General features: G+C 42.0%; 51 protein-coding genes, 2 tRNA genes and 3 pseudogenes (1 of these 56 running past the window's edge). 21 read left to right on the top strand and 35 right to left on the bottom strand.

Features of this window, described 5'->3' with window-relative positions; translation table 11 throughout:
* The 6 genes from V7L29_RS16985 to V7L29_RS16960 form a co-directional block, all read right to left on the bottom strand.
* Positions 1-184, bottom strand: the 5' portion of a protein-coding gene (locus tag V7L29_RS16985; RefSeq protein ID WP_334688399.1) for a phosphate ABC transporter ATP-binding protein. Its footprint begins 596 nt before the window's first position; only the first 184 of its 780 coding nucleotides appear in the window; its start codon is at positions 182-184; the stop codon falls past the left edge of the window.
* A 336-nt stretch (positions 185-520) separates the two neighbouring features.
* A complete protein-coding gene (pstB, locus tag V7L29_RS16980; protein WP_334736225.1) occupies positions 521-1300 on the bottom strand; it encodes a phosphate ABC transporter ATP-binding protein PstB in 780 nt (259 codons plus the stop codon).
* Positions 1301-1336: 36 nt separating this feature from the next.
* Positions 1337-2218 carry a phosphate ABC transporter permease PstA gene (gene pstA / locus V7L29_RS16975; protein WP_334688397.1) on the bottom strand — a complete coding sequence of 294 codons (882 nt, stop codon included), beginning with the start codon at positions 2216-2218 and terminating at the stop codon, positions 1337-1339.
* A gap of 193 nt (positions 2219-2411) precedes the next feature.
* On the bottom strand, positions 2412-3413 hold the full coding sequence (gene pstC, locus V7L29_RS16970) for a phosphate ABC transporter permease subunit PstC (protein ID WP_334736224.1): 1002 nt from the start codon (positions 3411-3413) through the stop codon (positions 2412-2414).
* 178 nt (positions 3414-3591) lie between these two features.
* Complete coding sequence (gene pstS, locus V7L29_RS16965) at positions 3592-4635, bottom strand: phosphate ABC transporter substrate-binding protein PstS (RefSeq protein WP_334688395.1); 1044 nt, start codon at positions 4633-4635, stop codon at positions 3592-3594.
* A 652-nt stretch (positions 4636-5287) separates the two neighbouring features.
* Positions 5288-6241: a stage II sporulation protein M gene (locus V7L29_RS16960; protein ID WP_334688394.1), complete on the bottom strand. Its 954-nt coding sequence runs from the start codon at positions 6239-6241 to the stop codon at positions 5288-5290.
* Positions 6242-6321: 80 nt separating this feature from the next.
* Between V7L29_RS16960 and V7L29_RS16955 the strand changes: the two genes are divergently transcribed.
* Together V7L29_RS16955 and V7L29_RS16950 are read left to right on the top strand one after the other, a co-directional pair.
* Positions 6322-7167 (top strand): hypothetical protein, encoded by an 846-nt coding sequence (locus tag V7L29_RS16955; RefSeq protein WP_334736223.1) that lies wholly within the window; start codon positions 6322-6324, stop codon positions 7165-7167.
* A gap of 45 nt (positions 7168-7212) precedes the next feature.
* Positions 7213-7998: an RDD family protein gene (locus V7L29_RS16950; protein ID WP_334736222.1), complete on the top strand. Its 786-nt coding sequence runs from the start codon at positions 7213-7215 to the stop codon at positions 7996-7998.
* A 218-nt stretch (positions 7999-8216) separates the two neighbouring features.
* Here the strand turns inward: V7L29_RS16950 and V7L29_RS16945 are convergent, their stop codons facing one another.
* On the bottom strand, positions 8217-9005 hold the full coding sequence (locus V7L29_RS16945) for a DUF1868 domain-containing protein (RefSeq protein ID WP_334688391.1): 789 nt from the start codon (positions 9003-9005) through the stop codon (positions 8217-8219).
* A gap of 262 nt (positions 9006-9267) precedes the next feature.
* Between V7L29_RS16945 and holA the strand changes: the two genes are divergently transcribed.
* Together holA and V7L29_RS16935 are read left to right on the top strand one after the other, a co-directional pair.
* Positions 9268-10257, top strand: coding sequence for a DNA polymerase III subunit delta (gene holA, locus V7L29_RS16940; RefSeq protein ID WP_334736221.1), 990 nt, complete (start codon positions 9268-9270; stop codon positions 10255-10257).
* 109 nt (positions 10258-10366) lie between these two features.
* Positions 10367-10852 (top strand): DUF4168 domain-containing protein, encoded by a 486-nt coding sequence (locus V7L29_RS16935; RefSeq protein WP_334736220.1) that lies wholly within the window; start codon positions 10367-10369, stop codon positions 10850-10852.
* Positions 10853-11256: 404 nt separating this feature from the next.
* On the opposite strand, the gene V7L29_RS16930 is transcribed toward V7L29_RS16935, so the two are convergent.
* From V7L29_RS16930 to V7L29_RS16920, 3 genes are all read right to left on the bottom strand, one after another.
* A complete protein-coding gene (locus V7L29_RS16930; protein WP_334736219.1) occupies positions 11257-11868 on the bottom strand; it encodes a helix-turn-helix transcriptional regulator in 612 nt (203 codons plus the stop codon).
* Positions 11869-12224: 356 nt separating this feature from the next.
* Complete coding sequence (locus V7L29_RS16925; protein WP_334736218.1) at positions 12225-16646, bottom strand: PAS domain S-box protein; 4422 nt, start codon at positions 16644-16646, stop codon at positions 12225-12227.
* A gap of 187 nt (positions 16647-16833) precedes the next feature.
* Positions 16834-19233, bottom strand: a complete 2400-nt coding sequence (locus V7L29_RS16920) for a glycoside hydrolase family 31 protein (RefSeq protein WP_334736217.1) — start codon at positions 19231-19233, stop codon at positions 16834-16836.
* A gap of 348 nt (positions 19234-19581) precedes the next feature.
* Between V7L29_RS16920 and V7L29_RS16915 the strand changes: the two genes are divergently transcribed.
* The gene (locus tag V7L29_RS16915) at positions 19582-20595 is read left to right on the top strand and encodes a Vgb family protein (protein WP_334736216.1); all 1014 of its coding nucleotides are present in this window, start codon (positions 19582-19584) and stop codon (positions 20593-20595) included.
* A gap of 168 nt (positions 20596-20763) precedes the next feature.
* Here V7L29_RS16915 and V7L29_RS16910 read toward each other — a convergent pair whose 3' ends face one another.
* Genes V7L29_RS16910 through V7L29_RS16895 form a run of 4 tightly spaced genes read right to left on the bottom strand, consistent with a single transcriptional unit; the run spans position 20764 to position 23124 of the window.
* Positions 20764-21102, bottom strand: coding sequence for a hypothetical protein (locus V7L29_RS16910; protein WP_334688384.1), 339 nt, complete (start codon positions 21100-21102; stop codon positions 20764-20766).
* Positions 21102-21461, bottom strand: a complete 360-nt coding sequence (locus V7L29_RS16905) for a hypothetical protein (RefSeq protein WP_334736215.1) — start codon at positions 21459-21461, stop codon at positions 21102-21104. The genes V7L29_RS16910 and V7L29_RS16905 overlap by 1 nt, the downstream gene beginning before the upstream one ends.
* Before the next feature lie 3 nt (positions 21462-21464).
* Complete coding sequence (locus tag V7L29_RS16900) at positions 21465-22679, bottom strand: Nramp family divalent metal transporter (RefSeq protein ID WP_334736214.1); 1215 nt, start codon at positions 22677-22679, stop codon at positions 21465-21467.
* Positions 22672-23124, bottom strand: coding sequence for a hypothetical protein (locus V7L29_RS16895; RefSeq protein WP_334736213.1), 453 nt, complete (start codon positions 23122-23124; stop codon positions 22672-22674). Before V7L29_RS16895 ends, V7L29_RS16900 begins: the two co-directional genes overlap by 8 nt.
* Before the next feature lie 724 nt (positions 23125-23848).
* Between V7L29_RS16895 and cobW the strand changes: the two genes are divergently transcribed.
* Together cobW and V7L29_RS16885 are read left to right on the top strand one after the other, a co-directional pair.
* Positions 23849-24910 carry a cobalamin biosynthesis protein CobW gene (cobW, locus tag V7L29_RS16890; RefSeq protein ID WP_334736212.1) on the top strand — a complete coding sequence of 354 codons (1062 nt, stop codon included), beginning with the start codon at positions 23849-23851 and terminating at the stop codon, positions 24908-24910.
* Positions 24911-25064: 154 nt separating this feature from the next.
* Complete coding sequence (locus tag V7L29_RS16885; protein ID WP_334736211.1) at positions 25065-25547, top strand: ABA4-like family protein; 483 nt, start codon at positions 25065-25067, stop codon at positions 25545-25547.
* Between the two features lie 107 nt (positions 25548-25654).
* On the opposite strand, the gene V7L29_RS16880 is transcribed toward V7L29_RS16885, so the two are convergent.
* The 4 genes from V7L29_RS16880 to V7L29_RS16865 all read right to left on the bottom strand — a co-directional run bounded on the left by V7L29_RS16880 (position 25655) and on the right by V7L29_RS16865 (position 28005).
* Entirely contained in the window at positions 25655-25870 is a 216-nt protein-coding gene (locus V7L29_RS16880) for an acetyltransferase (protein ID WP_334688378.1), read from the bottom strand.
* A gap of 286 nt (positions 25871-26156) precedes the next feature.
* A complete protein-coding gene (locus V7L29_RS16875) occupies positions 26157-26465 on the bottom strand; it encodes a DUF3181 family protein (RefSeq protein ID WP_334688377.1) in 309 nt (102 codons plus the stop codon).
* Between the two features lie 119 nt (positions 26466-26584).
* Positions 26585-26842, bottom strand: a complete 258-nt coding sequence (locus V7L29_RS16870; protein ID WP_334736210.1) for a hypothetical protein — start codon at positions 26840-26842, stop codon at positions 26585-26587.
* A 74-nt stretch (positions 26843-26916) separates the two neighbouring features.
* Complete coding sequence (locus tag V7L29_RS16865) at positions 26917-28005, bottom strand: HoxN/HupN/NixA family nickel/cobalt transporter (RefSeq protein WP_334736209.1); 1089 nt, start codon at positions 28003-28005, stop codon at positions 26917-26919.
* Positions 28006-28571: 566 nt separating this feature from the next.
* Here V7L29_RS16865 and V7L29_RS16860 point away from each other — a divergent pair.
* Entirely contained in the window at positions 28572-29180 is a 609-nt protein-coding gene (locus V7L29_RS16860; RefSeq protein ID WP_334736208.1) for a PepSY-associated TM helix domain-containing protein, read from the top strand.
* 1 nt (position 29181) lies between these two features.
* Here the strand turns inward: V7L29_RS16860 and moaC are convergent, their stop codons facing one another.
* Complete coding sequence (gene moaC, locus V7L29_RS16855) at positions 29182-29685, bottom strand: cyclic pyranopterin monophosphate synthase MoaC (RefSeq protein WP_334688416.1); 504 nt, start codon at positions 29683-29685, stop codon at positions 29182-29184.
* Positions 29686-29722: 37 nt separating this feature from the next.
* On the opposite strand from moaC, the gene V7L29_RS16850 reads away from it, so the two are divergent.
* Positions 29723-29796: transfer RNA gene (locus V7L29_RS16850), tRNA-Arg, on the top strand.
* 24 nt (positions 29797-29820) lie between these two features.
* On the opposite strand, the gene V7L29_RS16845 is transcribed toward V7L29_RS16850, so the two are convergent.
* The 3 genes from V7L29_RS16845 to V7L29_RS16835 all read right to left on the bottom strand — a co-directional run bounded on the left by V7L29_RS16845 (position 29821) and on the right by V7L29_RS16835 (position 32955).
* On the bottom strand, positions 29821-31074 hold the full coding sequence (locus V7L29_RS16845) for an MFS transporter (protein WP_334688373.1): 1254 nt from the start codon (positions 31072-31074) through the stop codon (positions 29821-29823).
* Positions 31075-31222: 148 nt separating this feature from the next.
* Entirely contained in the window at positions 31223-32236 is a 1014-nt protein-coding gene (locus V7L29_RS16840) for a glycosyltransferase family 2 protein (protein ID WP_334736207.1), read from the bottom strand.
* A gap of 14 nt (positions 32237-32250) precedes the next feature.
* A complete protein-coding gene (locus V7L29_RS16835) occupies positions 32251-32955 on the bottom strand; it encodes a C40 family peptidase (RefSeq protein WP_334736206.1) in 705 nt (234 codons plus the stop codon).
* Between the two features lie 9 nt (positions 32956-32964).
* Between V7L29_RS16835 and V7L29_RS16830 the strand changes: the two genes are divergently transcribed.
* Positions 32965-33897: a serine hydrolase gene (locus tag V7L29_RS16830; RefSeq protein WP_334736205.1), complete on the top strand. Its 933-nt coding sequence runs from the start codon at positions 32965-32967 to the stop codon at positions 33895-33897.
* Between the two features lie 210 nt (positions 33898-34107).
* Here the strand turns inward: V7L29_RS16830 and V7L29_RS16825 are convergent, their stop codons facing one another.
* Positions 34108-34713 (bottom strand): hypothetical protein, encoded by a 606-nt coding sequence (locus tag V7L29_RS16825; protein WP_334736204.1) that lies wholly within the window; start codon positions 34711-34713, stop codon positions 34108-34110.
* Between the two features lie 176 nt (positions 34714-34889).
* Between V7L29_RS16825 and V7L29_RS16820 the strand changes: the two genes are divergently transcribed.
* Complete coding sequence (locus V7L29_RS16820; RefSeq protein ID WP_334736203.1) at positions 34890-35024, top strand: hypothetical protein; 135 nt, start codon at positions 34890-34892, stop codon at positions 35022-35024.
* Positions 35025-35182: 158 nt separating this feature from the next.
* Here the strand turns inward: V7L29_RS16820 and V7L29_RS16815 are convergent, their stop codons facing one another.
* Entirely contained in the window at positions 35183-36241 is a 1059-nt protein-coding gene (locus tag V7L29_RS16815) for a calcium-binding protein (RefSeq protein ID WP_334736202.1), read from the bottom strand.
* 716 nt (positions 36242-36957) lie between these two features.
* Positions 36958-38598, bottom strand: coding sequence for a metallophosphoesterase family protein (locus tag V7L29_RS16810; RefSeq protein ID WP_334736201.1), 1641 nt, complete (start codon positions 38596-38598; stop codon positions 36958-36960).
* 849 nt (positions 38599-39447) lie between these two features.
* Between V7L29_RS16810 and V7L29_RS16805 the strand changes: the two genes are divergently transcribed.
* Both V7L29_RS16805 and V7L29_RS16800 read left to right on the top strand, forming a co-directional pair.
* Positions 39448-39723, top strand: coding sequence for a hypothetical protein (locus V7L29_RS16805; RefSeq protein ID WP_334688368.1), 276 nt, complete (start codon positions 39448-39450; stop codon positions 39721-39723).
* Positions 39724-40291: 568 nt separating this feature from the next.
* Positions 40292-40630 (top strand): annotated as a pseudogene (locus tag V7L29_RS16800) (transposase); the annotation flags it as partial.
* A 111-nt stretch (positions 40631-40741) separates the two neighbouring features.
* Here V7L29_RS16800 and V7L29_RS16795 read toward each other — a convergent pair.
* From V7L29_RS16795 to V7L29_RS16780, 4 genes are all read right to left on the bottom strand, one after another.
* Positions 40742-40815 (bottom strand) — tRNA-Pro (locus tag V7L29_RS16795).
* 50 nt (positions 40816-40865) lie between these two features.
* Complete coding sequence (locus tag V7L29_RS16790) at positions 40866-41231, bottom strand: DUF1818 family protein (RefSeq protein ID WP_334688365.1); 366 nt, start codon at positions 41229-41231, stop codon at positions 40866-40868.
* A 40-nt stretch (positions 41232-41271) separates the two neighbouring features.
* A complete protein-coding gene (locus V7L29_RS16785; protein WP_334688364.1) occupies positions 41272-41880 on the bottom strand; it encodes a hypothetical protein in 609 nt (202 codons plus the stop codon).
* A gap of 23 nt (positions 41881-41903) precedes the next feature.
* Positions 41904-42140 (bottom strand): DNA-directed RNA polymerase subunit omega, encoded by a 237-nt coding sequence (locus V7L29_RS16780; RefSeq protein ID WP_229550577.1) that lies wholly within the window; start codon positions 42138-42140, stop codon positions 41904-41906.
* A gap of 165 nt (positions 42141-42305) precedes the next feature.
* Between V7L29_RS16780 and V7L29_RS16775 the strand changes: the two genes are divergently transcribed.
* On the top strand, positions 42306-42725 hold the full coding sequence (locus tag V7L29_RS16775) for a fasciclin domain-containing protein (protein WP_334688363.1): 420 nt from the start codon (positions 42306-42308) through the stop codon (positions 42723-42725).
* Between the two features lie 113 nt (positions 42726-42838).
* Here V7L29_RS16775 and V7L29_RS16770 read toward each other — a convergent pair whose 3' ends face one another.
* Together V7L29_RS16770 and V7L29_RS16765 are read right to left on the bottom strand one after the other, a co-directional pair.
* Positions 42839-44317: a glycoside hydrolase family 13 protein gene (locus V7L29_RS16770; protein WP_334736200.1), complete on the bottom strand. Its 1479-nt coding sequence runs from the start codon at positions 44315-44317 to the stop codon at positions 42839-42841.
* Positions 44318-45026: 709 nt separating this feature from the next.
* Positions 45027-45368: a hypothetical protein gene (locus tag V7L29_RS16765; protein ID WP_334736199.1), complete on the bottom strand. Its 342-nt coding sequence runs from the start codon at positions 45366-45368 to the stop codon at positions 45027-45029.
* A 631-nt stretch (positions 45369-45999) separates the two neighbouring features.
* Here V7L29_RS16765 and V7L29_RS16760 point away from each other — a divergent pair.
* From V7L29_RS16760 to V7L29_RS16740, 5 genes are all read left to right on the top strand, one after another.
* Positions 46000-47727: a S8 family serine peptidase gene (locus tag V7L29_RS16760; protein ID WP_334736198.1), complete on the top strand. Its 1728-nt coding sequence runs from the start codon at positions 46000-46002 to the stop codon at positions 47725-47727.
* A 114-nt stretch (positions 47728-47841) separates the two neighbouring features.
* Entirely contained in the window at positions 47842-48141 is a 300-nt protein-coding gene (locus tag V7L29_RS16755) for a hypothetical protein (protein WP_334688359.1), read from the top strand.
* A 261-nt stretch (positions 48142-48402) separates the two neighbouring features.
* Complete coding sequence (locus tag V7L29_RS16750; RefSeq protein WP_334688358.1) at positions 48403-49692, top strand: glucose-1-phosphate adenylyltransferase; 1290 nt, start codon at positions 48403-48405, stop codon at positions 49690-49692.
* 69 nt (positions 49693-49761) lie between these two features.
* Positions 49762-50271: an AAA family ATPase gene (locus tag V7L29_RS16745; protein WP_334688357.1), complete on the top strand. Its 510-nt coding sequence runs from the start codon at positions 49762-49764 to the stop codon at positions 50269-50271.
* Between the two features lie 115 nt (positions 50272-50386).
* Complete coding sequence (locus V7L29_RS16740; RefSeq protein WP_334688356.1) at positions 50387-51400, top strand: DnaJ C-terminal domain-containing protein; 1014 nt, start codon at positions 50387-50389, stop codon at positions 51398-51400.
* Positions 51401-51522: 122 nt separating this feature from the next.
* Here V7L29_RS16740 and V7L29_RS16735 read toward each other — a convergent pair whose 3' ends face one another.
* From V7L29_RS16735 to V7L29_RS16725, 3 genes are all read right to left on the bottom strand, one after another.
* Complete coding sequence (locus tag V7L29_RS16735; RefSeq protein WP_334688355.1) at positions 51523-52176, bottom strand: glutathione S-transferase family protein; 654 nt, start codon at positions 52174-52176, stop codon at positions 51523-51525.
* 57 nt (positions 52177-52233) lie between these two features.
* Positions 52234-52770: a peroxiredoxin family protein gene (locus V7L29_RS16730; protein ID WP_334688354.1), complete on the bottom strand. Its 537-nt coding sequence runs from the start codon at positions 52768-52770 to the stop codon at positions 52234-52236.
* A 157-nt stretch (positions 52771-52927) separates the two neighbouring features.
* Positions 52928-53539 (bottom strand): peroxiredoxin, encoded by a 612-nt coding sequence (locus V7L29_RS16725; RefSeq protein ID WP_334736197.1) that lies wholly within the window; start codon positions 53537-53539, stop codon positions 52928-52930.
* Between the two features lie 330 nt (positions 53540-53869).
* On the opposite strand from V7L29_RS16725, the gene V7L29_RS16720 reads away from it, so the two are divergent.
* Positions 53870-56317 carry an amylo-alpha-1,6-glucosidase gene (locus tag V7L29_RS16720; RefSeq protein WP_334736196.1) on the top strand — a complete coding sequence of 816 codons (2448 nt, stop codon included), beginning with the start codon at positions 53870-53872 and terminating at the stop codon, positions 56315-56317.
* Between the two features lie 254 nt (positions 56318-56571).
* A pseudogene (locus tag V7L29_RS35525) lies at positions 56572-57235 on the top strand (transposase).
* Positions 57236-57265: 30 nt separating this feature from the next.
* Here the strand turns inward: V7L29_RS35525 and V7L29_RS16710 are convergent.
* A pseudogene (locus V7L29_RS16710) lies at positions 57266-57430 on the bottom strand (IS4 family transposase); the annotation flags it as partial.
* Between the last annotated feature and the right edge of the window lie 241 nt (positions 57431-57671).

Genomic DNA, 57671 nt, shown 5'->3' with positions numbered 1-57671 from the left:
CTGCTTCTAATTCACTCATGCGATTTAACGATTTAAGAAAAGTAGACTTGCCACAACCACTAGAACCAATAATTGCCGTGACTTGGTTTTGGTAAATATCCATTGACACGCCTTCAACTATCTTTTGAGTGTCGTAATAGAAGCTGAAGTTTTTGACTCTGATGGCTGGAATTAGTTTACTCATATTCCTAAAACGTGTAAAACAAAACTTGACTAAGTAAAACAGTACAAATCAGCATCGCTGTTTCATTATGTTACTACCAAAAGGAGATATTCATAGAAATTACGTAGCTATACAGTAGTCCTACAGCAGATAAACTGTTAGGAAGTATTTATATTAAGACTGTGTGCCAAAATTTATTTTTTACAGACTTTTTATACCTACCTTTTGCACTTTAAGCTATATGCCATCTTTTCCTATTAAAAAAGATTTAGGCTGGTTCGACTTAAAATAGCTATGTAGAAATAAAAATATTAATATTATATACCCCTTATGGGTAGTGAAAAGCTAGGACATACCTCAACCGAAACGCCCTGAAATGTAGTCGCGGGTGCGGGGGTCTAGTGGGTTATTAAAGATTTGCTCTGTAGCGCCAAATTCAACCATTTGACCAATCCGACTTTCATCGGTGCTGAAGAAAGCCGTAAAATCAGAGACGCGAGCGGCTTGCTGCATATTGTGGGTAACGATCGCAATTGTCAACTCAGACTGCAAACTGTGGAGCAGTTCCTCAACTTTCATGGTAGCAATGGGGTCAAGAGCCGAGCAAGGCTCATCCATCAGCAGAACTTTCGGCTTGACTGCTAAAGCACGGGCAATACATAATCTTTGTTGTTGACCACCAGAAAGCCCTAAAGCTGATTTATCCAGCTTATCTTTCACTTCATCCCAAAGAGCAGCGCTGTGAAGTGCAGATTCGACAATCTCATCTAATTTTAATTTTGAATACCTGCCTGCTATTCTCATACCGTAGGCAACATTTTCGTAAATGCTGATCCCAAAAGGATTCGGTTTTTGGAACACCATACCAATTTGGCGGCGTAACCGATTGATGTTGACACGAGGAGCATAAATATTTTGACCAAAAAATTCTACATCTCCTTCAACTTTCACAGGCCCTTCTAATTCGCTAATGCGATTAATAATTTTGATGAAGGTAGATTTTCCACAACCACTAGGGCCAATAATTGCGGTTACTTTATTTTGATAAATATCCATTGACACCTTTTCAATCGCTTTTGTTGTGCCATAGTAAAAGCTGATATTTTTAACTTTGATAGCTGGAATTAGGTTATTCATACTTGCCCAAGGTACAAAACAAAACAAAATTTATTTTTACTTGATTCTTTTCTGTCTAATAACTAAGCGAGAAAAAATACTGACACATAAAATTAAGCTGAGTAAAACTATAGAAGTAGTCCATACTAATTGGCTTTTTTGGGGGTCGGGATCGTTGTAGAGGTTAAAAATCAATACTGGTAAAGAAGCTGTTGGACTTAACAATCCTTCTGACCAATCTAGACTAAATAAGGCAGTAAAAATTAAGGGTGCTGTTTCACCAGCAGCACGAGCTACAGCTAATAAAATGCCTGTAGTAATTGCGGGGATTGCAGCAGTGACAACGATGCGAAAAGTAGTTTGGAAGCGAGTTCCGCCTAAAGCAGCAGAGGCGAGGCGTTGAGATGTGGGAATAAGTTTTAAGGATTCTTCTGTTGTCAGTATAATCACAGGTAGCATAATCACGGCTAAAGCAAAACCACCTGCGATCGCACTAAATCCTTTAGTTACCAAAACTATCACACCATAAGCGAATACGCCTACAACAATTGAAGGCACGCCTGTCAGAATACTGCTGATAAAACGAACAAGTCCAGCGATTGGATTAGTTTGACCAAATTCTGCCAAGAAAATTCCTGTGATTATCCCTGTGGGAATGCTTAAAATAGCACCAATTACCACCATGATTATGGTTCCCAAGATGGCATTGCCAAAGCCATTGTCAATCACTGCTTTGACAAACATGTCTGATTTCAGTCCAGATATTCCCCGGACGAGAATTTCCCACAAAATTGATAATAAAGGAATGAGTGCTAGACCTGTCAAACCAAAGGTGATCGCATTCATTGCATAAGTAAATATTACTCGTTCTGTTGGCAGAGGACTGCATAATTCTGTAGCCAGAGATTCATCAGTTTCTGACTGAATATAACCACTCATATTTTTTACATTTTTGATTGATAAACGTTTCGTTACACTGAGATAAAAAATTATATCTGAGTTATCAAAATTGTTTTTTAACGAATAAGAAAGTATATAAACAGAAAAAAGAAAATTGAATAGATATTTTAATCTTGCTATATTTGATATTTAGACTGTTGCATATTTATGTATATGTTAAATTTAAATAGGATTATTTATTTTTCTTACCAACCCACTTTATCAATAGTACAGCGCCAATATTTACAACTAGAGTCAACCCAAACAAAATCAATGCCAAATAGCTTAAAGCGCCTATATGCAATCCCGGTTCAGCTTCGGCAAATTCATTAGCTAATATAGAGGGAATTGTATAAGCTGGATCGAGTAAAGAAGCACTGATTTGAGCAGAGTTGCCAATCACCATAGTGACAGCCATTGTTTCACCCAAAGCACGTCCTAAGGCGAGCATTGCTGCACTGACGATTCCAGAAAATCCTGCTGGTAGCAAGAGCCGAAAAATTGTTTCCCAACGGGTGCCACCCAAAGCCATAGATGCACTACGTAATTCTTTAGGGATAGCCATTAAGACATCACGAGTAATTGCTGCCATTGTGGGCAAAATCATAATGGCGAGAATAATTCCAGCAGTCAACATATTTGTCCCAGAAGGATCTTCTGTATTAAACAGTGGTATCCATTTAAAAGTGATGGCTAGCCACTTTTGAAGAGGTTCTAGAACTGGAATAAAGACAAAAATTGTCCACAAACCAATAATGACACTGGGAATTGCTGCAATTAATTCAACAACAAATGCTAAGGTGATTCGTAGCGATGAAGGTAAGAAATTTTCACTCGTAACTAAGGCTACTGCTATTCCCACTGGGACAGCGAATAAAATAGCGATCGCACTACTTACCAAAGTTCCATAAATATAGGGTAATGCACCAAAAACCTGATTACCTGTATCCCAATCTTGTCCCCACAAAAATCCCAGTCCAAACTGCTTAATGGCTGGTAGAGCTTCGTGTAAAATTACCCAACTCATCAAAAATAGCACTGCAACGGTAATCACGGCAAAAAAGTATACTAGCCATGTAAAACTTTGGTCAAACCAAAAATTTGTGCCGCTGATAGCTGTTAAATTGAAATTTTCATCGCCTAGATTTGAATCATGTGATGAATTTCTGCCGCTTGGTTGCGATGAATTTGCCATTACAAATCAATAAAATCAATTTTTTTATTATTAATAGATTGAGTTGTTAACTCACCCTATTAGAAGAGGAAAGTAGTAAGATGATCCCCCTAACCCTGCTTAAAAAGGGGGGATCTTAAAAGTCTCCTTTTTAAGGGGGTTGGGGGATCTCTTCTACATAAGTCCTAAAGATTGCAAATTAAGGTTTGACAGAGCTATTCACTGTCTGAAGCACCCGATTTGCCACATCAGATGGAATTTTGGTGTAGTTGAGGTCATCGTTATATTGTTGACCGTCTTTCAATACCCAATTAATCCATTTCTTAATAGCATCAGCTTTAGAAGCACTAGCATACTGTTTGTAAACCATAATCCAGGTCAGACCGACAATCGGATAACCTTGTCCTGGATCTCCTATAAAAACGCGGTAGTTGTTTGGGAAAGTGACAGTTGACAAAGCTGCATTTGCAGATTCTAAAGAAGGAGCAACAAATTCTCCTTTCTTATTTTGTACCAATGCTGATTTCAGATTGTTTTTGATAGCGTAGGCATATTCAACATAACCAATAGAACCAGGAGTACGAGATACTAAGGCAGCTACGCCTGGGTTGCCTTTGCCTTTGAGGACATTTGGCAGATTCCATTTTGGAGCAGTGTTAGTTCCAACTCTGCCTTTAAAATAACCACTGGTAGCACTTAAGTGGTTAGTAAAAATGAAAGTTGTACCGCTACCATCGGCGCGAACAACAAATTTAATTGATTGATTTGGTAGATTAGCACCTGGATTATCAGCTTTAATTTTTGCGTCATTCCATTTAGTAATTTGACCTGAGAAAATTGCTGGTAGTGTACTGCGGGACAATTTAAGATCATTAACGCCTGGAAGATTGTAAACCACAGAAACGGCACCGCCTGCTGTGGGTACTAAGATTACACCGTTCTGGACTTTAGCGATTTCATCATCTTTCATTGCAGCATCACTACCACCAAAGTCAACGGTTCCAGCAGTAACTTGACGAATACCACCGCCACTACCAATTGCTTGGTAGTTAATTTTCAAGTCTGGATATTTCTTCTTCACTTCACGAGCATAGCGTTCGTAAAGCGGAGCCGGAAAAGTTGCTCCTGCACCATTGAGAGTTTCAGCTTGTGCGATCGCACCAAAAAATGGACTGAGTGCAACAGAAGTTGTCACCACTGAAGTAGCAACGACACGATTCAATATGATGGTCGAAAAAATCATATTACCTCTGATTAAAGGAATATTTTCCTGCTGTAACTTCAGTTTTAAATAGGTTACATTTTTTATGGTTAAAGTTTAATTAACAAGTAATAAACAAACAATTAAAATACGTTTAAATATTACTTTCAAACATTTTTGTGCATATTGGTCTTTGATTGACTAGATTAGTTATCAAAAATATGCCGAGGAAAAGTTTAAGCTTAGTTTGAATAATTAAAATTGAGTAAATAACACACTTTCAAAAATATCACTTTAGGAGTTAACAAAATCTAAACTATCAATTAAATAAATAAATTTTTGATTGATAGACCTTAATTTTTTGTTTTAATGGCGATTATTGTTGCCTTTTTATGCTGCTAGACATTATCCCCTCGAAACTTTCCGCATAATATCTAAATCACGACATTATACGGAAAATTTCAGATTTATATACAGCCAGACCTACACAAATTGTTGTCTTCTGTTACTCTTGGGCTAAAAGATTAATGCTAAATTAATCCGATTAATATTTATTACAGAGTTACCTTTAACCACCTAAAAATATTACCTTTTCACATAGTTAAGTCATAATCAGTGAAGTCTTAACTGAAAATTATTTCCTTGATTCTAAAATATTTTTTAAATTTATCAATCCGTCACCATCTAAATTCTTTCATCTTTGCTTGCGGCTACAATATAGCACCAAAAGTACAAACAATCCCATTCCTGCCAGATATTTAATTGCATCAGGTACGCTAGGATTAGGGGAAAAAAAGCCTTCGATCGCACCAGCAATAATCAACATTGGTACAATCCCAAATACTAACTGCACTGCCTGATAACCGTAAAATTTCACTGCATCCCCACGGCGATATTTACCAGGAAATAAAATTGCTCTTGCTAATAAAAATCCTGCACCCCCAGCAAAAAAGATGGCGGGTAATTCCAAGGAACCATGCGGCAACACAAACGCCCAAAAAGGATAAGCCAGATTATTTTGAGCAACCAAAGTGCTAAGAGCACCAATCAATAAGCCATTAAATACCATCAAATAAGCTGTGTATGCTCCAACCGTGAAGCCACCAGCAACAGCCCCAAAAGACACCGACAGGTTGTTGATCATGATACTGCTGGATGCTAGAGGTTCAACGCCGACAATTGACCCCATCCACAATTTATGCTCATCTCGCACCTTAGTAATCAAGCTTTCAGGTACTATCAATGATATAAAGCTGGGGTTTTGCCAGGAATACCACCAAGCCACTAGTGTCCCCACCAGAAACAGCGCCGTCGCCGCAGCAATATATGCAAATGTTTTCTGAACTACAGATGGTAATCCCCAACTGTAAAATTTTCGGATTGCCTGCCATTCCTGGCGCCGCGAACCTTGGTAAATCTGCGTATATGCACGAGTTGTTAAAGATTGTAAACTTTGTATCAAAGTATTGCCGATTTGCTGAGTGCGGGCACGAGCTAAATCTGCCGCTACTGAACGATACAAACTCGCTAACTCTCTAATTTCAGCTGCCCGTAAGGACTTTAACCCTTTTTTTTCTATCTGCCTTAATAGGGCATCCAAACGCTGCCAATTCGGTTCTCGTCGCGCAATCCAACGTTGAATATTCATGAATTTCGGGAACACTGAGTTTAACTTAGCTTAAGATATCCTCAAATTCATCTCCGTAGTTTCAAGGGAAATTTGCCATTATGTCTGAAAATTTTGGATCTCCCGGTCAGATACAACCACTAAGTGTAGGGAATGTTGTCAGTGCTGCGGTACGGTTGTATCGTTCTCATCTAAAGACTTATTTGAAGCTGGCTTTAATTGCTCACTTGTGGATTATAGTTCCGATCTATGGCTGGGCAAAATATGCAGCCATTTCTGGACTAATTTCACGCTTGGCTTTTGGAGAATTGATTTACCAACCTGAAAGTGTTCAAACTGCTAGCAGCCATGTTAATCCGCGTCTGTGGTCATTTTTAAGAGTTGGTTTCCAAGTAGGAATATCTTTGCTTTTAATTTATTTTGGACTGGCGTTCGCGGGTGGTATCTTGGCTACCTTGCTGGGAGTAGCATTAGGACGGATATTCGGTAGTAGTACAGGCATTATAGTCGCAACTACATCGGTAATAATTGTTACAGTAATTGTGCTGTTGGAACTAACCAGGTTCTACTCTCGTTGGGTAGTAGCTGAAGTACCACTAGCAGTTGAGGAAAATATTAATGGTAGCGAAAGTGTTGCGAGAAGTTGGGAATTAACTAAAGCTTCAGTACTTCGCATTCAAGGCGTCGTTTTAGTTGCTTTTGTAGTTACACTGCCGTTGGTGTTTGTATTAAACTATATACCCAGCTTATTTCTCTTAAAGCTTGAGCAAGGTTCTATTATCTATGGAATTGTGTATTTTATTTCTTGGATCGGCAGTTTAGTAGGTGGAGTTTTTGTAATGCCATTCTGGCAAACACTAAAAGCTGTTTTATACTTGGACTTGCGTACTCGACGTGAGGGTCTAGGTTTGCAGTTACGAGAACCACCCTCGCAAGATTTTCGTTAACTCAACACCTTAATTTAACTCTATTAATTTTGAATTAGTTAAAATATGCGTTTTTTTAATCGCATCACATTCCAGACTCCAGAAAGTGTAGAGTTGGAATTCACTTTAGCGGGAATCGGCAATCGAGCTTTAGCACTGTTAATTGACTATATAGTCTTGACTGTGACCTTGCTTGTGTTTTTACTTATCTGGACTATCTTTTCGACGCAACTGTTCAATTTTTTTGAGGATTTTCTTACGAATGCTCAGAGTTTAGGACTTTGGTTATTAGCAATTTTCTTCATTATCGCTTTTGCAATTTACATCAGCTATTTTGTATTTTTTGAAACCTTATGGTTTGGGCAAACTCCTGGTAAACGGTTTGCTAAAATTCGCGTAGTTCGAGATGATGGTAGACTCATCGGGCTACAACAAGCAACGCTACGTGCCTTACTGCGACCTTTTGATGAGACTTTGTTTATTGGCGCATTTTTAATTATGTTGGGGCGTCGAGAAAAGCGCTTAGGTGATTTAGCAGCTGGTACAATTGTGATTCAAGCCCAAACACCTACTGCATCAGCGACATTAACAATTTCAGAACAGGCTAAGGTACTCAATCAGCAGCTAATCAAAATTACTGATTTATCACAATTGTTACCCGATGATTTTGCAGTGATTCGTGAGTATTTGCAGCGACGTGGTGCAATGTCGTTAAAGGCAAGAGCATCACTATCTCTAAAGTTAGCCGAGCAAGTTAAAGCTATTATTAATTTAGAAAACTTGCCAGAAGCTGTTACACCTGATGTATTTTTAGAAGCTGTTTATCTGGTTTATCAACAACCGGAATTTTAGGCTGGAGATTTTATTTAGAGCATTGACAATCGCTTTTAGATAGACAGGATTTTAATAAATTTATCTAAAGTTGATGAGTAATTTAGCCAAAATGCATTTACAATACCTTTATTAACTGACTTTAGACAATTGCTTCATTTTAAAGAAGACATAACTAATAATCAGTAGTCAGTGGTTAGTAAGTGGAAACCACTGACTACTAACTACTAAGTAATTACTTAAAAATCTAAAATCGGCCAGTCTGGTTGGCGATAATAGCGTGTCATATTGTCAAACTTTCGCAATTCGACGCGATTGATCACAAATTCTGGCAAATTCAATAGCCATTGTTCATTCAATTGAGAAAGCATTGTGCTGAAACTTGTACGGTCTAAGTCAGATGAAACCTCTCCAAAATAGGCTAATGTAATATGGGCTGTGAAGTGATAATGCTGCTCAATACCCAAAGCAATTAACTTGGGATTTTGATAAATTGTTCGGCGAAATTTAATAATTTCTTCGTAGCAGCGTTCATCTTGGGGTACTAAACAAACGGCCACAGCTCTTGGCATCACTATCAGTCCCAGCATTTGCCATTGAATCGGATGACTTCTATTTGTCATCAATTGTTGATATTGCTGAAATATTTCGGCTAAACAAGAGTGTAACTCCTGGTCAAATTTGGGATTTTTTTCGCAGGCGTCAAGGTAAGCACTGTCCCAAATTAAATCCGCTAAAGTCAGATGGAAGCTAGCAGGAGGTACAGGTACAATTAAATTACGGTTTACAGGCAACTGTAAAAGTTCCTGTTGGTAAGTCTGTAATTTGGCATAGAAAGCAGAGTTTTGTAATTCTTCTTCTGCCGGCAGGGTAATTAGCGAATAGCCAGGAAAGGACGCTGCTTGTCTCAACCCAGAATGTGGCTGAAATTTAGAAGATTCCTGAATATGCTGGACTTGGGATCTGTAGGCTTCTGGCAGCGTCAGTCGTGCTAACCGATTTAAGTAAGTTTGATAGTTGTCGTCCAATCTTCATAGCCTCATGCTCTCACTTGATAGATTTTAGGGAAAATTATCCCGATTAGCAGAGTCATTTAAAAAGTATTTAGTTTTTGGGTGTGAGGAGTGGGGAGTTAGGAGTTATAAATATTAACTCTTCACCAATGCCCAATGCCCCATCTACTAATACCATTTCACGAAATGCTTGATACAAATGATTTATCTCTAACTCTTTCCCCCTGCTTCCTGCTCCCCTGCTGCCTAAAAGTGAAATGGTATAAGAGGTTTATCTATGCCAATCTATGTTTACTGGGGTGAAGATGATTTTGCCATAGAAAAAGCGATCGCTCTTTTGCGCGATCGCGTCCTCGATCCCCAATGGATAAGTTTTAACTACACTTCATTCCCCCCAGATCAAGCTGATGCTGCGATCCAGGGGTTAAATCAGGTCATGACACCCACTTTTGGCGCTGGTGGGCGCTTGGTATGGCTGATAAATACTACTCTTTGCCAGTACTGTCCAGACAATGTGTTAGCAGAACTGGTGCGATCGCTACCAGTCATTCCCGAAAACTCATTTTTATTGCTCACCAGCTGGAACAAACCAGATGAACGCCTCAAATCTACGAAATTGTTAAAACAATTTGCTACCGAATTCCGAGAATTTCCCCTCATTCCCCCTTGGAAAACAGAATTGCTGGTGCAATCTATTAATCAAGCAGCCCAGACTGTGGGCGTGAAACTGACTGCCAATACTGCCCAGTTATTGGCAGAATCTGTAGGAAATGATACACGCCTTCTCTACAATGAGTTAGAGAAATTGCGGCTATATGCTCAAGGTAGCAATAAGCCTTTAGACACAGATACCGTTACGAAGTTAGTAAGAAATACTACTCAAAATAGCTTACAATTAGCAACAGCAATCAGAACAGGAGATACGGCTAAAGCTTTGACAACTTTGGCGGATCTGCTCAATGCTTCCGAGCCAGGATTACGGATAGTTGCCACACTGATTGGACAATTTCGCACCTGGTTATGGGTGAAGATTATGATGGAAAGTGGTGAACGCAATCAACAAGCGATAGCTATTGCTACTGATATCGGTAATCCTAAACGGATCTACTTCTTACAGCAAGAAATTAAGCTGCTTTCTGTGCAACAGTTAATCTCTTGCTTACCCCTACTACTGGAGTTAGAAGTAAGCCTTAAGCAAGGAGCATCAGAAATCTCAACACTCCAGACTAAAATAATCGAACTTTGTCAAGTATGCCGAGGAAATTGACAATCAAATATAAAAGTTTGATGTATTGAGCAGTTGCTGGAACTTCCAACTCTGAAAATAATTCAAAGTCCTTATAATATCCCTGATGTAGTTTTGTGCCATACACTATATGAAAAAAATTTCCGATTTATTTTCCCGACATAGCCGAAAGCGAATCCTTTCCCAATCATTCTTTTTTGGCGCGATCGCTACTGTGGGTGTGATTTACAACGCTTTTTCATTGACTTCAAAAGCTTATGGTCAAACTCCACCGCCAATAGTTAACAATACTGAAATCACCAGCTATGCTCAAGCCGTGCTAGCAATGGAGCCAGCCCGTCAAAATGCCTTTGAAGAAATTAAAAAACTTATTGGCAATGGAGAAATTCCCAAGATTGTTTGTAACGATTCTAACAGCTTCAATGGTCTTCCCAAGAAGGCTCAAGATATTGCAGTGAATTACTGTACCCGCGTTGGAAAAATTGTTGAAGATAATGGTTTGAGCTTTGAGCAGTTCAACAAAATTACTATAGAACTACAAAATAACAATATATTATTAAAGCGCCAGGTTTCCGATGCCCTATTACGCCTGCAACAACCTGCTGAGTCTCGGTAGTTAAAACTTACATAAAAATTCCACTAGCCATAGATTGTTCTGACTTTTCACAATTTTGCTTGTGACAACTCGTGCGAATTATAAAAATCATTCAGTCGCCACGCAAAACTTTGTTTTCATACTGGGTTGAGCGAATAATTACTAATTCATAATTCATAATTCAAAATACTGTATAGTAGCCCACACGCTCATCAAAAACTTAGTGTTCAACAAGATAATGGAGAGTAGTGAGCTACTACTGATTGTAATTTTGAATTATCAATTATGAATTATTTCGACATTACTTATTCTGTTAGTTGATTAGCTTTATTTCTGATATAACCCCAAGCAAGTTGTCAAACAACTGGATGAAAAAATACAGTTAACAACTTGCATTTTACAAATCAATTCTGATTGCAATACTACTATTCAACTACAAAACATGCTTGGCGCTTGGTATGAATATTTTTCATGTGCTTTTTCACTGTGTTTATGGTGATATAAAGCTTAGTAGCAATTTCTTTGTAACTGTAGTTGCTTTTATAGAGAAACCAAATTTCAGCTTCTCGTGGCGTCAGGTCAAATTTTTTAACTTCAGTGAGTGCTACATTTTTCATAGACTCATACTGGTTTTCTACAGTCACTAATAAGCAAGGTAGTTCAAACCCATCTAAATCTAACAGTCTCACCCTAATACGAAAAAAAATTGACTTATCAAGCACAATCTCATCCGACAGAATGATGAGTTTATCAGAAAAAAAATCCCGACTGCTAAGTAACGATTTACAAAGATTCCAGATGGCTGGTGGTAGAAAATTTTGGTTGAAATTGCCTTGATTGAATTGACAACAAAGGCGATGAGCAGATGCATTAGCATGAATTACTTCGCCAGTTTGGCTTAAAATTAATATACCGTCTTCTAAGCCTTCAATTACTTCTTGTAAAAAATCAGCTCGCTTCGAGTCATGTAAGTCAATACTATCTAGCTGTTGTGGTTCAGCTAGTGTTTGTACTACTGTCTTTGTTAGGGCGATCATAAAATACTCAAGTGACAGTTTATGTAGCCTACTTAAATTAAGTTAGGTTACATAATTTCAATACAACTCCTAAATTGCCTATTTCGGAAGCCGCTTTAATACGCTTCGGATATTATTTCCGTCCAGAAGCAACTTATACTAAGTAGCGATCGCCCCAAAACATAGTAATTATTGATATTTAAATAAAATATACACATAAATATTTTTATAATGACGGTATTCACAAATTACGCTAAATTGCCAAGAAAAAACTGTTTTTTGGTAATTGAGAAAAATTTGGAATTTTAAATAAATTTTGAGATTAAGAAAAAGGGAATCGGACAGAATTTAACTTATATTTCCTATTCTCCATTTCTCTAAGTCCGTCCAACAAGACTGGCGACTACTGTAACTAACTCAGCGGCTTCAATAGGTTTAGGTAAATGCAGCTGATAACCTTCTTGTATCGCTCGCATCCGATCCTCTGCCCTAGCATCAGCTGTCAACGCTGCTGCGGGAATATTTCCTCCTAGTTCTGGTGGTTGCGATCGCACTTTGCGGATCAAAGAATAACCATCCTCTTGGGGTATACCGATGTCACTGACTAAAACATCTGGTTTCCATTGTGTAATTACCTGCAATGCTTCTGGAACTGATGCTACTGCTTTAACTTCGGCTTGGCACTGTTCAAGGACTGTGGTGATGAATTCACGGGTATCGATTTGGTCATCTACAACCAGCACGCGCACGCCCAAGAGGGAGAGGGGTAGAGGGGGAGAGGGAGAGAAAAGCAAAGAGGCAAAATCAGAAAGGGGCGGGTTCTTCAGAAGTGGTAGTTTGACTGTAAACGTTGCTCCTTGCTGTTCACCTGGACTATTTGCGTGGATAGTACCGCCATGTAATTCTACTAAATGACTGACGATCGCTAATCCTAGTCCTAATCCCCCATAGGTTCTAGTGCTAGAACTATCAGCTTGACGAAAGCGATCAAAGACGTAAGGAAGAAAGTCAGGACTGATACCAATGCCTGTATCAATCACCTGAATTTGGGTATATTTATCCGTTGTCTGTTGTTTTTCTGAGCCAGTGACTACTGACAATTGCACCTCTACCCGTCCTCCTACGGGTGTGAATTTGATGGCATTGGATAGCAAATTCCAGATGATTTGTTGCAAGCGATCAAAATCACCGGAAACTAAGAATTGAGAATTTTCGCCAAGCTTGCTGTCCTCTAAGTGTTGACTGGTTTGGGATTGTGCTTCTGGAGATTCTAGATTTTCGTGATTGATTCCTAATCCCCAATCGGAATTTGGCGCGAAACTAACCACGGGGAGTATCCCGGGTGGCGCATTTCGCGTTTCTTTTGAGGGAATCAAGGAAAATCTCAAATCGATTTCCTTGGACTGGGCGGCTAGACTAACAGTCTCGATGGCTGACTCAATTATCCCAACCAAATTACAAGTACGGACATTGAGGCGTAACTTACCTCTAATCATCCGCGATATATCCAGCAGGTCTTCAATTAGCTGGGTTTGCGCTTTCGCATTCCGCTCAATTGTCTCCGTAGCCCTAGCCATTTGAGTTTCACTGAGCTTGCTTCGTTGCAGTAATTGCGCCCAGGCAAGGATGGCATTGAGGGGCGATCGCAATTCATGGGACAATATCCCTAAAAATTCATCCTTCATCCGGTTGGCTTCTTGCAACTGCTCAGTTTGTTGTTGCAAAGAAGCAATTAAACTAGCCCGTTCCATTGCGATCGCTATTTGGTCGCATACTGCTTGCATCATCCCCTTTTGATTGTCGGTGAAGCTTAACCGAGTGCGGCTACCAAAAGAAAGAGTACCCAACAGTCGTCCTTGAGCAATCAATGGGTATGCATAATAAGCATTAATGCCTAAAGAGCGAATCAATTCTGTTTTCTCTTCAGTGGATTGCTGCACATTCTCTACAGCTATGGGATGGCGTGAGAGCGCTACATGACCACAAACCGCTTCACCAAATGCCAAACATTCAATTTCCTTAGCCATCTGCTGGGAAATGCCACTGTAAGACCGCAACCGCATTACTTGAGAGTTATCCTCAGCCAAATAGTTAAAGTAAACATCTAAACCAATTTGGTCTTTTAGTTTTTGGTAGACGCTATCGATTAGTATTACTGGTTGCTGGCTTGATAATAAATCGTTGGCTGTATCAAATAGTAGATTTAGCCTTTTGTAACCTAACGAGAGTGCTTTTTGTGCCTTCTTAAGGTTGCTGATTTCTTGGAACACCAAGATACAGGTAGCCGGATGACCATGCATTGCTGGCAGAGTATCAGCAAATACCAGTAGAGAACGCACACCAGCAAGAGTGTGCCAGTCTAGCTCCAATCCATTCAGGCGTTCGCCAAGGGCAACTCGCACTCCTGGCATTTGCTCATTGGGAATGCGATCGCCAGCCGCATTCGTGTAGTGGTAAACTGTGTGATAATCTGCGGCTGGTACACCTTTGGGAAATTCCCCCCCAGCTAATTCGTCAGCAGAGCGATTGGCAAAAGTTACCCGCGCCGTTCCTGGTTCAATAAACAACAAGGGTCTTGGCATCAGATTTAACACATCTTCTAGCCATTTTTGCTGTTTTAGGAGTACTTCCTCTGCCTGTTTGCGCTCCGTAATATCTAAAAATACACCAACGCTTCCTCTGGTTTTACCCTCTTCGTCAAACAGGGGTGCAACGGACTCCAACAGGTTGACAATTTTTCCATTTTCATGAACGACATCGAGTTCACAATCCAGAACTTCAACACCATGAGTTGCAGAGTATTGCATTGGGAGTTCCTCTGCTGAGAGTTCCTTCCCTTCTCGGTAGAATTTAAAGCTTGTCGGTTTTTCGTGACTGGGAGCGTTGAGGGAGGCATTTGTATCTGACGATATCCCCAACTGCTTGGCAAAAGCAGGGTTGACCTTGATATTTTGGCATTTTGAATCTTTGGCAATGCCAATTCCAATGGGAATTACTTCTAACAAAGTTTGTAACTCAGTAATGCGGCGTTGTAGATCCTTGTTTAGTTGTAAGATTTGTTCTTTGGCTTGCTTTTGTTCGCTGATGTTGCGAGTCACAGTTGCTAAGGCAATTGGCTGACCTGTGCTGTTATCTGTAACAGTGAAGATGTTGTAATCAACTGGTATCGGTTGACCTGTTTGGAGGTGGCAAAAGCAGAATTCTCCCTGCCAGCGCCCTTGTAATAGCACAGTCGGCAGTATATGTTCTTGAAAATAGGCTTTGTCTTTGGGCATGACGTAATCTAATACTGCCTTTTGCCTGACTTGATCAAGGCTGGCAAGCCCTACCAGCTTTTGACCTGCATCATTTATGTAGAGTAATTGACCCTCAAGGGTGGCGATGCCGATAAAGTCAGAGCTATTTTCTACCAGCGATACTAATTTTTGTTGCTCTGCTTCTGCATGCTTGCGTTCGCTCAAGTCAAGGATAAACGCTACTGACTCTTCCCGATTTTCTCCTAGCAGCACGTAACCAACTAAAACCGGGATGCGGCTACCATCCTTGCGAATATATTCTTTCTCGTAGGGCGTACAAGCAGCGTTGGTGCTTCCCTTTGCTTCAGCGACACCTTGCTCATCCAAGTATAGATACTCTGGTGGTGTGATATTGCGCCAACTTAATCTACCTGTTAACAAATCCTCCGGCGTGTAACCAATCATCCTCAAGAATTCGTCGTTTGCCTGCTGGATACCGCCATATACGTCGCCAAACAGAATACCGATGACATTAGCATCTACGAAACTCCCCAGTTTAGCTTCGTAGGTTCTCAGTGCTTCTTGGGCAAGGTCGCGTTGATGGCTAAGGCGTTCAATAACCGCCGCACTTTGCCAAATCAGAATAGTAAAAATCACAATCAGGACGATCGCAAACACCGATACTGCAAATGCCAGATCGTATTGTCCTGCTCGTTGACCTTCAACAATGAGCCACCCCAATATAGAAGGTACTGCGATCGCGGCAATTAATAAACGACGTGCAAGTAAGCCGCCGTCGGTATCACTTGTAACTACTCTCATTAACCCCTGTTCTGCCCGCGCCCACAGAATGCCCATACTTAATAAGAGGAACAACACTGCTGTGTGTAAGGCCATTGATGTTGTATAAGGGGCAAGTCCGTAGAGAACTTTTACTTTATAGGCATAGCCCATGAGCGCCTGAAAGGAAATTAAAATAACGATCAGAGCGATAATCTGGGCATACCAATAACTGCGGTGGGTTTTTGGATGAACCAGAAACTGTAGAGCGACGCTGACCAGCATAAAGTTCACTGCTGTGTTCACTCCCATTCGCCCTGAATGCGATGTCGCTATACTAGTTAGCGAATCACGAAACAGTAGCTCGTCAATGCCGAAATTCCAGCTAAACAGATATTCACAGAGTGTGAGCGCAGCAATTATGGTGACAGCTATTGCACAGACGTTAGAAATTAGAAGAGTAGGGAAGTGGGGAAATAATTTTGAGTCGCACCTTTGGTGCCCTTCCAGCGATCTGAACTTCGGTGATTTTAAATTGTTTTCCCCTGCTTTTAAAAATAGCCATAGCGACACACCACACAGCACAAAACACAGCGCTGTGTTCACTTTCATTGTGGCAGGACTACCAGCGAAGCCGCGTTTGAGAACTTCAATGCCAAGCCACCAGCCAACTAGTACCAAGCTGCCAACAAAAACAGCGATCGCACTTGCGACTTTTGCCACAAGTGAATTTGTAAGGATTTTAGATATATCTTGCAGCTGCAAGCGGTTAATATTTAACATTGGGTGTTCTCTAACCGCATCTATCTAGCGTAGTAAACTTACGTATTTCTTACGGTTTAATCATTTCTATCTTTTGTATTGTATGTTACCCCTTGACTTGCTTTTCATCTACCTCTATGCATATTTTTCGTTGCACAATTTAGAGTAGGAAATAATGGTGGCTCAAAAAACCACCTTTGCGAGTACTTCAAAATTGCAGAGTATGTCGCTTACCATCATCTTGAAAACGTTGCTCTCCAACGCCAACAAGTTCTACAGTCACTTCACGCGCTGGAGGTGTCCATTCCCCAACTCTTGCTCCAATTTCCACTACTATTTGGTTTGCTTCTGTAAATACGCTTATATTTGTTAGCGAAAAATACTTATCTTGATACTCGTTTGTCTGTCCATCATCTTCAAATAGCTGATATTCGTTATTACCAGGCCAAATCCGTAATCGGATCTCATCAAGTGGGGCTTGATCAACGTATTGCCTGACAGGTTGCATGGGAACGATCGCACCACTACGGACATACAGTGGCATTCTTTCTAGTGGTGCATGAGCAAGAATGTGAATCGGGCCTTGATAACGCTCACCACTCCACCAATTATACCAAGTGCCTGCGGGTAAATAGACAGCTCGATGCTCAACTCCAGGGCGGTAAATTGGTGCAGCCATTAGCGACGCACCTAGCAATACTTGATCGTAGAGGCTATAGGTTTTCGGATCGTTGGGGAAATGGTACAATAATGGTCTTAAAATCGGTGCGCCCGTTGTTGCCGCTTCCCAGAAAAGACTATAAATGTAGGGAAGAAGTTGATAACGTAGATTAATATATTCTCGACAGATATTTTCAACGCGATCGCCAAATACCCAAGGTTCATGACGAGCAGTAGACATTGCTGAGTGACCGCGCATCATTGGGTAGAGCATTCCTACCTGCATCCAGCGAGCGAATAATTCAGCTGTGGCGTTACCAGCAAACCCGCCAATATCGCAACCCACAAACCCCACACCCGAAAGTCCCATATTGCAAAGCATCGGTAGAGACATTTCTAAATGCTCCCACAACGATTGGTTATCTCCCATCCACACAGAAGACCAGCGTTGCACACCAGCATAACCTGATCGCGTTAACACAAACGATCGCTCAGAGCTTCGATGCCGTTGCAACCCCTCATAGCAAGCTTTAGCCATCATCAACCCATACAAGTTATGCACTTCCGTATGAGTCACATCAATTTTAGATTTCGGATTTTGGATTTTGGATTGAAAGTTCTCCTCCTCTCCCCCTGCTCCCCCTGCTCCCCTTCCCCCCTGCGGTGCATCTAGCGGAAACCAAATTTTTTCACCTTCATCGCCAAAGGGGCGATTATTAATGGCAGGTTCATTCATATCATTCCAAATTCCTGCCACACCAACATCAGTTAAGCTTTTGTGTAAATCAGCCCACCAGTTAGACACGTCAGGACGTAAAAAGTCAGGAAAAACAGCTTTCTCAGGCCAAACGTAGCCGTGGAACAACGCACCATCGACTTTACGCACAAAATAGTCGTTTTCTAATCCTTGGTCAAAAACGTGATAATTGCCTTCTGGTTCATACTTTACACCAGGATCAATAATTGTGACTGTTTTGAAACCATCCTCTGCTAAATCACTAATAAGTTTTGCCGCGTTGGGGAAACGCTGTGGACTCCAGGTAAATACCCGATAACCCCGCATATAGTCAATATCCAAGTGGATGACATCGCAGGGAATGCGACGCTGGCGAAATTCCTTTGCTAGTTCTCGCACAACGGTTTCTGATTCGTAACTCCAGCGACATTGATGATAACCTAGCGCCCATTTCGGCGGTAATGGCATTCTCCCAGTTAGCTGAGTATATGTGTCCAGGATTTGGGCTGGTTCGGGGCCGTAAATAATGTAATAATCCAATTCACCGCCACGAGTTTCCATCTTCCAAATACCTGGTTGTTCAGCACCGATATCGAACTGACTCCAAAAAGTGGTATTGAAAAAGATGCCATAGCTGACCTCTGGGCGCAAAGCCATAAAAAATGGAATTGCCTGGTACATTTCATCAGTCAATGCATCATAATCTAAAGAATCCGTTGTCCAGTTGGTTTTTACTTGGCTGAGTTTATCCAGAAAGCCTGTGCGTTCACCAAAGCCATAGAAATGTTCATCGGCTGCAATTTGTTTCCATCCTGCAACTGCGCCCATCCGCCAACCTATACCCATCTCTGCATCTTGGGCAAAGGGACGATTAGCTTTGTCGAAACAGGCGATGCGACACTTTTCTCGCTGGACGCACACACGAATCTGTGCTGTCTCAATTTCTACTGTTGCTTCAGTTTCCCGGACTGCAAAAGGTGTTGTCGCCCATTCTGCATCATCCAGCGTTACTGCCCAAGAACGGCGGGGTATAAATTCCCCAGTCAGTGCCAAACGCACGCGGATTAAATTGGGAGCAAGTACGCTGATGGTAAGGCGTGAGTCGCCACAGTCAAAATTAATAATATTATTGTCCCAGGTTACAGCTTTTACATTGCTAACTGTTGTCCAAGGTTGGTTAGTAGTAGGTAGTTTTCCGAAATATTGCGGCATATCAGTTATTCAGCAGATTAATACTTGTCCGCATTCATGATTACAGAGATACTCAGCCTGAAACTCTTTCTTTCGCTAGAAGTTGGCTAAAAGATTAGGAGATATTTTTTACCAAGAATGGTTTTTAGAATGCACAAGTTATTGTTACCACACTAAATACCAATAGGCTTGGCTTTGTGGAAATTTATCAGTTGAGGCAGCCAGAGCAGGGGATGCAGGGAAAGCAGGGCAGGGCAAACGCATCTAAATTACTTTTGCTTACAACCAAAGTTAAGAACCAACAAGGATAGGCTACAAATTTATGATTAACTGTACTAAGTAATTATGGTTGTGTTAGCTAACAAAATTATGAGATTTTTCAATTTTTGTCAGATCAGCCTCCCACTGATCAGCTTTGTCTTGGTAGGATGGATAGCCCCAAGAGCTAACGCAGCACTTTTAGTCGGGAGTTATTATAATAACTCCGTTCTGCGCTATGACGAAAAAACGGGAGAATTCATTGATGACTTCGTTCCTTCCGGTAGTGGCGGACTAAAGGGAGCAACTGGTTTAACTATTGGACCCGATAAAAATCTCTATGTTAGTAGTATTTTGAGCGGTAGCGTCCAACGTTACGACGGAAAAACAGGGAAATTCATTAGTACCTTTGTTCCTTCTGGTAGTGGTGGACTAGATACACCTGAGGACTTAGTTTTTGGACCTGACAGCAATCTCTACGTTACCAGTATTAACAGTCGCACTAGTAATAGTGTTCTACGCTACAACGGGCAAACAGGAGCATTTATCGACACTTTTGTCCCATCAGGTAGCGGCGGACTCAGTGCGCCTTTTAGTTTGAGCTTTGGTTCAGACGGAAACCTCTACGTCAGTAGTGCTCTTACTGATAGTATTTTAAGGTACAATGGGCAAACCGGAGCTTTTATCGACACTTTTGCAACAGAGCAAAAAGGGTCAGAACCTGGTGGCTTGACCTTTGGACCAGACGGCAATCTCTACGTCGCTAACTTGAATAATAATATTTCGCGCTTTAACGGTAAGACAGGAGCCTTTATCGACACTTTTGTCCCGGTTGGCAGTGGCGGACTCAATAATCCTGTCAAGCCAATCTTCGGTCCCGACGGCAACCTCTACCTTAGTGGCTTAAATAGTAACAATGTGTTGCGTTACGACGGCAAGACAGGAGCTTTTATTGACACCTTTGTCCCTGCCAGTAGAGGTGGGTTGAATGGGGCTGGCTTTTTGGCTTTCACTGAAGACAGCACTGTTGTTCCTGAACCTAGAATGGATCTAGCTGTATTGGTGGTTGGTGCTATGCTAGGAGTAAGTAAGGTACTTAGTCGTAAGCAGAAAGCCACACCATAAAAATCTAGCTTGCTTAAGAGAAGGTAATAATTACGAATTGCGTAAGCGCCACGCAAAGCGAGTCCGCATACCTCTAGTCTTAAGCAAGCTATGCACAGGTCTCCCAGAGAGCGTCATTATCAATTACGAATTATTTTGACATCATACTTCTGCCTCCTTCAAGTGAAGTTACTCTATATCCTGCGGCTGCTCGTTTAATGACTTTAATGTATCTAGACTGCAACGTAAACGAGGCTTGTCAAGGTCAGTCAAATCTAGCTTGTCCCAAGGTACTGTATAATTACCATAGATTTTGTGCGCCCCCAGTAGATGCAAAATTCCTAACCCAATTGTCCAAGCGGATAACCGTTCTAACACCGCAGCATAGCCGATAAGATATTCTTTAACAATCCATTCTTCGCCTAGTTGTTCGGCACGTACTTCCTCAATGCGTCCGATGGCTTTACCAGTTGAGTCTAATACTGATTTACCTAGTAGTAGTTCTAAATGAATTTCACGAACTGCCATTATCTCCCTCCTGGAATTAGGGCGATGATATGATCGCGCAGCCATTTTTCATAGCTTAAGGCTGGTGTTGCTTCAGCTTCAACATCGACTTCGACATCAATACCAATATCCCGCACTTTTGACCAGGGAATCCGAAACGGTTGACTTTGTTTAGCACCCCATTTACTTGCAATTGTTGCTACCAAATGTGCCAAACGCGGATTTAGCCGTTTGGCAAGGGTTGTCACTCCTACTTCAATATAAGCAAGTCGTGGTGGTTCGCCATCTTGCAACTCTATCACTACGCCATCGACTTTACCCATTTTGCGTTGATTGCGGTCAACTAATTGGTTATCAAGGACATCTCTAATAATATCCATTTCCTATCCTCCAATAATTTCCAGTGGAATAGCAACGATCGCTAGCACAAATGTCAGCGCAATTGTAAAAATGACAACACTATTACTAATCCAGCCGTTGCGATACTTACCAACATAAGATTCATCGTTCATTAAAACTAGAAATGGTATGATCACAGGCGGCAAAATCACTGCTGTAATTGCCATTGAAAACAAAGTTAATTGCAATGGGTCGATACCAAATACCATCAACAACGAGGCAAGAAAGACAAATACGGTGTAAATTAAACTAAAGCGTGCGGCATCTTTTGCTTTAAGACTTTCGCCCCAATTCCAACCAAAGGCTTGAGCAACGTCATACGCAGTATCAAGACTTACTTCTAATGCTGCACCGAAACAGGCAATGCCCAAAGATGCTGCAAATAGAATAAAACCCCAATAACCCAAAGGTTCCGTTAACATCAGCGCCGCCTGTTCGTAGCTATCAACCTGGATGCCTCTAGGTTTGAGTACCAATGTTGCTACAATCAACACCCCCAGCGAGACAACGCTGCCAAAGCCCATCCCCAAACCAGCGATGGCGCGATTCACACCAATATGCTCTTCATCCCATTTATCTTCCACTGCACCAGATGAGTAGAAATAAAACAGGTAAGGGCTAATTATCGCACCCAAGATGCCAACTGCAAGGAATAAATAATGTACGGTGTCTTCTTGTGGCAAAGTTGGCAATAAACCAGTACCAATTTGTGTCAATGATGGATGTAATTTGAACGTGGCGACGACAAATACTAGTGTAATTAATCCTAATACGGAAATACCATTTTCAATGAGACCAAAGCTGCCATACCAAAGTATTAACCAAATTGCAAAGGCAACAGGTAGAGCATACCACTGAAAGCTAATGCCTGTTATAAGTTGCAAAGCAATACAAACACCACCAATTTCAGATCCTAAAATTAGAAAATCAACAACAACTTCTGCAACTAGGGGAATGATATAAAAGTTGAACCCAAAACGTTCCCGCACTGCCGCAGCTAACGTATGTTTGCTGACTGCTGCCAAACGACCAGACATTTCTACTAAGAAAATTACACAAATTGTCCCGAGAATAATCGCCCAAATCAGTTGAAAGCCAAATTCCGAGCCGGCTTCAGCAGCAGTTGCGATCGCACCTACATCTAAAAAGCCGCCGATACTGGTAACAATACCAAGGGCGATTTCCAAAATTTTATTCATTCGTTTGTCCTACTACCTTTCTTAGCTTGCTTAACGCTTGCTTTTCTGCTGCTAATTCTCCAAGTTTTTGCTGTACCAATGAACGATTCTTTTGTGCCACAGCCTTGGACATTTCCTCTGTTTTATTTGCTAACTGTAAAATTTCAGCTAATAGCACTGATTTATCATGTTCAGTTACATCTTTAGATAACTTTATTTCGTCTATTTTCTCTTTTTCTTTTCGCAGTTCTTCCTGAGCTTTTTTCAGTGTTTGTTCAGCATATTTATTTGGCACAACATCGCGGATCCAGGCATTACCAACCATATTTGCTGTTGCTATCCAAGAAAATACACTTTGTGTTTCTTTGTCCATATCTTCTGCGGACGTTTTACCACTGCAAGAGGCTAACAATGTCAGTATTAATAAACAATTAATTACAGATGCCAATTTACTAGGCTCTGGCATTTCTAGACCCTCCATAGCCAACATAAGTATATTTTTGTCATTATTTTGACGACGGTATACATTTCTCTAGCAAAAGATTTTAGCAGATACTAGTTTAAATTTAATATTTTTTAATTAAAATACATTTTAGTAACGTAAATCAGCTTCACTAATATTGATAATGATTTAATTGAGAATTTATGGGAGATTAAAATTTAAAAAATTCTAGAATAATCTAAATTATTTTAATCGGATATTTTTTGGCTACTTCATCCCCAAAAAAGTATATTTTTAATGTTTATCATGGTGGAAATACTTGATTTATAAATAATAGTCTAGGCTTACACAAGGACAAGCTGGAATAAACATATTAACTTAGTTTTTGCAAGAGTTAAAGGTATATAGAGGCGCAAAAAATAAAGGAAGAATGTCAAAAAATTTTTACTTTTTATTCCTTCTTAATCAAGACTTATGCACTAAAAACCGATAACGTCGATCCTCCAATCAAACCTTAAAAAGAGATGAATATCTACAGCCAACTTTTTAAAGGGGTTGGGGCATCTATCGTGCATAAGTTCTATTACCTTCTTTCCAGCAGCCAAATTTGGCAGCAACGGCAATATTTTCAGGCTTACCATAGACTTTCAGCTTAAAATAACTAAGTCAATCTTCAAACCAAGTTTAATCTCAGTATTTAAGTTTCTAACCTGTGAAACTTATGATACTTATTAAATCAAGCAAAAATATGGCTACGAAAATTCCTGTTACAGTGATCACAGGCTTCTTAGGTAGTGGAAAAACCAGCCTAATTCGCCACCTGCTACAAAACAACCAAGGACGCCGCATTGCCGTTTTAGTCAATGAATTTGGGGAACTCGGTATTGATGGCGAATTGTTAAAATCCTGTCAAATTTGTCCGGAAGATGGTAAGGGCGACACTAATATCTTTGAATTAACCAACGGCTGCTTATGCTGCACCGTGCAAGAAGAGTTTTACCCGACGATGCAAGAGTTAATTAAACGGCGAGATAGCATCGACTGCATTTTGATTGAAACCTCTGGTTTGGCCTTACCAAAACCCTTGGTGAAGGCTTTTCGCTGGCAGGAAATTCGTAACGCCGCCACTGTGGATGCGGTGATTACGGTAGTTGATTGTGCGGCGGTAGCAGCGGGGACATTTGCTAGTGATTTAGAGGCGATCGCAGCCCAGCGGCAAGCAGATGATAATCTAGAACACGAAACACCTTTGCAAGAACTGTTTGAAGACCAACTTGCTTGTGCAGACTTGGTGGTGTTGAATAAAATTGACTTGGTAGATGCCGAAACAAAAGCCAAAGTTGAGGAATTGATTAAACAAGAATTGCCTAGAGTAGTGAAGATTGTCGAGAGCGATGCCGAAGGCGGGCTACGCCTACGTTCTCAACTTGACGCATCTATATTATTAGGATTCCAAGCCGCAGTCGAAGACAACTTAGATTCTCGTCCCAGTCATCACGATACCGAAGAAGATCATAACCACGACGAAGAGATTACCTCAGCTAGTTTAATTTTGGATCGTACCTTTGACCCAGAAAAGCTGCAACAGCAGTTGCAAACATTGGCACAACAACAAGAAATTTACCGGATTAAAGGCTTTGTGGCAGTGCCAAACAAATCCATGCGCCTAGTAATGCAGGGTGTGGGAACCCGATTTGATAAATTTTACGATCGCCCTTGGAAACCCGAAGAGGCTAGGCAAACGCGCTTAGTTTTCATCGGTCGTGATTTGAAATCCTCAGAAATCGAATCGCAGTTAGTAGCTTTATAAATTAGGAGCAAAGCCGGAGACTCCGAAGCTCCGGTTAGGAATGATGAGTTATGAGTTATAAAAGGCTATTTAATTCAAAAGCTAAAAATCAAGCTAATAACTTAAAATTCCTAATTCCTAACTGATAATTTTTAACTCCTTACTTTACAAAAATATGACGATCTCTCAACTATTTAACTTTGCAAATCTTTTCGTGTTGCCTTTTTGGACGTTGATGATTTTATTGCCAAATTGGAAAGTTACACGGCAGATAATGTCATCATATCTACCTTTTGTGCTGTTAGCTGGGGCGTATTTATATTTGTTTATCAACAGCATTACGCCAGAAAATGCCCAAGCTTTATCGAATCCCCAATTAGCTGATATTGCGCGATTTTTTGCAGATGAAACAGCTGCTGCAACGGGTTGGATTCATTTTTTAGTGATGGATTTATTCGTCGGTCGCTGGATTTATTGGGAAGGGCAAAAAACAGGTATTTGGACAATTCACTCCCTTGCCCTGTGTTTGTTTGCTGGCCCTTTGGGATTACTATCTCACATCTTAACTGGCTGGATTGCTAAGACATTTTTCCCGAAGTTTCAGGAGAATGAAGCGGTGACGGTAGAAGAAAAAGCTGCATCATCATCTGGAACATAATAGTAGGGGCGCACATCTGTGCGCCCCTGCCGTTTGTTGCTCTTATCAGTTAAATTGATAATGGATAATCAGTTTACTCCGATTACCAATTACCTGATTTAAAATCATTAAGTGTTGTCGTGTCTATAGTCGGCATCTAACCAACAGCGTGGTAGAACTTCACCCGAAGGAAAAACGAGATTTTCTTTTTTAAAGTTATTAGGTGGCTGTTCTTCTTCACCTTCTTGTTGTCGTCCTTGAACGACATCATTATTCGGGTCAAGCAATTCCTGAATCTCAAGAATTTTTACTAATTCGCCAGTATCTTTGAGCTGTAAAAGCATAGAAATTGCCTCCATAAGTTTGCATGAAGTATAGTGGGAGTTTTAACATAAACTCGCTCACATCTCAACCGATTTAAAACGTCGAGATTCCTTAACTGATAAAGGAAATTTTTACCAGATATACAAACATAAATTACACGATATTTATCTATGTGTATCTGTGATTTTTATTTTTATAAAATTGAGACAGCAAATAAATTCCCAATTCAGCATATCAAATCTAAAATTGAATAAGCAAATGCTGACCCAGAAAATTGTCTAATTCAAATAATCTTAGTTTTAGCGATTAGATTTCGCGTTGATATTTTTCTAAAATATCTACTAAGGTGACCTGGCATTGCAGTGGAAGTAAATCGATTAAGGGAAGTTCTCTTCTCCCGCCACCAATTTTTACTGGAATTGATTCCAAGACTTTTATAACTTGGTCTTCATTTACATTGTTGGAAGTAATTAAGGGATACAATTGTTCAGCAACAAGAGTATGCAGTTTGGCATTAGATAAATAAAGATGCCATTTGGCAATGTCTATGTAGACATTTTCACCAATTTCAGCTGCTAGGGCTTCCAGTAGTTCTGTGGTGTTAGTCTTAGCCATAAAAATAACCCTACATTGAGAAAGAGCGCGAAATCTCAGGCTTTTTTACATTATTACTCAATTAACAGGCTAATCCTACTACCACAGGTTACAATCGCCCCAGCATCAGCAGTCCGTCTTCAGGTGGATTTGGATGGAGTTTCGGTGTAGTTGGCGATCGCCGCAATATAAATTAGATGCACCAACAATATTCCTGTCCAACTTACAGTCAACCACGGCAGCCACTCCCAAGTAGTGCCTTTCAAGTTGTGGAAAAACCACAAGCCAGAATTAATACAAGCAGCGATCGCCACATGGATGGCATAATTCATCCGGTCATCTATCTTGCGGTAATCAGGGTCTTTGCGATCAGGTTCACGAGGCCAACGAGGAGGCATAAATATTTGTTACAGATTTAAATATACCTTACTCATTCTAAGGTTTTTGGGGCATTTATGTCGCGCATATAGGCTCAATGCCTATTCTTCCTGTGTTTAACGGGTGTAGCACTAGTGACTTCCAACTCATCATACTTATTGACTTTGTAGATGATCGTCGAAAGTAACCAACTGAATACAAAGATGGCAATAATTAAGTAACCAATTGTGCCAAAGTTATCACCTAGTTGACTAATGAAATCCCAAAACGGACTTTTCAGTTGTAACTGATCACCAATAATGTTCAGAGCCTCAATTCCGCCAATGACCACAGCAACTAGTACAGAAACAAGCGTGATGGTCATGTTGTAGTAGAGCTTGCGGATTGGTTTGACGTAAGCCCAGCCATAAGCACCAAGCATTAAAATGCCGTCAGTGGTGTCAATCAGGGACATACCTGCCGTGAACAAAGCAGGAAACAATAAAATCGACCAGATCGGCAAACCTTTAGCTGCTTGATTGGCAGAAATCCCCAGCAGTGCTACCTCTGTCGCTGTGTCGAAGCCTAAACCAAATAGGAAACCCAAAGGAAACATTTTCCAGCTACTATCTATTAACCCAAACAAAGGACGGAAGATGCGACCGAGTAGCCCACGTTGGTTCAAAAATTCATCTAAGGATTGCTCGTCGTAGATTCCTCCGTGCTTGACGCTCTGGAAGGTCTTATAAACATCCCACAGTACTACCATATTGATTGCTGCAATTGCTAATAGGAAAAGTGCAGAAACGGTACTGCTAATTAGCCCTCCAAGCTTTTCCAAACTGGGAAAGTCGTTATGGATGGTTGTAGTGGTTAAGGCGATCGCAATAGAGGCGGCAATTACAACGGTGGAATGACCTAAAGAGAAGAAAAACCCAACAGCAACAGGTCGTTTGTTCTCCTGCATCAATTTACGGGTAACATTGTCAATCGCGGCGATGTGATCGGCATCTACAGCATGACGTAGACCAAAGCTATAAGCTAATACGGCAGTGCCAAGTAGAAGGGGGTAGCGATGGAATGCAATCAGGGCAACTACCCAGACCAAAATATTCACGCTAATCAGGAACGCATAAATGCTGATCACTTTACGTCTAACGTTTCTGGAACTATCGTTGAAAATACGTGAAAATCTGGATAGCATTTATCACTCCTCATTAAAATATATTTTGCACAATCTAAAAAACGAATGAGACTCAGTATGAGCCGTACCAGCATCCTGAGCCAGCTATTTCGGTTTCATTCATGAAAATTACTTATATTGACATCAACGTAAGGTTTAGTAAAACCTATCTAAATGACAAATGCATTGCGAGGTTATGTCAAAAGTATGGCTAGTCGGTCATACTTGATAACTGTGAGCAGCATTGGCAGGCTGAAATCTTTATAAATACGACTTGTTAGTCCAGGAAGAAAATCCCATTCTTAGTTCTTTAGGACTTACGCGCAGAAAAACTGCGTAAGCGTAGCCCGCCGTAGGCATCGCTATAAATCTGACCTAACTTGTGTAGTGTTTGAGGAGTTTAATGAAACTAGATAAATTCAGTAGACCGAAAAGTTTTGCAGAACCCTTACCAGCAGTTGATTTGAATTGAGAAACACCATTTGCCGCAAGGAGTGTTAGAGTCTGCTTTTCAAGGAACGAGCGTTGTTGGTGGGTTAAGAGTGGAATGCAAGCACAGGCGCAGCCCGTCGTAGAGCATCCATAAATTGATTGGGGTTATAGTGGCGATTCCTCTTTTGGTGATTACCTTGGTCATGCTGCCTTACAGCTTTGGTGATTACTCGCAGCCTGTCCTCGATTTCTTGCATATTCCTGAGATGAATGCTCCCCGGATTATGTCTTCTAGAAATTCCGCACCAAAGACAAATGGTGAACCACTCAGTTTGGATGAATCAGTCAATAAGGCGATCGCAGTAGCTTCAGACAGTCGATTTATCAGTATTTACACGTATGATAATGAGCGCAAAGCCAACCCCAATCTTCCTGTAGATGCGACCCTAACCGCAGGTTATGACGGCGCTTTGGGCACAGGGGCCTGGGGCGGAAATGTGAGTGTGCAACTTGATCGCTACAGTGGTGAAGTACTGAATTTTCAAGATGCTCGTGAGTCTCCTTTCTTGGCTCAGGCAATTCACGGTCAACTCTGGATGGGGATTCACATGGGAACCTGGGGTGGCTGGACAACCCGCATTTTAGAGTTTTTAATCAGTATCGCAGCGCTTTACCTTCCTTGGACTGGCATCCGGCAATGGTGGATTAAGCAAAAGGCACGAAAGGCCAGGAAAAAAGATAAAGCTATAGGTGAGATAATCTAGGTTATTGCTCTGGCAAGGAGTAATCTGCTGATTTCCCGCCACTCTTACTTATTAAACGAATCGATTCAATTTGAATCGACTTTTCTAAGGCTTTTGCCATATCATATAAAGTCAGAGCAGCCACAGAAACGGCAGTTAAGGCTTCCATCTCTACACCAGTTTCAGCTTTGGTTTTGACTGTGGCTTGAATTTGATAACCAGGTAGTTGCGGATTGGGTATAACCTCGACTGCGATTTTTTGCAAAGGTAACGGATGACACAGAGGAATTAAAGTGGCTGTTTGCTTGGCTGCCATAATCCCAGCCAATCTTGCAGTTGCTAATACATCTCCTTTTGGGACATTTCCGGCTTGAATGGCAGCGAAGGTTGCAGGCAGCATCCGCACATTAGCAGCGGCTACTGCTTGGCGAACGGTGGGTGCTTTATCAGACACATCCACCATCTGTGCCTGTCCTTGGCGATCTAGATGGGTTAAGTTGGCAAAATTAGATGGAATATCTTGCATCATTTAGTTAGAACGTGTTAATATAGATTGTCGGTGAGGGCGTGTAGCTCAGTGGACTAGAGCACGTGGCTACGGACCACGGTGTCGGGGGTTCGAATCCCTCCTCGCCCGTTTTTGAAAGTTAAGAGTGAGGAATTAAAGTTCCTCACTCTTAACATTTAAGTTGTTCAAGGCGTAGGCATCTGGAGCGCGACCTAGTGCAAAGCGCAGGGAGTTGGATAGGTTTTTGCTCGACTGGGTAAGGAAGATTACAAGTGCAACAGAAGTGATCGCAGCACTGTAGCCAAACATATTACGGTAGCCTACAAGTTCTGCTATGGTACCCAGAAGAGGAGCGGCGATCACAATCCCCAGGTCAAGTCCAGCTATGCATATAGCAAAAATTTGCCCCCGTTCTTGCGGCAGGGAGCGGTCTGCCATCATCGTGATCATCATCGAGATTAATGTACCAACACCACCACCTTCAGCAATCGCAGCCAGTAAGAAAATGATCGCGCTGTCAGCCTGCCACAGCAGTATTAACGCTAAAACATAGCAAAAAATACCAAGGGTGATAAACAAACCACGACCAAAGCGATCGCTTGCCTTACCAGCAAACAACCTGATACTAAAACTAGAAATTGCTGCAGCTGTAAAAAACAGTCCGGCATTCAAGTTCCCCTGAGTGGATTTGAGGAACAAGGACACAAAGGTATCTACAGCACCGAGGGACAAACCAACCAGCAACATAACTATAGTTGGAACGCTCACCCGTGGACTGCCCAAAATTTGCCAAAAGTTGCGATCCTCTACTTCACTTTGCTCCTGTGTCTGCACTGGGGGATTAGTGACTTGTATAATCCCTAAGAGAGCGAAAAAACCCAATTCAGCGGATAACAGAAATAATATCCCGTAACCACTTGTAGCTTCTAAATATCCTCCCAAGGCAGGGCCAATTGCTAAACCCAAAGGAGTTGTCAGGCTCATGTAACCAATGATTTCACCACGAGTTTCAGTAGGAGCTAAATCCGCGATTAAGGCACCATAGCCAGTGGCAAAAGCGGCAATGCTAATACCGTGAAAAATCCGCACCAGAATCAACAGTGGAATTGATTGGGTTGCCAAGTAACCAAAGGGTGCGATCGCAGCTACTATCGTACCAATCACCAAGACAATTTTTCGACCACGTTCATCGGCTAACCGTCCCAGCATCGGGCGAAATAGCAATAACCCAATGGCGAAACTGCCCATCACAATCCCAATTTCTTGCTTGCTTGCGCCCACATCATTGATGTAAAGCGGTAGAGTTGGTAAGAGCGAAAATATGCTCGACCAGAATAATAAACCTGCTGTAAATAAAATAAGCAGGTTGCGCCGCAGATCGACATCAAAGGTATTAAATGCTTTCAAGGTAGATGCAATTTAATGAGTTTTTTGTCAATAGTTAGGAGTTAGGAACGGAGCCGGAGACGCTCCGCCTCCGATTAGGAGTTAGGAGTAAAGCAATATTTACTCTTGAGTGTTTACTCATGCCCAATGCCCAATGACTATTGTTACGTTAGTCAATATTTTTTGCTACCACCTCTCGCACGCGATAGATAGGTCGTCCTTGGGATTCATGGTATGTACGCATCAACAATTCTGCCAAAAGACCGAAGCAAAACAACTGTACTCCAGTTACCAATAAGAGAACTGCTAAAATCAACAAAGGGCGATTACCTATGTCCTGATGTAAAGCCAATTTGACGAAAGTCAAGTAAATACCGATCGCTGTCCCCGAAACCATTGAAATCAAGCCCAACAGCCCAAAAACGTGCATCGGGCGGGTGAGAAATCTTTTCATAAACACAATGGTTAACAAATCCATTAACACCCGGAATGTCCGCCAAATCCCATATTTACTGCGACCAAAGCGACGCGCGTGATGACGCACTGGTATTTCAGTAATTCTAGCTCCTTCAATGTACGCTAGGGCAGGTAAAAATCGGTGTAGTTCCCCGTAGAGATTCATATCTGCCAACAGTTCTGCACGGTAGGCTTTCAGCGAACAGCCATAGTCATGAATATTCACGCTAGTGGTATGGCGAATTAGCCAATTGGCAATTTTGGAAGGAAGTAACCGATTTACAGCACCATCTTGGCGTTTTTGCCGCCAACCACTCACCAAATCATAACCATCGTCCAGCTTTGCTAATAACATCGGGATATCAGCCGGGTCATTCTGGAGGTCAGCATCTAAAGTGACGATCGCTTTACCTACTGCATAATCAAACCCAGCAGCCATAGCCGCAGTTTGTCCGTAGTTGCGACGCAAAATCACCGCCTTTAAATCAGTGCGGATTTGCGCCTGTTCTTTGAGAAATTCCCCGGAACCATCTGTAGAACCATCATCCACACAAATGATTTCATAATTTATCTGACTAGAGGATAAAGTAGATGCGATCGCTTCTAGTAAAAGCGGCAAACTTTCCACCTCGTCATGTATCGGCACCACCACCGAAACATCTGGGACAATTGCTGAAATCACCCCATTCTCTTCAGTCAACCCTTGATAAACCAACCCACTCCTCATATATCTCTGCGCCCTCAGCGTCTCTGTGGTTCGTAACTCTTAAAAACTCTACCAGCACCCCGCAGCTGCTGATAGTACGACTGACTAACCGTATCTCCCTGTTCCGAGAGAATATCAATCCCAATTCCATCCCGTCCCTGCTCTTTCCCAGAACTATGAATGTAATAACCATCCGCCAAATAAAGTCCGACATGGGTTGCTTTTTGGGGAGTTCCAAAAAATACCAGATCCCCGGCTGCTAATTCTGCAATAGTAATTGGTTGAGTAAATCCTTCCTGTTGATAAGCATCTCTAGGTAACCAAATACCCACCGAAGCAAACGCCGCCTGCATCAACCCAGAACAGTCGTAATTTGGCCCAACCGTACCACCCCAAAGGTAATAATTTGATTTTTGCATCGCTTTTTGGGTAAAGGCGATAACCTCTGCTAGGAGTTTTTTAATCTCCGATTCTGAAAATATTGCAGCCTGATAATGTACAGTAGCAGATTGTAATGAATCAAAATCTGAAAGGGATACCCATCCGGGATAGTCATCTTCACATAAATAGACCTCAACCGCTGAATTTTGATGATTTGATGTTACCCATAAATGTCGCCTAGATGCGGCTTGAGTTGCCAAGCGTGTACATTCAGGAGAATCATATAAATTCAGGCTAGCTAGACACTGATACTCCCCTGATTTGGGATTTGGAATTTGGGATTTTAGATTAAAGGACATTATTTGAGAATGATTTTTTTTAATAAAGACGAACAACTCGAAAATCTTGGGTTAGGCATTTTAGATGCAACTTGGGCAGCATTTGGGACGTTAGCCCGTAATCAAATTGCCCTAACTTGGGTTGTTTATGATCCACCAGTGCTAGTAAATACTGGTGGTGCGCTAACTCCCAAAGCTTTTTGGGATCACCCAGTTCGTGGTTTCACTTATCGCGGTGTTGAGCGAATTTATCCCGCCAGTGTAGTCAAGCTATTTTATCTGGTGGCGGTAAACGAATGGCTAGAAAAAGGCATGAGTCAAACCTCCAAGGAGTTGGAGCGAGCCTTGCGGGATATGATTGTAGATTCTAGTAATGATGCTACCAGCTTGGTTGTGGATATCCTGAGTGGTACCACCTCAGGGCCAGAATTACCAACCGGGCCCTTTGAAACCTGGAAATATCAGCGTAATATAGTTAACCGCTATTACCAATCCTTGGGTTGGGAAGAAATGGAGACGATTAACGTCTGTCAAAAAACTTGGGGTGATGGCCCCTATGGACGAGAGCGGGCGTTTGTGGGAGAGTTACTGGAAAATCGCAATATGGTAACAACAAATGCGATCGCCAGGTTACTGCATAGTATTGTAGGTGGGGTGGCGGTTTCAAGCGGGCGATCGCAAACAATGATGGCTTTGCTCAAAAGGACTCTCAACGATTTGTCCGCTGATGCCGAGGAAGATCAGGTGACAGGTTTTTTAGGTGGTGGACTGCCTGAAAATGCTCAAATTTGGTCAAAGGCCGGTTGGACAAGTCAAGTTCGCCATGATGTAGCGTATATTGAATTACCAAATCAGCGCCCTTATCTTTTAGTGGTATTTACTGAAGGTAAAGCACAGGCTAAGAGTCGGACTATTTTGCCCTTTATTTCTAAACTAGTTGCCGAAGCGATCGCTAGTCTATGATCCAATAAAGTTTAGTTAAGTATTTCTTCCTTCTCTACGAGACGCTACACGTTGGCATAGTGTCTCGTAGATAAGAGAACGAAAGGAGGTTCCTTAGACAGTTAACTTTTGTTTTACAGCTGCAATTCTTCTTATGAGAATAATTATCACCGTTCATGGACAAGCTTCAAATGACGCAAAATCGTTCTTGTTCTGGTAGTCCGCTCCGATTTATTGATTGGTTGCGTTTGCTTGAATACGTGTGATAAAGGGATGTGCTGCATCAAGGGTGTTGCCAGTAATTGTAATGTCAACTGTATTGGGGTTGATTACTCCAGACAGCACTGTTCCTTGAGCCATAGCCAAAGAAAAAGGCTCGACAGTGTTAGGTGCAATTTCCGTCGGTACGTTGATTAGGTTAGAACTAAACGCTAATTCATTAGCAGGGTTTGTCAGAGTGGCATTAGTAGCTCCTGTTGCTTGGTCGTAAGCTATTGTCCAGTACTGCACTAGTAAGGGTCCAGCAGTAGGAGCTGTACTAAGGAAGGCAGAAGCAATTGATATTGCACCATAAGCATTAGAATACGCTAGCGATGGGTTGATAGTCAAATTAAATGGATTATACTCGACCTGCCCCCCTCCTTCTTGTCGTTCCCCTACCCTGACTGAGACTTCAGTTTGGAATACAGGCTGTCCTACTATTTGTCCGTAGACATTTACTACTTGCACTTGAGTTGTCGCAATTCCTGTATAATCTGTATAATCTAATGCTATTGCTGCGACCGTTGTCGCTGCCCAAGTTGCCGCAGTTATCACAAAAGTTGCTAATCCCTTCATAGTCTTTTTCCTTAGTTGGGACACCGCTTGGAAAGTTATTGAAATTAAAGTTGGTAAAACTAGCTATTTTTACATTACCTCTGGCGTGCATCCCAGTTTTTATTATTCCAATAAAAATAAATAAAATGTGAGATGTTGAAATGATATTACAGCCATAGCTATCTGCCAGAACTGCCATGACTGAAGAAGAAAATCAGCTTTTGATCGAACACGCTCTTGCGATCGCTAAAATACTTTATCAAAATGCTCCTCAAGAGGAGTTAACCACCTTGGGCAAGATCAAAGAAGTCGTACGCAGTCAAATGCAGTAACTTGAGTAATTGGGTATTGGATATTGAGTATTGCGTATTGGGTATTGGATATGGTGCGATCGCACCTCTCCACAACGCAAAACACCCTAGTTACTAGAGGCAGTATAGGGCGTTAGGTTGAGTGAATAGGGAAATTGGAAGGGAAATTGGAAGTTAAATTAAAGGATAATGTTGCTTGCCACTAGTAGTGGCGTTCCTACAAGCTGAATCTCAAAGTCAGCGCCAAGATCCGCATTGATGTTAGCTTGAAGGATACCTCCTACATAACGAACTTGACCAGATGCAGTGAATGGGTTTGCCCCAATAAAAGTGAAGGCTTGGTTGCCGTCTATGGTTGAGTTAGCGTCGATGGTAGATAAATCAATTTGATCACCGAGTAAGTTACCGTTACCAACAAAGTCAGTGATAACATCTCGTAACAAACCAGGTTGACTCTCAGAAACGAAGTTGAAATTGAAAACATCGTTACCTGATCCTCCAGTGAGAACATCAGTCCCAGGAACACCAGTGAAGGTCTCATCTTTACTAAAATCACCGCTAATTGTATCGTTGCCAGATCCGCCATTAATCGTATCGTTGCCAAACTCGCCAAGAAGGATATCGTCACCCTCTCCGCCAAGAAGGCTATCGTTGCCATCACCGCCCGTAATCGTATCGTTGCCTGCTCCACCGTCAATACTATTTTGCTTGCCAAATCCAAATCCACCAGAAAGGTCATCGTTGCCCAATCCACCAAGAAGGCTATTGTTGCCATTACCGCCCATAATCGTATCGTTGCCTGCTCCGCCGTCAATCGTATTGTCACCCTCTCCGCCAAGAAGGATATCGTCACCCTCTCCGCCAAGAAGGGTATTGTTGCCACTACCGCCCGTAATCGTATCGTTGCCTGCTCCACCGTCAATACTACTATTCTGGTTGCCTAATCCAAATCCGCCAAGAAGGATATCATCACCCTCTCCGCCAAGAAGGGTATTGTTGCCACTACCGCCCGTAATCGTATCGTTGCCTGCTCCACCGTCAATACTACTATTCTGGTTGCTTAATCCAAATTCGCCAAGAAGGCTATCGTTGCCCAATCCACCGTTAATCGTACTGTCGCCACTACCGCCCGTAATCGTATCGTTACCGTCGAATCCGTTGATGATATAAGGGAGATTAGAAGAAAAAAAAGGAACACTAAGACTGTCAGGGAGATCAGTACCGTTAATCGTTGGCATAGTGAGTTTCTCCTGAATTTATATTACAGAGTAAAAAAATTACCTCGTGACTTACCCATCAGAAAATGGCATTGCTGATTAAGAGGATGAATTTGGTTTCCTTTAAAGGAGCAAAGGAAACAGTTTCAAACATTGAATTTTAAAATTTCACAGTTTTATTCAGCAGCACTGAAAAAACAAAGTAGAGAAATAACGAGTGGAAATATCCTAACTGAACCACATCTGATTAAAACAGATATTTGCTATTAACTCTAAAAATTTGAGAAAATTTAAGAAGGACTGGATTTTGGCTAATACTCATAATTTCTAGTGTGTCATTAATGATCGCACTATCTGTTTGTGCATCTTTTGTCTCTAAAGTCAATCATTCTGTTGTTGTTTAATTCTGTCATTCCCTCACAGTCTGCCTTACAATAATAGACCTCTTGCATAAATGCTTAAATTGTCATATTAAGCGGAGCGATACATCTAATGAGATTCTTCTCTCCACTGCGTTTCGTACCCTGCGGGAACGCTGCGCGAACAGAATGACATACCTGATTTTGGGACTTTTGCAAGAGGTCTAATGTTAAGAAAGATCCGGGTAATAGATAGCACTATTGGGAAAGGGGAGGAAATTCTCCAGTTCCCCTTCTCACATGTTGGGAGAAGGGGTTAGGGGATGAGGGCAATAACTTCTTTCTTAAGTTGACACCTATAACATCTGTGCTGTTCTACTATTTCAACTTAAATTCATCAAACTTCAATACCTCCGAATCAGGCTTGCGAGTATCAAAACGATAACTACTGATCGTACCCGTCCCCGTATCAAAGATACTGAAAACCGTAATATCATTACTCGCAATATAAGGTATTGGCTTCCCATCTTCACCTAACAAGGGGGAAATTGTTGGCACTATCGGTTCTAAACCATTGGGATCACCAAGCTTAACATAATCTTCTTGATACCCAGTTGGCACTTGTCGTTTTCTGTCACCCCAAGCAGCACCGTAAGTATTACCCACATTAGATGTTTCCAGAAAGTGCATTCCACTGGAACTAACAAAGCGGTTCCACAAATGGGAATGCCCATAGAATATCAATTGCACATTAGCTGCTTCTAGTAAAGGGACAACATCGCGGATAATATAATCTGCATCTTTGGGGTATTCGTAACGCACTGCTTTGATATTATTACCATCCCGTTCAATTATTTGAACTGGTTCTGTATAAGCAGGAACTATATTATCACCCAGAGTGTGGGGCGGATGATGGAACATCACAACTTTGTATTTTGCTTGTTTAAACTCAGGGCTATCGAGTTCTGTCTCTAGCCAATTGTACTGCTTGCTACCTTTAGCAATTGGCTCATAAATCAACTGTCCATAACCCCAATTTTCAGAATTATTTAAATCCTTTTCTGCTTCTTGATATCTACCCTTATGCTTTCCATCTAATTTGGGAGTGCGCCACATATTCGTAGCGTACAGTACCACCAAACGCACATCACCAAAACTGACGGCATAATACCTTTTTCCACCCTCTTTACTTTTTGGTAAAGAGAAAATTTCTTCGTAGGTATTAGTATTAAAAGAATTATCTATTAAAGATTTGTCCCGGTAGATTTTTTGAGCAACGGTACGGGGAATTGTATCATTAAATTCATCATCTAAACTTTCCGTTCTAGCAAATCGCCCCATCACCTCATGATTGCCAATGCAAGTAAACATGGGTGCATTTTGAATTATTTGTCCACCAGTATAGGTTGTCTTAACACCGTCGTGCGTCATTTCGTATTTAGCGCGACCTTGTAAACCGGGAAACAACGCACCACCACTATTATGATCAAACCATTCTGAGGCGCGATCGCTGACGTTGACCAAATCACCGGCAAACCACACCCCATCGACTCGTCCAATTGTTTCTACCACCTTTTGCAGATTTGCAGATGTCATCGGCTTTAACTGATGGTCAGAGGTCAGTAGAATTTTTAATGGTGTATCCGCTTTTGGAGTAGCTGTGAGGCTAAAAACATCACTGCTAACACTCTCGCCGTCTTCTCGCACACTGGTGACACGATAGTTTACCCGCACACCAGGAGTTAACCCAGTCACCTCAACTTCATGTCGCCAAATGTCGCGCCAGACGGGTTTTTGATAAACTTGGCCATCTTTGATTTGGTTTGCAACTCTTGACTCTTGGTCTTCACGCGTGCGACTAAGTTTGGTAGTATTTGCCTTAGCAGTTTGTTTGAGATTTTCCCCGTAGGTTACTGTGTGATTAACACCAGTAAACTCAGTAAACCAAACTACTCGTACTGAGGTTGCAGTTGGCAGTTGCAAAAATGGGTCAGTGAGCAGTTGGGGTGCTGATGTCATAATTGTTTGCTCAAATGAACGCACACTTACCAGAGTAAAGCATATAACAAGCACAAGCATAGCCACTGAGAAGATTTTACGGCAGCTTTTGCATTTGAGCATGAGTAACATACCAAATTTTGTAGGGTATTCACCAACTGAACGCAATTGTATTATTAGCCTTTTTTGCGAACAGGGTTTAAAACTTATCCTCCATAGGGCTTTTCGTTTGTATGCAATTTAGCATCTGGTAGTGCTAATAATGCGTTTCACGTTATTTATGCACGTTTGCAATCAGAAGATTTGTCAAGACAAAGTGAAAGAAGAGTTGTCGATGAGCTTTTGAAAGAATATCCTTATGCCCTATTTGTATTTTCTAATAAATTGCGATCGCAATTCTTTCTTTTATGCTCGTGCTTTGCAACTGTTAAAATCAGGTGGCAGCTTTACGCATCACAACTAAAGTTTTACCAGGAAACAAAATGTAAGGATTCAGGTGTTTGAAACCCAGTCACAGAGCCAGTTTAAAATTCGACTTTGACTTATTAACATACCTTTAGTCGCAATAAGACACGAAAATATAGTCCTTACGCAATTCTTATTGAGAATATAAATTTGTGGCTAATCCCCGGAAAGTATTATCAGTAAACGATTGTAGAGATTTTGGTATGACCTGAATCCTTACAACAAAATAGAAATAGAACTTCCACAAACCGAGATTGGTGACAGCGTTGATGTATTTGTTATTTTGCCAGAAAAGCCTGTATCAAAACGGGGTTCCGTCTTAGAGTTAATAGAACAAGCCCGTAGTAAACACGCTTTCAAAACCACCGAGGATATAGATAGACAACTGCAACAAAAAGGCGATTCATGGGACAGTTAATACTCCCTTCTTGTGGGGTTATCTATGTAGACACATCAGTAGTGATTTATATCATTAAAGCCAATCCAGAGTATTATTTATTGCTACAATCTTTATGGTTAAAGTTTCAATTAGGTGAACTGGAAATCATCAGTACTGAACTAATACTAATGGAAGCTTTAATTTTACCATTGAGAAATGCAAATATTTCTCTAATTCAAGCTGACGAAAATCTGCTAATTTCATCAGAAGTGCAACTAGTTACTATCAGCCAACTCTGCTAAGACAAGCTGCAAGTCTCCGAGCTAGAACCAATCTTAAAACACCTGATGCTATTCATGCTGTTACAGCTGGTTACTTCTTCCTTTCTGGCTTCACCGCCATTGCACAATGCCTCACGAACATTAAAGAACTACACCTATTAATTGGTAACACCAGCAACCGCGAAACCGTCGAGCAAATCGCCCAAGGATATCGGCGACTAGAATTAATTGCAGATAAAGTTGAAGCTCAAAAATACCCGAAACGCGGTGAAGAAAAACGGATGGCTAATGATACGGTTAAATAATAATAGTTTGCCTACGCTATCTGCACCAATTCCAATTATTATTTGTAGTGAAGCTTTGGAATAATTTTAACGTGAGTTCGACGGTGAGAAAAAGACAAAAAGCTCGCTGTATATGAATTTGCACAACTGGGTATTCAGAACAGCGATCGCTATGATTGAGTAAGAGTCGGAAAAAAGTGACAAAAAAAGCCGAGACTAAGAATATCTAACAAAAATGAGGGTCAGGGCTTAGTCTACCATTGTATCTCGCCTCGATATTCAAGTCGGCAGAGCCGCCCAACGCACTGGCTCAACTTTTTGGTGACAGAGGATATATTTCGCAAAAACTCTTTGAGGAGTTATATGAACGGGGATTACAGTTAGTTACGAAATCAAAAAAGAACATGAAAAACCGCTTGATGAAAATGATTGATAAAATTCTTTTACGCAAGTGTGCAGTAATTGAATCGGTTAATGACCACTTAAAAAACCTGTGTCAAATTGAACATTCTAGGCATCGAAGTGTTTTCAACTTTTCGGTCAACTTGATAGCTGGTTTAGCTGCTTATACTTATTTGCCTCAAAAACCCTCACTTGATATTTATCCCAAAGACTTTCCTGCCCTTCCTCCTGCCGTTTTTTAATTCATCGAACTCACGTTAATTTTAGGCTAAGTATTTGGTATCGCCTCGCAGACATGATTGAAAAAACCTGCCAATCTTTTAAAAAGACTAGCAGGCATGGCTTATCATCAATCGGAGCGGCGGGATTCGAACCCACGACCTCCACTACCCCAAAGTGGCGCGCTACCAAGCTGCGCTACGCCCCGGTCAGAATTACCATTCTATAGCAAAATTCTAGGATAATCAATAGGCAAATTTAAAAAACCTTAAGTATCCCAGTAGCTTGCAGTAAATCTGGAACAGCAGAAGCATCCCATTTACCTTCTACACATCGCCCTGTATTTAAGATTAAGCGCAGAGTATAAGCATCAGGATAGCCTTCTACTTCCATCCATAATAAATCGCTTTCGGCTTCACAAGCAATTTTTTCCTCCTCCATTAATTCAGTTGCAAGTTGTTTCATGGTGTCTGCTAGCTGTGCTAATAGACGGCAAAAATCATTCAACTCGGCTTCGGTTAACTCAATTGCCCAATCATCTGTACCGACTAAACCTTTAAAATCAGGTACATCGGGGTTCCAGCCAATACGCCAACCAGATCCGCTTTTTACAACGCGTTCCATAATCAGTGAACAGTTATCAGTTAACAGTAATAACTGACTATTACTTGAGTAATTCGGCACCTCCCCGTTGGGGTGGCTGTGGGGTAGTTGATGTAGTAGGACTGGGTGTGGTGTTGGGGCTAGGGGATTGGGTATTTTGGGAAGTGGGATTAAATATATTGACTAAGACTTGCACGAGCGCATCTCGCTGGCTGCGGGTGAGACGGGTGATGGCTTTGCGATCGCCTTCTATCGGATTTTCCCGTAGTGAATCATTTCCCGGATACGTAGTATCATACATGATTTCGTTCGCACCCAGGTAATCAGCTAAAGTTAGCTTCCAATCCAAGCGATAAATTGGGGCACGCCCTTTGGTATAAATGTGATATCTAATCAGGCGAGTTACCAGGGTGTTGTTTTCGGCAACTTTCCCATTTTCTTTGCTGATATACTTATTTTCCCGTGGTAAATCTGGCAATTGCTGATATACTTGCTGCCAAACATCACTAGGAGTGATTCTCTGAGCGTATGCAGGTTGGATACTAAATAAGTTTCTATGTATTGATTTGCTTGCCCCTGAACCCAAAACAATTACACCCACTACCATTAAGGCAGTGAGTGTCTGCCAGAACTTGAGTAGGGGTTGAATGAACGAGAAATTTTTGCTCATCCTACCTTCTCTAAATCCTTTTTTTATAGTTCGCCAATAATTTCTGGCTGAGTCAATTCATCGGACATTTCGATAATTGCCCTTAACACTGGCTTCATCATCACATCTTCGTTACTTTCAAAGTCTTCATAACGCCGACGTTTAGCACGATTTGCCACCTGAACCGTAATGCGGTAACGATTTGAGGCTGCACTAATCAGATCCTCAGCACGGTGCATAATTTGAGACTGAGTTGTCTCGAACTTAGAACGCTTTAGCATAATCAGTGGTTCTTGGGGTCATTCCCCAGTGTAGCAGTACTGAAAAATCTGCTGCTGTGTATTTAATCGCTAGCAACCTCTCTCTTGATAGAGGTTGAGAATGTTTTAATCACTTTATAAGTTAAGTTACTTATAAATATTACCTGACTAAAGTCACACACCCTTATGGCTGATCTTGTGGAAACTGCTGTCAACGCAGGAAACTTCAATACCCTAATAAAGGCTGCTGAAGCTGCAAATTTCATAGAAACTCTGAAAAGCCCTGGTTCTTTTACACTATTTGCACCAACTGACGAAGCCTTTGCCAATCTGCCAGAGGGAACTTTAGATTCGCTACTACAAGATATCCCCAAGCTCCAGAAAATTGTCGCGTATCATATCGCTAGTGGGGATGTTCGGTCTGATGACTTGGTACAAATTGATGAAGCAGAGACGCTTGAGGGGTCAATTGTAGCCATTGAATCTGCCGACGGCAAATTTAAGGTAAACAACGCCAATGTCCTCAAAACAGATATTCTGGCAGACAATGGCGTGATCCATATTATTGATCAGGTGTTGATGCCTGCAATGGTGGCAGGGAAGTAAGGGCATCGGGCATGGGGCATTGGGAAAGAAAATTACTATTTCCCAGTCCCCATGCCCCTAATCCCCACGGAGTGGGGGCCCCGAGTTCCCCAGTCCCTAGTCTCCATTGCCCCTTATCCCCAGAGGGGCCCCGAGTTCCCCAGGATGCACCCACTGCGTGCTGGAAGAGTTAATGACAACTGCTGAGTTTCTCCTTCACCATTCCACTCAACTTCAGCAGTACCATATAACTGCTTGTTGGGTTGAGTACGCAAACTGGCGATATCTACATTCGCTGTTGCCGAACTTGTGCCAGCGTTGAGGGCAATTATCAATTCCTCTGTCCCCAAAGTTCGCGCAAAGATATAAAGTTGTCCTTGAGCATAAAGAACTTGGTAATCACCTGTACGCAAAGCTGGGTAAGTGTGGCGCAGGGCAATTAATTGGCGATGAGTATTGAAAATTTCTTTGTTCCAGTTGGCTTCTAAAGGAAAGCCACGACGTGAGTCTGGATCTATGCCACCAGGTAAACCAACTTCATCACCATAGTAGATACTGGGGGCACCAGGAAAGGTAAGTACCAGTAAAGTTGATAATTCCACGCTAGCTTTATCGCCGCCTGCAATTGTCATCAATCGGGCTGTATCGTGACTTGCTAGCAAATTGAGTTGAGTTAGCTGAATTTCCCAAGGGTAAAGTTGTAATACTTCCTGGATTTTAATCGCGTACTCCGCAGCAAATAAGGGTGGGTAGGGCTGATAGTCGCGGCTTTGGACTTGTTCTAAGACTACGCGATCGCCAGCTGCAAAGGCAATTGTCGGCCCAGCAAATAAATAATTCATTACCCCGTCAAATTGTGTCCCATCCAGCCACTGGCGAGAATCTCCCCACACTTCGCCGACAATGTAAGCTTCAGGATTGACTGCCTTAATGCGATCGCGAAATTCCTGCCAAAAACCAGGAGTTTTTATTTCAAACGGTACATCCAATCGCCAACCGTCGATGCCGAATTTAATCCAATATTCGGCAATTTCCATAATGTATTCCCGTACTTCTGGATTGTCGTGGTTAAATTCTGGCAAAGCGCGATTGCCAGCCCAACCCATGTAGTTTGCAGGAAATTCCCCATTGTATGGTGCAAGAGGCCAGCCTTCAATTTTGAACCAATTTACCCAAGGCGAATGGGGGCCATTTTCTAAAACGTCGTGGAAAAAGAAAAACCCACGGCTGGAATGGTTAAACACTCCATCCAGAACAACTTTGATATTCCGTTGATGGGCTGCATCGAGCAATTCCTTAAAAGCCTCGTTGCCCCCCAGCATCGGGTCAACTTGATAATAATCGTGGGTATGATAGCGGTGATTGCTGGCGGATTGAAAAATGGGTGTAAAGTAAATCGCGTTAATCCCCAAATCCTGGATGTAGTCCAAACCCTCCATAATGCCCCATAAGTCGCCGCCTTTATAACCCTGGAGTGTTGGCATAGCGTCCCAATCTTCCCAACGGGCTTCGTGCAACAGTCGTTTGCGCGGCTGTTTGCTTCTGGCAAAGCGGTCTGGAAAAATTTGGTAGAAAACAGCGTGTTTCACCCAGTCTGGTGTTTGAATTTGCATGAATAACTCTTTGTAGCTTCAGAAGCGATCGTTGCAAATATTAGCTTCTTTATGGCTCTTACTTATGATAGAAAATCTGTCATTTCTCAGTAGTCATTAGCGATTTAGTCCATCTCCTGCTACTTTATACGCAATAGGATTTACACACACTCTACCTGTGGACTTGTGAGTTTACGACTTAATTGCCCATATTTTTATCTGTTAACACTTGAGTTTGTCCAGGAAAAAACAAAATTTTATTATTGCTATTTTTCCTCTGCTAACTGATGATTTAGTTCCACTTATTCCCCCAAAGCCTTATTGCTACGTCAATTATGGGCTTACGAACGCACTTTTGTTATAATTGCTTAAACCATTGTATAGTAAGCATTTCGCATTTGCGGATAAGTTTATTAATCGGGGGACACACTTTGATTATCCAGGTATTCATCCCACACTGCCCTTCGGGTCACATGTGGGGATTCTTCCCGATTAAGCTAATTTATCCTACCCACAGCAGATGAATACGGAGCATCCCAAAGTATAGTCCCACATAATTCGCGATAAATATTCGCGAATTATGTGGGACTTTTCCCGCTCTTTTTGCCAAATTGGGATGCTCCCTAGCAACTTGGGGTATGAAGAGGGCGATTGGAGAATGTCGAGTTATTCATACATTTCTGCCTCTTTTAACCTGCGATCAACAGAGAGTTTTGTCCATTTGTCGGTCTTAAAAACTGCTGACCTGGATTAGTTTGTTGATATTACTTGAGCCACAACCTTGCACGTAACCAGAGATGTTCTTACTTTGAAGAAAAGCACTTTTGATTAGTTCAAACTTGAACTGAGCACCAGGGTCAGTGATGTCAAAGGTGAGGTTATAGGAACCAAATGTTCCACTACATGCACCGTTCACATTTCCGGTTACTGCAATCAAAATACTCCCATCGTTGACGAATATCTCTGAGACTTTGCCATTGAATTGGGCTCCAGGCGCTGCAGCCATGGCCATGGATGGAAAAATAGAGAAAAAAGCAACTAAACAAGACAAGCAGTGGAGTTTTGAAAACATTTAAATCTTCTAAAAACATCAATTAAGTGTTTATTGTACTGTTATTTACATAATGCCACTTATTGTTTATAAATCTTAATTAACTGTGAATTTATTGTCTAAAGAGTGCTTTTAGATACTCCTTGGTAAATTCCCCACGAGCACGGTTACTGTTAATAGTGCCAGTTAAAAGACCGCCCACTTTCAAAGCGGGGCATATCCTAAGTGCTTTATCACTTAGTAATTTTTATTGCACTGCCCATCAGATTACTCAGTACTCAATTAGTTAACTACCTGCCTCCTAAGCTTATTTGATGTTATCTATGAAAAAAAATAGATAACTAGGACTTACGTATTGACAGGAAAAACCAAATATGGGGTATTGATTTCAGGCATTTAACCTTGATTTTTCGACATTTTTTAGGTGATCGCTATTTATCAAAGGATGATTGATAAAAGCCTGAAAAAACGTATTTTCGTTAATGCACAAGATAATAAATTTGTACAGTGCGTAAGTCCTAATAAGTTTTTACTTAACTATAGTCGCATCAAATAATCAAGACGAAAAACTACATAGTCTGCATTAATGCTAGAGCGACTTATGGTGATAAACTACTTTGCTTTCAGCCAAAAAATTAAATTTGAGGTAAAAATGAGGCACGAAAAACTTTCTCCAGGACTACTTTTGGCATTTAAAGACTATCAAAATGAAGGAGAGCAAGCTTTAATTACACACAAGCGATCGCTTGGTATTATTGCCCACAAAAGCCCGGTCAAGCCTACTAAGAGCGTCGTTTTTATCTACTGCGAACCTGATGCAGACTTAAGTTATCTCTCACAATATAATATTGAAGTCAATCAGAACTCTGGGAGTGTGCGGACGGCTTTTTTACCGTTAGATAGTTTAGATGTCTTATCTGAAGAAGATGTTATTGTGCGGATTAAGCCATCACGCAAACTTCATTTGAGGATGGACACTGCACTGGTAAAAGTCAAACTGCCGGAGTTCAAGAACCAAACCGGACTGACTGGTAAAGGAGTAATTATTGGCATTATAGACAGTGGCATTGATCCGAAACACCCCGCCTTTGCTGGACGAATTTTACACATTTGGGATCAAACACTGCCAGGCCCAGGAGTGACGGAAGGCGGCTATGGGGCTGAATTTACGGGAGCGCAACTGACAATTTCTCAAGATACTGGCGGTCATGGTACTCACGTTGCTGGAATTGCCGCTGGTGCCGATGCTAACTATGGCGGTGTAGCACCAGAAGCGGAATTAGTTGTCGTTAGGTCAGATTTACAGGATGCCCATATTGCTGATGGCGTTCGTTACATTTTCCGAGTTGCAAAAGAGTTGGGACGCCCAGCAGTGGTGAATCTTAGCTTGGGTGGACACGCTGATGCCCATGATGGTAGCGATTCCTTATCAAAGGTTATTGACGCCGAAACTGGCCCTGGAAGAATTGTTTGCTGTGCTGCGGGTAACGAAGGAAACAATAACATTCATGGACAAGCGACGATACCCAGTGGTCGGACTCGTGGTATGCGCTTTAATGTTCCTTTGAATCAAATAGGCATAGTTTGGTTAAACGGTTGGTATTCCAAAGACAGTGAGTTGGAAGTGTCTGTGCGGAGTCCTAACGGTTTTGTCACCCCCTTCCAAAAAATAATTACTGACGGTAATGCCGCACAAGATTACCAGTTACCAGATGCACGGGTACAATTAGCAACACCAGGGCCAGATAAAGCTAACAGCGACCATAATTTCTTTGTGCAAATACGTGGTATTGACCCCTCGTCAGTAATGGGAGGTATTTGGCAGCTGCGAGTCCGCAACACTTCTTCAACTGACACACGTTTAGATGTCTGGACACTAGATGACAGTTCATCAGTGTTTTTTACCGGCAAAAGTGTGAAGGATGCGATAAAAATTGGTTCGCCAGGAGCCGCCAGCAGCGCAGTTACAGTTGCTGCCTATACTACTAAAACCAAGTACACAGATATTGATAACCAAGTGCGAGAAATGGGCTTAGAATTGCATACTATTTCGGAATTCAGTAGTGAAGGGCCTCTACGCAATGATGGACAGAAACCGGATATAGCAGCACCGGGAGCAATGATTATTTCCACGCTTTCCGCCGATGCAAATTTTGACCGTTCATCGATGATTAATTCCAAGTTTGTGGTTCAGGCTGGTACTAGTATGGCAACACCGTTGGTTAGTGGATTAGTGGCACTGCTGTTACAGCGAGATCCTAAACTTGATCCGGCTGCTGTGAAAGATTTGCTACGCAAGAATAGTGCCATTCCCGGAAAACCCGCAGGCACATTTGATCACAAATGGGGTTATGGAGTGATTAATGCAGCTAATCTGTAATTAGACTGAGAAAGGTGGATATTATTTCTGTACAAGGGTAGGCGATAAAAACCTATAACTTTGATAAGTTAAGCTAGGCAATTATTGTCTACCCTTTTTACCAAGGAATTGCTGATGAATTATCAGAAACTAGACGCCGCTCTTGCTACAGCGTTGAATGATGTTCAAGATTCAGAAGAAACTAGTTTGGGGGTTTTCATCCATACTGAACCAATTTTAGACTCTGCTGCAACTGCTGTTTTAGAAAGTTTAGGCGTCAGTGATGTTACCAGTGGCAAAGATATTTTCACGGCAACATTGTCACAAAATGCCATTTCCCAGTTGTCAGAGCAACCTTGGGTGAAGTATTTGAAGCGATCGCAGCAATTACGTTTGATTAACAGGAGAATAGGTATAGGCAGTTTGGGTGTTTGATATAATTTACATAATTTACTCAAGGTTGCTGCTTGCCTAGAGTTAGTTTTTGAGCTTTCGGTGAGACACCAGGTATAGCGATCACACCCTAACTTTCACCCCAAGTAATACAAATGTTCTAATTTGTTTTTTAGTAGCACTATCCATCACAAGTAGTATTTTGTAAAATTCATCCCTGAGAATATTTGCTCCCCCCTTACCAGCTGCCACATACAGTCCTAAACTGAAGATGAGAGTTGAAAGGCAGTCGGGAGAAATTTTGTGAAGAAAGTATTATCAATCATTCTTGGTGGTGGCGCGGGTACTCGGCTTTATCCGCTAACCAAACTACGCGCTAAACCAGCAGTACCAGTAGCGGGTAAGTACCGCTTAATCGATATCCCAGTTAGTAACTGCATAAATTCCGAAATATTCAAAATCTATGTCTTGACACAATTCAACTCAGCTTCCCTGAATCGTCACATCGCCCGTACCTATAACTTTACTGGCTTCAACGAAGGGTTTGTGGAAGTGCTAGCCGCACAACAAACACCAGAAAACCCCAACTGGTTCCAAGGTACAGCGGATGCTGTACGTCAGTATCTATGGTTAATGGAAGAATGGGATGTAGAAGAATATCTAATTCTCTCAGGCGATCACCTCTACCGCATGGATTATCGCCAGTTTATCCACCGCCATCGGGAAACGGGGGCTGATATTACTCTCTCAGTCATCCCCATAGATGAGCGCCGCGCCTCAGATTTTGGCTTGATGAAAATTAACGATTCTGGTAGAGTAATCGATTTTAGCGAAAAACCTAAAGGTGAAGCGTTACTCCAAATGCAAGTTGATACAAGTGTACTGGGATTATCAAAAGAACAAGCCCAGCAACAGCCTTACATCGCCTCAATGGGGATTTATGTCTTTAAAAAAGAGGTATTGTTTAAGTTGTTGAGAGAGGGTGTAGAAAGGACTGATTTCGGCAAAGAAATTATTCCTGATGCCTCTAAAGATCACAATGTTCAAGCTTACCTTTTTGATGACTACTGGGAAGATATTGGAACAATCGAAGCATTTTATCATGCCAATTTAGCCCTAACTCAGCAGCCCCAGCCACCCTTTAGTTTCTACGATGAACACGCACCAATTTATACCCGCGCTCGTTACTTACCTCCAAGTAAACTATTAGATTGCCAGATCACAGAATCAATTATCGGCGAAGGTTGTATTTTGAAAAATTGCCGCATTCAACATTCAGTTTTAGGAGTGCGATCGCGGATTGAATCTGGTTGTGTGATCGAAGAGTCCCTACTCATGGGTGCAGATTTTTACCAAGCTTCTGTGGAACGCCAATCTAACGTAGAAAAAGGTGACATTCCCGTAGGTATTGGTACTGACTCGCTTATTCGCGGTGCGATCATCGATAAAAACGCCAGTATCGGTCACGATGTCAAAATTATCAATAAAGATAACGTGCAAGAAGCTGACCGCGAAAGTCAAGGTTTCTACATCCGCAGTGGTATCGTCGTCGTGCTGAAAAATGCTGTAATTCCCGATGGAACGATCATTTAGTCATTAGTCATTAGTCATTAGTCATTAGTCATTGGTTAATAGTTACAAGCAACAAAGGACAAATGGTTAATGACTAAACTTTTATTACTGATTGGTCTTCCTGGTAGCGGTAAGTCAACTTTGGTAAAAAAATTACTGGTAGAATGCCCCCAGATGTCGCTAATTTCTACGGATGCCATCCGGGGGCAACTGTTTGGTTCCCAAGCCGTTCAGGGGCCGTGGCTGCTGATTTGGCACGAAATTGAGCGGCAATTTCAGCAAGCAATAGCCACAGATAATACAGCTATTTTCGATGCTACCAATGCCCAGCGCCGCCATCGTCGTGAGGTCATTGTTTTAGCCCGTAACTTGGGCTTTACCCAGATTAGGGGAATTTGGGTGGATACGCCAGTTTGGCTGTGTTTGGCACGCAATAAAAGGCGATCGCGCCAGGTTCCGGAAGAAATTATTTTGCGGATGCACCGTCAACTCCGGGATGCCCCCCCAAGCCTGGAAGAAGGACTAGACAGCCTGATCCGCTTATCAGAAAAATCGGAGTACGGAAATTGCGATCGCTCGGTGAGCAAGAACCATACTTGATTTTCTATATTGTTTGTTAATTTAAAATCAGATTCTTTTGCTTGGCACTATACCTGGCAAACCACAAATCTGTAATCTAAAAAACATAACGGGAATTTCTATAGGAGGCTGGTAGATGGCTGCAACCGACTTCAAAGACTATTACGCAATTTTGGGAGTAAGTAAAACTGCCAGTCCAGAGGAAATTAAACAAGCCTTTCGTAAACTAGCCCGCAAATATCATCCTGATGTTAATCCAGGCAACAAACAGGCAGAGGCACGCTTCAAAGAAGTTAGCGAAGCCTACGAAGTTGTGTCAGATGCAGATAAGCGCAAAAAGTACGACCAATTCGGTCAATATTGGAAACAAGCGGGTGAAGGTTTCCCATCCGGCGGCGTTGGTGCTGATATGGGTGGCTTTGATTTCAGTCAATACGGCAATTTTGATGAGTTCATCAATGAGTTGCTAGGACGCTTTGGTGGTGCTAACCCTCGTGGTGGGCGACAAAGTTACTCACAAAGTTACTCTTACCACACTTCTAGGGGTGAGCCAGGTGAGCCTGGTTTTAGCAGCTTTAACGATTTTGGGTTTAAAAATTCAGGTGCGGGTACTTCCCAGGATAGTGAAGCTGCAATCACCCTAACTTTTGCTGAAGCATTTAATGGTGTGCAAAAGCGCTTCAGTTTAGGTAACGAAACAATTGATGTTCGTATCCCATCTGGGGCTAAACCTGGTACTCGCCTGCGTGTACGGACTAAAGGTCAAATCAACCCTATGACTCAACAAAGAGGGGATTTGTACTTAAAAGTTGAACTTCAGCCGCACTCGTTCTTCCAAATAGAAGGCGATAACTTGGTGTGCGAAGTGGCAATCACACCAGATGAAGCTACCTTAGGAGCGTCTATTGATGTACCTACTCCCGATGGTTCAGTTAATGTCAAGCTACCAGCTGGAGTGCGTTCTGGTCAATCACTACGTTTACGTGGCAAAGGTTGGCCCCTCGCCAAGGGGGGACGCGGTGATCAGTTGGTGAAGGTGGCGATCGTTCCACCAAAAGACCTCAGCCAACAAGAGCGGGAATATTATGAAAAAATCCGGGCTATACGTACTTATAATCCCCGCAGTCATTTGAACCAAGTTAGACTGTGAAAATTTTGGATCGTAGAGACGCGAAAGCATTGCGGCACGTTAGCGTAGCAGGGCGTTGGCGATAGCGTCTCGTAGAGAAGCCCAGTGCAGCTTCGCGTCTCTAAATTATATTAGGTATAAATTTACTGCGCCATTCTTGCCACCACAATGGACTTAAACGCTTCTATTGCCTCCGGTGTAGCCTCAGTAGCTTGCCATGATGGGCGTGCTACTAAGCGATCGCACCAAGCACTCAGTTTTGGATATTCACTTAAGAAAATGCCTACTCTGGGCAACCGCGTTACTACAGTTCCAGCCACAACTTCGGCGAGAGTCAGGTTGTGACTAGCAAAGTAAGGGCGATCGTCTAATAAATTTTCAAAAAACTTCAGCACTGTGGCAATTTTTTGCTGTGCCTTCTCGATTTTTTCTGGATCTCCTCCAGGTAAGCCGAGAAACTGAGGTAAAAATGTGCTGGTTGCGGGCAAAAGTTCATTTACAGTTACCAGTTGTACTATGCGTGCGATCGCTAAATCCTTGGCATCTTTAGGCAACATCGTAGGCGTGGGGTATTTTGCCTCTAAATAGTCCAAAATTGCTAAAGATTCCACTATATTAAAGCCGTCATCTACCAACACTGGAATGTGATGGAAAGGGTTAATTGCCAAAAACTCTGGTTTAAACTGCTCTCTATCCAGTTTTATCTCTACCAATTCAAACTCAAGTCCTTTTTCCAGCAGAGTAATCCAGACGCGGCGCGAGTTGGGAGAAATTGGTGTGTGGTAAAGTGTCAGCACCAGAAAACCTCATAGCTTGATAAGTAGGGCGGATATTGCCAATCTTACACCTTCAACTCAATTGAATTGTTCTAACAATGTCTCAACACTGGCGTTGTGATCCAGAAAAGAAAATAAATGCCAGTAGCGGAGTTTTCCTTCTTTATCTAATACAAACTGTGCAGGTAAAGGCGCTCCCAGTGCTTGTCCTACTTGATAATTACGAAACACTCGACAACTGGGATCACTCAGCAATGGCATTTGTAAGCCTAAATCCTTCACAACAATTTGACTCTGCCGTTCATCGGTACTAGTAATCATCAAAACTTCTATACCACGCTTTTTAAATTGCTCGTAGTTTTTCTTTAAAGCTTTGATGTGAGGAAAACAAAGAGGGCAATATTGTTTTTCAGTAAAGATGCGAGTAAAGGCGAGTAACACTGGTTGCTTGTCTTTATAATCAGACAATTTTACTAAAGTCCCGTTGGTAATATCTGGCAGTTGAAAATCTGGCGTTCCTACTCCCAATCTGAGTTGATGTGTTGCTGGAACTGGTAAAAAATTGCGGAAGAATCGCTCATTTAATAAGCCACTAAAATCAGTTGAAGTAAGCATAATTTTAACCTTGATTATTTAATACTATTTTATGAGAAAACCACAGATAGACATGGAGGCTGACACTGTTTAATGTGTATCTCTGTTAATCTGTGGTTATCATTGATTCTACTCTCAACTCTAATAGGATAGATTAAAGTTTGCTAGCTAGCGAAATCTAGACAGCAGAGAAGTAGACTTTAGACTTCACTGGGTCAGGATTCATTGTCTGATCACCAGGTTGCCAACCAGCTGGGCAAACTTCGTCGGGGTGAGACTGAACATACTGAATTGCTTGTAATGTCCGCAGGGTTTCATCAACGCTGCGACCAAAAGCTAAGTTGTTAATGGTGGCGTGCTGTATAATACCATCTTTATCTATGATGAACAGACCACGCAAGGCAATACCTGCTGCTGGGTCAAGGACGTTGTAAGCGGCGCTAATCTCTTTCTTGATGTCGGAGACTAGAGGATAATTCAAGTCGCCGACGCCACCAGACTTACGATCTGTTTGAATCCAAGCGAGGTGAGAGAATTCACTGTCAACGGAAGCCCCAAGGATTTCCGTATTGATTTTGTTGAATTCTTCGTAGCGATCGCTAAATGCTGTGATTTCAGTAGGACAAACAAAGGTAAAGTCTAGTGGGTAGAAAAACAGCACGACATACTTACCGCGATAATCGGAAAGTTTGATTGTCTTAAATTCCTGATCTACCACAGCCGTTGCTGTGAAATCAGGAGCTTGTTGACCAACGCGGAGGCATCCTTCGGTTCCGTAAGTAAGGGACATTAACCTAATTCTCCTTTATTCGTTTAGTAGCGTTGAAATTCGGGTTAAATAAAACTTACCCATCCACGCTCTGACCCTTTCGGGTGACGCTCGAGTACTCGCTCTAAGCGTTGGCGCAGCCTCTCGTAGAGAAGCTATGCCGTTGGCGTTCGCGGAGCGTGTCGCAGACAAGCCTCTCGTTCGCTGTCTTCGTCTCTGAAAGAGAAGAGAAGGCTTTACGCTACGCTATCGTCAGTCCCCTATAGAGGGAAACCCTCTTTCAGGGCTGACTCACAGTTTAATTACGATCTGTTACGACTATATCATACTCATAACGATTTTGAGTAGCAAATGCTTGATTTAGATACAAGAGAATGGTTGCTTACTAATGGCTTGGGAAGTTTTGCCAGTGGTACGGTTTCTGATGTCCGCACGCGCACTTATCACGGTTGGCTGATTGCCGCGACAAACCCGCCTTCTGGGCGGACTCTACTGTTTTCGCACCTAGAAGCTAGCTTGGAAGTATTAGGGAGCGTTGTGGCACTGGGGACAAATTTTTGGGGTAACGGTCAGATTGAGCCGAGAGGCTACGAACTGCTACGCTGTTTTGATATTAACCCAGTTCCAAAATGGATTTGGGGTCAAGATAACTGGCAGTTAACTAGACAATTGGTGATGCCCTATGGGTTGGTGGGAACTGGAGACTGGGGAAGAAGCAGGGGAGCTCTTAGCAGGGAGCAGGGGGAAAATTCCTCTTTTCTGCACTCTTCCTCATGCCCAATGACGCCACTTGCTTCAAGCCTCTTAACCCTTTCGGCAGTTACTCATGGGGAAAACCCCCATCGCCTATGGCGTCTCCCTTTGGGAGAAGACCGGACTGCCTCACCAACGCAGTGGCTCCCCAATGCCCACCCCCAATTTTGCCATCGGATTTTGATCCAGTATCGTTATCAAGGAACTGATACAGCGATTTTACGGTTACGACTGCTGATAGCAGAACGTGACTTTCACCACCAGCAGACTGCTGGACCAGAATTACACTTCTCACAATTGCTAGGACAACAGCAAATCTGTCTGCAAGCAATCAATTCTGGGCATTTCGGCATACCTTGGCATTTGCGCTGGACACAAGGAAATTATCAACCAGATGCAGTTTGGTATTGGCATTATGGATTGCCTGAGGAGACGAAACGGGGATTATGCGACAAGGAAGACCTTTACAGTCCTGGTTACTTGATAGTCACACTCCAACCAGGAGATGTAGTGACTCTAGAAGCACAAGTAGGTTTTCCCGACCCGTTGCTAGGTGTTCTCACCCCCAAAACCTTTGCAGAAGCTGTTGAGGCAGAGCAAAAACGGCTCTCACAGATTTTTGGATGGGCACAGAGGGACAGAGGAGCACAGAAGCAGGAGAATAATTATCAATGCCCAATACTTAATACCCAATATCTGTCCAATGACGCCAGTTACTACCCTGCGGGTTCTCCAAAGGATTACAACAAAGGCAACCTCCGCAACGCACTAGTTCCCCAATGCCCAATGACGCCATTTGCTTCTCCTGTCAAAGACGCTGTGCATAGCTTGCTTCGACCTAGGAGTACAAGCCTCTTAACCCGTCTAACGCAGTGGCTCCCTCCTGCCCACTCCCCAATTTGGCAACAACTACTTAAAGCAAGCGATCAGTTTATCGTCTATCGAGCCTCAATTGCTGGCCCTACGGTCATTGCTGGTTATCACTGGTTTAATGAGTGGGGACGCGACACATTAATCGCCTTACCGGGGTTGGCACTAGTTCCACAGCGCTTTGACCTGGCAAAAGGAGTATTGCGGACTTTTGGGCATAATTGTCGCCACGGTTTGATTCCTAATGTATTTCCTGATGTCGATGGCGAACCAATTTATAACAGTATTGATGCGGCGCTATGGTGGATTGAAACTTTAGGACTTTATTTAGAAGCTACCCAAGACTGGGAATTTTTGGCAGAGCAATTCCCTGTAGTACAGCAAATCTACAAAGCATTTGTCGGTGGTACACATTTCAATATCCAGGTCGATGCTACCGATGGGCTAGTTAGTTGGGATGCTCGTGGTGTAGCCCTCACCTGGATGGATGTGGTAATTGGGGTACACCCTGTCACTCCCCGTTACGGTAAGCCAGTGGAAATCAATGCACTGTGGTATTCTGTTTTATGTTGGCTGAGTCAGTGGGCAGAACGATTAAGCCAGCTTGAGTATGGTTCGCCAGTGCGTCTGACTAAGCAAGCAGAGCGTTATGCTCAACAAGCACAACACGTGAAAACCTCGCTGCAAAAGTTCTGGAATCCTCAGCTGGGTTATCTGTACGATACTATTGAGCCAGACGATCGCCGGAATTTTCAAATTCGTCCTAATGCCGTTTTGGCGCTGTCGCTGCACCATTGTGGGTTTTCTGAACAGCAAGGATGTCAAGTACTAGATTTGGCAACTGCCAGCTTGCTCACTCCCTATGGTCTTCGCAGTCTCGATCCAGGAGATCCAGAATACAAAGGGAAATACGAGGGCAACCAAGAGCAACGCGATCGCGCTTATCACCAAGGCACTGTTTGGGCTTGGCTAATTGGCCCATATATTCGTGCTTGGCAACGTTTTTATCCACAACAATCGCTGCCTTTTGATTGGCAACCCCTGCTAGATCATTTCCTATTTGACGCTTGTCTTGGTTCTATTTCTGAGATTTTTGATGGCGATCTACCTCACACACCCAGAGGAGCGATTGCTCAAGCTTGGTCAGTTGCCGAAGTCATCCGCCACATTAAATAGTGCTGAGTCAATACCTCTGCCAAATTAAGAGGGTTCAACGCCCGTAGAAACGTTATGAATACGTCCTAAAGAAGTAAGCTTGGCAAAAATCTGGGTTAATAAAATAACGTGAGTTCGACGGCGCTGGCAGAAGCAAAAAGGTTACCAGGAAAGGAACAAGAACACAATGATGACAAAGAATTATTGAGGATAGTAAAAATAGCACAAAAAAAAGCTGAGACTAAAAATATCTAACAAAAATCAGGGTCTCAGCCATGTCAAACATTGTATCCCGTCTCGATATACACAGGTATTTTGCAACATCGACGATTTCTGTAAGCGATGGGAAACCTTTTGGCAAAAGATACCGCAGTTACCTTCAGCCTCAGGAGAGCGTCGTTGCAAGTCAAAGATGCATTTATCAGAGGTGATGACAATTGCGAACGCTTTCCACGGCAGTGGCTATAGAACTTTTAAAGAATTTTACACATTGCATGTGTTACCTGGTTGGCGTAATGCCTTCCCAAATCTAGTGAGCTACACGAGGTTTATAGAATTGATGCCTTCTCTTCGAGACGCTACGCGAAGGAGCTTAATGTTACTATGCTGTTTTTTAAACACCGAGGCTATGTCTCACAAAAAATATTTGAGGAGTTATACCAACGAGGTTTAGAGTTGATTACCAAATCCAAGAAAAATATGAAAAATCGCTTGGTTAAACTGATTGATAAAATCTTGTTACGCAAGCGAGCAGTCATTGAATCAGTTAATGACTATCTTAAGAATGTATGCCAAATAGAACACTCTAGACACCGTAGTCCTTTAAACTTTTTGGTTAATTTGGTCGTTGGCTTGGTTGCTTATACCTACTTACCAAACAGACCTTCTATTGATATTTACCCCAAAGACTTACCTGCTCTACCTCCTGCTATTTTTTAGTTCTGTTGAACTCACGTTAAAATAGGCTCAGGGATTTGAGTCTCGCATTTTTAAGATTTCATGGACATATCGAAAGCCACGATAATGAGCCTTAAGGTCAATAATGCCGGAGTCGGGATTAAGGATGCGGAAATCAGCAAGAAGATGATGAGATAAATTAACCATAAAGAATGCTAAATTAGCAGCATTAGTCACCTGTTCTATTTGAATCAGAAATGAGTGCCTTTGTTCTACCCCACCTTCCGCACTCTAACTGTCACACATCAACAAAAAGCTGATATAGTAGTACATAAGAACTAAATTTGATGAAAAAGTTAAGAAACTTAATGAGAAGAAGTAGTATTAAACCTCGTCTACATTGAAACCCGTAGTTTTTCCTCGTCAGGGTCAAGATGATTTTTCACCCACAAGCGGTCACCAATTTCAAAAGGGTTGG

Origin of the sequence: Nostoc sp. (genome assembly GCF_036916575.1) — a bacterium.
Classification (GTDB): domain Bacteria; phylum Cyanobacteriota; class Cyanobacteriia; order Cyanobacteriales; family Nostocaceae; genus Nostoc.
This window is presented reverse-complemented; position numbering and strand designations above follow the sequence as displayed.

Coding starts and splice junctions, on each gene's coding strand:
- pstB (WP_334736225.1), bottom strand. CDS start 1,300: ATGAATAACCTAATTCCAGCTATCAAAGTTAAAAATATCAGCTTTTAC.
- pstA (WP_334688397.1), bottom strand. CDS start 2,218: ATGAGTGGTTATATTCAGTCAGAAACTGATGAATCTCTGGCTACAGAA.
- pstC (WP_334736224.1), bottom strand. CDS start 3,413: ATGGCAAATTCATCGCAACCAAGCGGCAGAAATTCATCACATGATTCA.
- pstS (WP_334688395.1), bottom strand. CDS start 4,635: ATGATTTTTTCGACCATCATATTGAATCGTGTCGTTGCTACTTCAGTG.
- V7L29_RS16960 (WP_334688394.1), bottom strand. CDS start 6,241: ATGAATATTCAACGTTGGATTGCGCGACGAGAACCGAATTGGCAGCGT.
- V7L29_RS16955 (WP_334736223.1), top strand. CDS start 6,322: ATGTCTGAAAATTTTGGATCTCCCGGTCAGATACAACCACTAAGTGTA.
- V7L29_RS16950 (WP_334736222.1), top strand. CDS start 7,213: ATGCGTTTTTTTAATCGCATCACATTCCAGACTCCAGAAAGTGTAGAG.
- holA (WP_334736221.1), top strand. CDS start 9,268: ATGCCAATCTATGTTTACTGGGGTGAAGATGATTTTGCCATAGAAAAA.
- V7L29_RS16935 (WP_334736220.1), top strand. CDS start 10,367: ATGAAAAAAATTTCCGATTTATTTTCCCGACATAGCCGAAAGCGAATC.
- V7L29_RS16930 (WP_334736219.1), bottom strand. CDS start 11,868: ATGATCGCCCTAACAAAGACAGTAGTACAAACACTAGCTGAACCACAA.
- V7L29_RS16925 (WP_334736218.1), bottom strand. CDS start 16,646: ATGTTAAATATTAACCGCTTGCAGCTGCAAGATATATCTAAAATCCTT.
- V7L29_RS16920 (WP_334736217.1), bottom strand. CDS start 19,233: ATGCCGCAATATTTCGGAAAACTACCTACTACTAACCAACCTTGGACA.
- V7L29_RS16915 (WP_334736216.1), top strand. CDS start 19,582: ATGAGATTTTTCAATTTTTGTCAGATCAGCCTCCCACTGATCAGCTTT.
- V7L29_RS16910 (WP_334688384.1), bottom strand. CDS start 21,102: ATGGCAGTTCGTGAAATTCATTTAGAACTACTACTAGGTAAATCAGTA.
- V7L29_RS16905 (WP_334736215.1), bottom strand. CDS start 21,461: ATGGATATTATTAGAGATGTCCTTGATAACCAATTAGTTGACCGCAAT.
- V7L29_RS16900 (WP_334736214.1), bottom strand. CDS start 22,679: ATGAATAAAATTTTGGAAATCGCCCTTGGTATTGTTACCAGTATCGGC.
- V7L29_RS16895 (WP_334736213.1), bottom strand. CDS start 23,124: ATGCCAGAGCCTAGTAAATTGGCATCTGTAATTAATTGTTTATTAATA.
- cobW (WP_334736212.1), top strand. CDS start 23,849: ATGGCTACGAAAATTCCTGTTACAGTGATCACAGGCTTCTTAGGTAGT.
- V7L29_RS16885 (WP_334736211.1), top strand. CDS start 25,065: ATGACGATCTCTCAACTATTTAACTTTGCAAATCTTTTCGTGTTGCCT.
- V7L29_RS16880 (WP_334688378.1), bottom strand. CDS start 25,870: ATGCTTTTACAGCTCAAAGATACTGGCGAATTAGTAAAAATTCTTGAG.
- V7L29_RS16875 (WP_334688377.1), bottom strand. CDS start 26,465: ATGGCTAAGACTAACACCACAGAACTACTGGAAGCCCTAGCAGCTGAA.
- V7L29_RS16870 (WP_334736210.1), bottom strand. CDS start 26,842: ATGCCTCCTCGTTGGCCTCGTGAACCTGATCGCAAAGACCCTGATTAC.
- V7L29_RS16865 (WP_334736209.1), bottom strand. CDS start 28,005: ATGCTATCCAGATTTTCACGTATTTTCAACGATAGTTCCAGAAACGTT.
- moaC (WP_334688416.1), bottom strand. CDS start 29,685: ATGCAAGATATTCCATCTAATTTTGCCAACTTAACCCATCTAGATCGC.
- V7L29_RS16840 (WP_334736207.1), bottom strand. CDS start 32,236: ATGAGGAGTGGGTTGGTTTATCAAGGGTTGACTGAAGAGAATGGGGTG.
- V7L29_RS16835 (WP_334736206.1), bottom strand. CDS start 32,955: ATGTCCTTTAATCTAAAATCCCAAATTCCAAATCCCAAATCAGGGGAG.
- V7L29_RS16830 (WP_334736205.1), top strand. CDS start 32,965: ATGATTTTTTTTAATAAAGACGAACAACTCGAAAATCTTGGGTTAGGC.
- V7L29_RS16825 (WP_334736204.1), bottom strand. CDS start 34,713: ATGAAGGGATTAGCAACTTTTGTGATAACTGCGGCAACTTGGGCAGCG.
- V7L29_RS16820 (WP_334736203.1), top strand. CDS start 34,890: ATGACTGAAGAAGAAAATCAGCTTTTGATCGAACACGCTCTTGCGATC.
- V7L29_RS16815 (WP_334736202.1), bottom strand. CDS start 36,241: ATGCCAACGATTAACGGTACTGATCTCCCTGACAGTCTTAGTGTTCCT.
- V7L29_RS16810 (WP_334736201.1), bottom strand. CDS start 38,598: ATGACATCAGCACCCCAACTGCTCACTGACCCATTTTTGCAACTGCCA.
- V7L29_RS16805 (WP_334688368.1), top strand. CDS start 39,448: ATGGGACAGTTAATACTCCCTTCTTGTGGGGTTATCTATGTAGACACA.
- V7L29_RS16790 (WP_334688365.1), bottom strand. CDS start 41,231: ATGGAACGCGTTGTAAAAAGCGGATCTGGTTGGCGTATTGGCTGGAAC.
- V7L29_RS16785 (WP_334688364.1), bottom strand. CDS start 41,880: ATGAGCAAAAATTTCTCGTTCATTCAACCCCTACTCAAGTTCTGGCAG.
- V7L29_RS16780 (WP_229550577.1), bottom strand. CDS start 42,140: ATGCTAAAGCGTTCTAAGTTCGAGACAACTCAGTCTCAAATTATGCAC.
- V7L29_RS16775 (WP_334688363.1), top strand. CDS start 42,306: ATGGCTGATCTTGTGGAAACTGCTGTCAACGCAGGAAACTTCAATACC.
- V7L29_RS16770 (WP_334736200.1), bottom strand. CDS start 44,317: ATGCAAATTCAAACACCAGACTGGGTGAAACACGCTGTTTTCTACCAA.
- V7L29_RS16765 (WP_334736199.1), bottom strand. CDS start 45,368: ATGTTTTCAAAACTCCACTGCTTGTCTTGTTTAGTTGCTTTTTTCTCT.
- V7L29_RS16760 (WP_334736198.1), top strand. CDS start 46,000: ATGAGGCACGAAAAACTTTCTCCAGGACTACTTTTGGCATTTAAAGAC.
- V7L29_RS16755 (WP_334688359.1), top strand. CDS start 47,842: ATGAATTATCAGAAACTAGACGCCGCTCTTGCTACAGCGTTGAATGAT.
- V7L29_RS16745 (WP_334688357.1), top strand. CDS start 49,762: ATGACTAAACTTTTATTACTGATTGGTCTTCCTGGTAGCGGTAAGTCA.
- V7L29_RS16740 (WP_334688356.1), top strand. CDS start 50,387: ATGGCTGCAACCGACTTCAAAGACTATTACGCAATTTTGGGAGTAAGT.
- V7L29_RS16730 (WP_334688354.1), bottom strand. CDS start 52,770: ATGCTTACTTCAACTGATTTTAGTGGCTTATTAAATGAGCGATTCTTC.
- V7L29_RS16725 (WP_334736197.1), bottom strand. CDS start 53,539: ATGTCCCTTACTTACGGAACCGAAGGATGCCTCCGCGTTGGTCAACAA.
- V7L29_RS16720 (WP_334736196.1), top strand. CDS start 53,870: ATGCTTGATTTAGATACAAGAGAATGGTTGCTTACTAATGGCTTGGGA.